At 63.3% G+C, this 54,313-nt stretch carries 53 protein-coding genes, 2 rRNA genes, 1 pseudogene and 1 riboswitch (1 of these 57 cut by a window edge); of the genes and pseudogenes, 35 read left to right on the plus strand and 21 right to left on the minus strand.

Annotated features, from left to right (window positions below):
* The 5 genes and pseudogenes from CCOS864_RS07215 to CCOS864_RS07235 all read left to right on the plus strand — a co-directional run.
* Positions 1–393: ribosomal RNA gene (locus CCOS864_RS07215) — 23S ribosomal RNA — on the plus strand; the annotation flags it as partial.
* Positions 394–539: 146 nt separating this feature from the next.
* Positions 540–655, plus strand: a 5S ribosomal RNA gene (gene rrf, locus CCOS864_RS07220).
* 237 nt (positions 656–892) lie between these two features.
* Positions 893–1,141 (plus strand): annotated as a pseudogene (locus CCOS864_RS07225) (nitrilase-related carbon-nitrogen hydrolase); the annotation flags it as partial.
* Between the two features lie 72 nt (positions 1,142–1,213).
* Positions 1,214–2,404, plus strand: coding sequence for a hypothetical protein (locus CCOS864_RS07230; RefSeq protein WP_115085705.1), 1,191 nt, complete (start codon positions 1,214–1,216; stop codon positions 2,402–2,404).
* Positions 2,401–3,393: an asparaginase gene (locus CCOS864_RS07235; RefSeq protein WP_115085706.1), complete on the plus strand. Its 993-nt coding sequence runs from the start codon at positions 2,401–2,403 to the stop codon at positions 3,391–3,393. Before CCOS864_RS07230 ends, CCOS864_RS07235 begins: the two co-directional genes overlap by 4 nt.
* Positions 3,394–3,446: 53 nt before the next feature.
* Here CCOS864_RS07235 and CCOS864_RS07240 read toward each other — a convergent pair whose 3' ends face one another.
* Together CCOS864_RS07240 and CCOS864_RS07245 are read right to left on the minus strand one after the other, a co-directional pair.
* Positions 3,447–3,749, minus strand: a complete 303-nt coding sequence (locus CCOS864_RS07240) for a hypothetical protein (protein WP_115085966.1) — start codon at positions 3,747–3,749, stop codon at positions 3,447–3,449.
* Between the two features lie 374 nt (positions 3,750–4,123).
* Positions 4,124–4,786, minus strand: coding sequence for an NADPH-dependent F420 reductase (locus CCOS864_RS07245; protein ID WP_115085707.1), 663 nt, complete (start codon positions 4,784–4,786; stop codon positions 4,124–4,126).
* A 99-nt stretch (positions 4,787–4,885) separates the two neighbouring features.
* Here CCOS864_RS07245 and CCOS864_RS07250 point away from each other — a divergent pair, with 99 nt between their 5' ends.
* Positions 4,886–5,782, plus strand: a complete 897-nt coding sequence (locus tag CCOS864_RS07250; RefSeq protein ID WP_208644359.1) for a LysR family transcriptional regulator — start codon at positions 4,886–4,888, stop codon at positions 5,780–5,782.
* 62 nt (positions 5,783–5,844) lie between these two features.
* Here the strand turns inward: CCOS864_RS07250 and CCOS864_RS07255 are convergent, their stop codons facing one another.
* On the minus strand, positions 5,845–7,092 hold the full coding sequence (locus CCOS864_RS07255) for a ribonucleotide-diphosphate reductase subunit beta (RefSeq protein WP_115085708.1): 1,248 nt from the start codon (positions 7,090–7,092) through the stop codon (positions 5,845–5,847).
* Positions 7,093–7,326: 234 nt separating this feature from the next.
* Positions 7,327–10,215 (minus strand): ribonucleoside-diphosphate reductase subunit alpha, encoded by a 2,889-nt coding sequence (locus CCOS864_RS07260; RefSeq protein WP_115085709.1) that lies wholly within the window; start codon positions 10,213–10,215, stop codon positions 7,327–7,329.
* Positions 10,216–10,979: 764 nt separating this feature from the next.
* Between CCOS864_RS07260 and CCOS864_RS07265 the strand changes: the two genes are divergently transcribed.
* Genes CCOS864_RS07265 through CCOS864_RS07275 form a run of 3 tightly spaced genes read left to right on the plus strand, consistent with a single transcriptional unit; the run spans position 10,980 to position 13,848 of the window.
* Positions 10,980–11,702 (plus strand): response regulator, encoded by a 723-nt coding sequence (locus CCOS864_RS07265; protein ID WP_115085710.1) that lies wholly within the window; start codon positions 10,980–10,982, stop codon positions 11,700–11,702.
* Positions 11,699–13,315 carry an ATP-binding protein gene (locus tag CCOS864_RS07270; protein ID WP_115085711.1) on the plus strand — a complete coding sequence of 539 codons (1,617 nt, stop codon included), beginning with the start codon at positions 11,699–11,701 and terminating at the stop codon, positions 13,313–13,315. Before CCOS864_RS07265 ends, CCOS864_RS07270 begins: the two co-directional genes overlap by 4 nt.
* On the plus strand, positions 13,312–13,848 hold the full coding sequence (locus CCOS864_RS07275) for an IucA/IucC family C-terminal-domain containing protein (RefSeq protein ID WP_115085712.1): 537 nt from the start codon (positions 13,312–13,314) through the stop codon (positions 13,846–13,848). The genes CCOS864_RS07270 and CCOS864_RS07275 overlap by 4 nt, the downstream gene beginning before the upstream one ends.
* A 3-nt stretch (positions 13,849–13,851) precedes the next feature.
* On the opposite strand, the gene CCOS864_RS07280 is transcribed toward CCOS864_RS07275, so the two are convergent.
* Together CCOS864_RS07280 and CCOS864_RS07285 are read right to left on the minus strand one after the other, a co-directional pair.
* The gene (locus CCOS864_RS07280) at positions 13,852–14,553 is read right to left on the minus strand and encodes a 4'-phosphopantetheinyl transferase family protein (protein WP_115085713.1); all 702 of its coding nucleotides are present in this window, start codon (positions 14,551–14,553) and stop codon (positions 13,852–13,854) included.
* A 184-nt stretch (positions 14,554–14,737) separates the two neighbouring features.
* Entirely contained in the window at positions 14,738–15,529 is a 792-nt protein-coding gene (locus CCOS864_RS07285) for a dienelactone hydrolase family protein (RefSeq protein ID WP_115085714.1), read from the minus strand.
* A 142-nt stretch (positions 15,530–15,671) separates the two neighbouring features.
* On the opposite strand from CCOS864_RS07285, the gene CCOS864_RS07290 reads away from it, so the two are divergent.
* The 4 genes from CCOS864_RS07290 (at position 15,672) to CCOS864_RS07305 (ending at position 20,013) form a co-directional block, all read left to right on the plus strand.
* Positions 15,672–16,274, plus strand: a complete 603-nt coding sequence (locus tag CCOS864_RS07290) for an outer membrane protein (RefSeq protein ID WP_115085715.1) — start codon at positions 15,672–15,674, stop codon at positions 16,272–16,274.
* Positions 16,275–16,389: 115 nt separating this feature from the next.
* Complete coding sequence (locus CCOS864_RS07295) at positions 16,390–17,067, plus strand: response regulator (RefSeq protein ID WP_010220390.1); 678 nt, start codon at positions 16,390–16,392, stop codon at positions 17,065–17,067.
* Positions 17,064–18,419, plus strand: coding sequence for an ATP-binding protein (locus CCOS864_RS07300; protein WP_115085716.1), 1,356 nt, complete (start codon positions 17,064–17,066; stop codon positions 18,417–18,419). The genes CCOS864_RS07295 and CCOS864_RS07300 overlap by 4 nt, the downstream gene beginning before the upstream one ends.
* A 271-nt stretch (positions 18,420–18,690) precedes the next feature.
* Positions 18,691–20,013, plus strand: a complete 1,323-nt coding sequence (locus CCOS864_RS07305; RefSeq protein WP_010220388.1) for a dicarboxylate/amino acid:cation symporter — start codon at positions 18,691–18,693, stop codon at positions 20,011–20,013.
* A gap of 126 nt (positions 20,014–20,139) precedes the next feature.
* Here CCOS864_RS07305 and CCOS864_RS07310 read toward each other — a convergent pair whose 3' ends face one another.
* Both CCOS864_RS07310 and CCOS864_RS07315 read right to left on the minus strand, forming a co-directional pair.
* The gene (locus tag CCOS864_RS07310) at positions 20,140–20,634 is read right to left on the minus strand and encodes a SprT family zinc-dependent metalloprotease (protein ID WP_115085717.1); all 495 of its coding nucleotides are present in this window, start codon (positions 20,632–20,634) and stop codon (positions 20,140–20,142) included.
* A 141-nt stretch (positions 20,635–20,775) separates the two neighbouring features.
* Positions 20,776–21,375, minus strand: coding sequence for a Yip1 family protein (locus tag CCOS864_RS07315; RefSeq protein ID WP_010220386.1), 600 nt, complete (start codon positions 21,373–21,375; stop codon positions 20,776–20,778).
* A 266-nt stretch (positions 21,376–21,641) separates the two neighbouring features.
* On the opposite strand from CCOS864_RS07315, the gene ttcA reads away from it, so the two are divergent.
* Positions 21,642–22,466: a tRNA 2-thiocytidine(32) synthetase TtcA gene (gene ttcA / locus CCOS864_RS07320; protein WP_115085718.1), complete on the plus strand. Its 825-nt coding sequence runs from the start codon at positions 21,642–21,644 to the stop codon at positions 22,464–22,466.
* Positions 22,467–22,471: 5 nt separating this feature from the next.
* The gene (locus CCOS864_RS07325) at positions 22,472–23,143 is read left to right on the plus strand and encodes a DNA-3-methyladenine glycosylase I (RefSeq protein WP_115085719.1); all 672 of its coding nucleotides are present in this window, start codon (positions 22,472–22,474) and stop codon (positions 23,141–23,143) included.
* Between the two features lie 81 nt (positions 23,144–23,224).
* Here the strand turns inward: CCOS864_RS07325 and CCOS864_RS07330 are convergent, their stop codons facing one another.
* From CCOS864_RS07330 to arsC, 3 genes are read right to left on the minus strand one after another with little or no spacing between them, the layout of a single operon-like run.
* The gene (locus CCOS864_RS07330) at positions 23,225–23,641 is read right to left on the minus strand and encodes a DUF2069 domain-containing protein (RefSeq protein WP_115085720.1); all 417 of its coding nucleotides are present in this window, start codon (positions 23,639–23,641) and stop codon (positions 23,225–23,227) included.
* Positions 23,634–24,239, minus strand: a complete 606-nt coding sequence (wrbA, locus tag CCOS864_RS07335) for an NAD(P)H:quinone oxidoreductase (protein ID WP_115085721.1) — start codon at positions 24,237–24,239, stop codon at positions 23,634–23,636. Before wrbA ends, CCOS864_RS07330 begins: the two co-directional genes overlap by 8 nt.
* On the minus strand, positions 24,236–24,589 hold the full coding sequence (gene arsC / locus CCOS864_RS07340) for an arsenate reductase (glutaredoxin) (protein ID WP_115085722.1): 354 nt from the start codon (positions 24,587–24,589) through the stop codon (positions 24,236–24,238). Before arsC ends, wrbA begins: the two co-directional genes overlap by 4 nt.
* Positions 24,590–24,675: 86 nt before the next feature.
* Between arsC and CCOS864_RS07345 the strand changes: the two genes are divergently transcribed.
* Positions 24,676–25,140: a TlpA disulfide reductase family protein gene (locus tag CCOS864_RS07345; RefSeq protein WP_115085723.1), complete on the plus strand. Its 465-nt coding sequence runs from the start codon at positions 24,676–24,678 to the stop codon at positions 25,138–25,140.
* 99 nt (positions 25,141–25,239) lie between these two features.
* Here CCOS864_RS07345 and CCOS864_RS07350 read toward each other — a convergent pair whose 3' ends face one another.
* The 4 genes from CCOS864_RS07350 to CCOS864_RS07365 all read right to left on the minus strand — a co-directional run bounded on the left by CCOS864_RS07350 (position 25,240) and on the right by CCOS864_RS07365 (position 29,929).
* A complete protein-coding gene (locus CCOS864_RS07350) occupies positions 25,240–25,644 on the minus strand; it encodes an META domain-containing protein (RefSeq protein WP_415842500.1) in 405 nt (134 codons plus the stop codon).
* On the minus strand, positions 25,641–26,078 hold the full coding sequence (locus tag CCOS864_RS07355; RefSeq protein ID WP_115085725.1) for a hypothetical protein: 438 nt from the start codon (positions 26,076–26,078) through the stop codon (positions 25,641–25,643). Before CCOS864_RS07355 ends, CCOS864_RS07350 begins: the two co-directional genes overlap by 4 nt.
* Before the next feature lie 31 nt (positions 26,079–26,109).
* Complete coding sequence (locus tag CCOS864_RS07360) at positions 26,110–27,099, minus strand: 2-hydroxyacid dehydrogenase (protein WP_115085726.1); 990 nt, start codon at positions 27,097–27,099, stop codon at positions 26,110–26,112.
* A 76-nt stretch (positions 27,100–27,175) separates the two neighbouring features.
* Positions 27,176–29,929: a response regulator gene (locus tag CCOS864_RS07365; protein WP_115085727.1), complete on the minus strand. Its 2,754-nt coding sequence runs from the start codon at positions 29,927–29,929 to the stop codon at positions 27,176–27,178.
* A 213-nt stretch (positions 29,930–30,142) separates the two neighbouring features.
* Between CCOS864_RS07365 and CCOS864_RS07370 the strand changes: the two genes are divergently transcribed.
* From CCOS864_RS07370 to CCOS864_RS07400, 7 genes are all read left to right on the plus strand, one after another.
* The gene (locus CCOS864_RS07370) at positions 30,143–30,859 is read left to right on the plus strand and encodes a response regulator transcription factor (RefSeq protein ID WP_115085728.1); all 717 of its coding nucleotides are present in this window, start codon (positions 30,143–30,145) and stop codon (positions 30,857–30,859) included.
* Positions 30,831–32,201, plus strand: a complete 1,371-nt coding sequence (locus CCOS864_RS07375; protein WP_115085729.1) for a sensor histidine kinase — start codon at positions 30,831–30,833, stop codon at positions 32,199–32,201. The genes CCOS864_RS07370 and CCOS864_RS07375 overlap by 29 nt, the downstream gene beginning before the upstream one ends.
* Positions 32,202–32,413: 212 nt before the next feature.
* Positions 32,414–33,316, plus strand: coding sequence for a cysteine synthase CysM (cysM, locus tag CCOS864_RS07380; protein WP_115085730.1), 903 nt, complete (start codon positions 32,414–32,416; stop codon positions 33,314–33,316).
* The gene (gene rlmD / locus CCOS864_RS07385; protein ID WP_115085731.1) at positions 33,316–34,674 is read left to right on the plus strand and encodes a 23S rRNA (uracil(1939)-C(5))-methyltransferase RlmD; all 1,359 of its coding nucleotides are present in this window, start codon (positions 33,316–33,318) and stop codon (positions 34,672–34,674) included. The genes cysM and rlmD overlap by 1 nt, the downstream gene beginning before the upstream one ends.
* Positions 34,675–34,773: 99 nt before the next feature.
* Positions 34,774–37,014: a GTP diphosphokinase gene (gene relA / locus CCOS864_RS07390; protein ID WP_115085732.1), complete on the plus strand. Its 2,241-nt coding sequence runs from the start codon at positions 34,774–34,776 to the stop codon at positions 37,012–37,014.
* A gap of 101 nt (positions 37,015–37,115) precedes the next feature.
* A complete protein-coding gene (mazG, locus tag CCOS864_RS07395) occupies positions 37,116–37,946 on the plus strand; it encodes a nucleoside triphosphate pyrophosphohydrolase (protein ID WP_115085733.1) in 831 nt (276 codons plus the stop codon).
* Positions 37,947–37,969: 23 nt separating this feature from the next.
* The gene (locus tag CCOS864_RS07400; protein ID WP_115085734.1) at positions 37,970–38,509 is read left to right on the plus strand and encodes a DUF2058 domain-containing protein; all 540 of its coding nucleotides are present in this window, start codon (positions 37,970–37,972) and stop codon (positions 38,507–38,509) included.
* A gap of 45 nt (positions 38,510–38,554) precedes the next feature.
* On the opposite strand, the gene CCOS864_RS07405 is transcribed toward CCOS864_RS07400, so the two are convergent.
* The 4 genes from CCOS864_RS07405 to purM form a co-directional block, all read right to left on the minus strand.
* Complete coding sequence (locus tag CCOS864_RS07405; protein WP_010220364.1) at positions 38,555–38,737, minus strand: hypothetical protein; 183 nt, start codon at positions 38,735–38,737, stop codon at positions 38,555–38,557.
* Between the two features lie 188 nt (positions 38,738–38,925).
* A complete protein-coding gene (locus CCOS864_RS07410) occupies positions 38,926–39,636 on the minus strand; it encodes a DUF3108 domain-containing protein (RefSeq protein WP_115085735.1) in 711 nt (236 codons plus the stop codon).
* 8 nt (positions 39,637–39,644) lie between these two features.
* On the minus strand, positions 39,645–40,298 hold the full coding sequence (gene purN, locus CCOS864_RS07415; RefSeq protein WP_115085736.1) for a phosphoribosylglycinamide formyltransferase: 654 nt from the start codon (positions 40,296–40,298) through the stop codon (positions 39,645–39,647).
* The gene (gene purM / locus CCOS864_RS07420; RefSeq protein WP_115085737.1) at positions 40,298–41,356 is read right to left on the minus strand and encodes a phosphoribosylformylglycinamidine cyclo-ligase; all 1,059 of its coding nucleotides are present in this window, start codon (positions 41,354–41,356) and stop codon (positions 40,298–40,300) included. Before purM ends, purN begins: the two co-directional genes overlap by 1 nt.
* Before the next feature lie 346 nt (positions 41,357–41,702).
* Here purM and CCOS864_RS07425 point away from each other — a divergent pair, with 346 nt between their 5' ends.
* From CCOS864_RS07425 to CCOS864_RS07450, 6 genes are all read left to right on the plus strand, one after another.
* Positions 41,703–42,752, plus strand: a complete 1,050-nt coding sequence (locus CCOS864_RS07425; protein ID WP_115085738.1) for a DUF2066 domain-containing protein — start codon at positions 41,703–41,705, stop codon at positions 42,750–42,752.
* Positions 42,753–42,776: 24 nt separating this feature from the next.
* The gene (locus tag CCOS864_RS07430; RefSeq protein ID WP_115085739.1) at positions 42,777–43,850 is read left to right on the plus strand and encodes an AI-2E family transporter; all 1,074 of its coding nucleotides are present in this window, start codon (positions 42,777–42,779) and stop codon (positions 43,848–43,850) included.
* A gap of 157 nt (positions 43,851–44,007) precedes the next feature.
* Positions 44,008–44,712, plus strand: a complete 705-nt coding sequence (gene hda / locus CCOS864_RS07435; protein WP_010220358.1) for a DnaA regulatory inactivator Hda — start codon at positions 44,008–44,010, stop codon at positions 44,710–44,712.
* A gap of 115 nt (positions 44,713–44,827) precedes the next feature.
* Positions 44,828–45,463, plus strand: a complete 636-nt coding sequence (locus CCOS864_RS07440; RefSeq protein ID WP_115085740.1) for a C40 family peptidase — start codon at positions 44,828–44,830, stop codon at positions 45,461–45,463.
* A 134-nt stretch (positions 45,464–45,597) separates the two neighbouring features.
* Positions 45,598–46,131 (plus strand): C40 family peptidase, encoded by a 534-nt coding sequence (locus tag CCOS864_RS07445; protein WP_115085741.1) that lies wholly within the window; start codon positions 45,598–45,600, stop codon positions 46,129–46,131.
* 17 nt (positions 46,132–46,148) lie between these two features.
* On the plus strand, positions 46,149–46,796 hold the full coding sequence (locus tag CCOS864_RS07450) for an O-methyltransferase (RefSeq protein WP_115085968.1): 648 nt from the start codon (positions 46,149–46,151) through the stop codon (positions 46,794–46,796).
* Between the two features lie 78 nt (positions 46,797–46,874).
* Here CCOS864_RS07450 and CCOS864_RS07455 read toward each other — a convergent pair whose 3' ends face one another.
* Together CCOS864_RS07455 and CCOS864_RS07460 are read right to left on the minus strand one after the other, a co-directional pair.
* Positions 46,875–48,191, minus strand: coding sequence for a PQQ-dependent sugar dehydrogenase (locus CCOS864_RS07455; RefSeq protein ID WP_115085742.1), 1,317 nt, complete (start codon positions 48,189–48,191; stop codon positions 46,875–46,877).
* 68 nt (positions 48,192–48,259) lie between these two features.
* Positions 48,260–48,838 (minus strand): hypothetical protein, encoded by a 579-nt coding sequence (locus tag CCOS864_RS07460; RefSeq protein ID WP_115085743.1) that lies wholly within the window; start codon positions 48,836–48,838, stop codon positions 48,260–48,262.
* 147 nt (positions 48,839–48,985) lie between these two features.
* Positions 48,986–49,208, plus strand: a riboswitch (cobalamin riboswitch).
* 165 nt (positions 49,209–49,373) lie between these two features.
* On the opposite strand from CCOS864_RS07460, the gene cobO reads away from it, so the two are divergent.
* The 6 genes in view from cobO to CCOS864_RS07490 are tightly spaced (each overlapping or abutting the next) and all read left to right on the plus strand, a layout consistent with a single transcriptional unit that may run on beyond the window.
* Complete coding sequence (cobO, locus tag CCOS864_RS07465; protein ID WP_010220352.1) at positions 49,374–49,985, plus strand: cob(I)yrinic acid a,c-diamide adenosyltransferase; 612 nt, start codon at positions 49,374–49,376, stop codon at positions 49,983–49,985.
* Complete coding sequence (locus CCOS864_RS07470; RefSeq protein WP_115085744.1) at positions 49,982–51,277, plus strand: cobyrinic acid a,c-diamide synthase CobB; 1,296 nt, start codon at positions 49,982–49,984, stop codon at positions 51,275–51,277. Before cobO ends, CCOS864_RS07470 begins: the two co-directional genes overlap by 4 nt.
* Positions 51,268–51,921, plus strand: coding sequence for a 5,6-dimethylbenzimidazole synthase (bluB, locus tag CCOS864_RS07475; protein ID WP_166675655.1), 654 nt, complete (start codon positions 51,268–51,270; stop codon positions 51,919–51,921). The genes CCOS864_RS07470 and bluB overlap by 10 nt, the downstream gene beginning before the upstream one ends.
* Positions 51,921–52,829 carry an adenosylcobinamide-phosphate synthase CbiB gene (gene cbiB / locus CCOS864_RS07480; RefSeq protein ID WP_115085746.1) on the plus strand — a complete coding sequence of 303 codons (909 nt, stop codon included), beginning with the start codon at positions 51,921–51,923 and terminating at the stop codon, positions 52,827–52,829. Before bluB ends, cbiB begins: the two co-directional genes overlap by 1 nt.
* Positions 52,822–53,814: a threonine-phosphate decarboxylase CobD gene (cobD, locus tag CCOS864_RS07485; protein ID WP_115085747.1), complete on the plus strand. Its 993-nt coding sequence runs from the start codon at positions 52,822–52,824 to the stop codon at positions 53,812–53,814. The genes cbiB and cobD overlap by 8 nt, the downstream gene beginning before the upstream one ends.
* On the plus strand, positions 53,811–54,313 hold the start of the coding sequence (locus CCOS864_RS07490) for a cobyric acid synthase (protein ID WP_115085748.1). It continues 952 nt past the right edge of the window; only the first 503 of its 1,455 coding nucleotides appear in the window; it begins with the start codon at positions 53,811–53,813; its stop codon lies off the right edge, out of view. The genes cobD and CCOS864_RS07490 overlap by 4 nt, the downstream gene beginning before the upstream one ends.

Below are 54,313 nucleotides of genomic sequence, written 5' to 3' on the forward strand. Positions count from 1 at the left end.
CATCACATCCTGGGGCTGAAGCCGGTCCCAAGGGTATGGCTGTTCGCCATTTAAAGTGGTACGCGAGCTGGGTTTAGAACGTCGTGAGACAGTTCGGTCCCTATCTGCCGTGGACGTTTGAGATTTGAGAGGGGCTGCTCCTAGTACGAGAGGACCGGAGTGGACGAACCTCTGGTGTTCCGGTTGTCACGCCAGTGGCATTGCCGGGTAGCTATGTTCGGAAGAGATAACCGCTGAAAGCATCTAAGCGGGAAACTTGCCTCAAGATGAGATCTCACTGGAGCCTTGAGCTCCCTGAAGGGCCGTCGAAGACTACGACGTTGATAGGTTGGGTGTGTAAGCGCTGTGAGGCGTTGAGCTAACCAATACTAATTGCCCGTGAGGCTTGACCATATAACACCCAAGCAATTTGCTGCTCCTAAATAAAGAGCAGGCCAAATTGCGGTAGTGAAGACTGCAAAGCCGAGAATTTGTAACTCACAAACATCACATACCCGATTCGCTGGAGTGTCTAACAAGACCTTCTGGCAACAGAATTTCTTGACGACCATAGAGCATTGGAACCACCTGATCCCATCCCGAACTCAGCAGTGAAACGATGCATCGCCGATGGTAGTGTGGGGTTTCCCCATGTGAGAGTAGGTCATCGTCAAGATTAAATTCCGAAACCCCTATCTGCGTACGCAGGTAGGGGTTTTGTCTTTCTGGCATTTGCCACTGTGGGAGCGGCGGTGCGATGCCTCGACTTGTCCCGCGATCCCCTTCTGTCAGCCACATCGCATCGCGGGGCAAGCCCGCTCCCACAGTAGCTTCAGACCCGCCTGACTGTCTTATCTAGCCGAGTGTCCGCTTAACTGGCGTCCCTCCCATAACGATAAGAAGGCCAACGCCCATGTCTGCAAATGCCGCCCCGATCAGTCCCGCCCGCGTCGCAGTCATCCAGTTCGACCCGCAGGTGGGTCTTGAACACTGCGACAACAACCTCTGCCATGGCCTGCAGCTCGCCGAACAAGCGGTTCGTGAGGGCGCCAATCTGATAGTCCTGCCTGAACTGACCAACACCGGCTACAGCTTCAATACCCGCGCCGAAGCCTGGGCTCACGCCGAAGCTCTGGCGGACGGCCCTAGCCTGAACAACTGGGGACGGACCGACCTCTACGGCTCGATGCTCGGTTATGACCTGCACCCAGCCTTGCCGCGCTAAGGAGGGGGGATGGACAACTCAATCAAAACCTCCCGTTCCACCTTCTGGCCTTTGCTGTTGTTGTGCCTGACGGTGTCGTTGGTCACCACGGTGCTGCTTGAAGTTATCAGCGGCCGCGCCGACGCCTGGATTGGCCAGTGGCCAGACTATGCGCACATGATGGCCAATCTTGGCGAGCCCTTGGCGCGTTTGCGCTGGGTCATCGGTGATATCAGTGAAGCGGCCTTCTACAAGCATGAGTTGCCGGCACTGGGCTTGCTGGCGGGCGCGGCCCTGGCTCATTGGGCCAACCGCAACGGCAAGCGTTGGCAAGGCTTCGCCATCTGTTACGGCACGGGCTTGTGGCCGTGGCTGGTGACCAGTTCGCTGCTGGGGTTGTGGTTCAGCCATGCGCTATGGGGCTGGACCTTGAACAGTGGCATCTGGCAACCAACCTTCGTGGCTTTCGTTTCGCTGCCGGCGGCCATGGTGCTGGTGTTCGGTGCGGGCTGGAAGGTGGCTTTCAATGGCGCGCTGATGGGCGCTTTGCTGGTCACGCCAGCCAGCCTGCTGTTGGTCAACTACCTGTGCTATCCCTTGAAGCTGCCAGTGGTAGTCGGCAATGTCGGCGGCATGGCGGTTGCCAGTGTCCTGGCGTTCATCTTGATCCGCCGATTTCCGCTGCTGGTGAGGTCAACCGCGTCGGGCTACACCCCACAAGCGCTCGGCCAGATCCAAACCGATTACGGCATCACCTGGACGTTGCGCCGGGTGCTGGCCGACTTCAGTGAAGCACCGTTCTTCGGCAATGAACTGGCGAGCCTCGGCTTGTTGCTGGGCGTATTGCTGGCCTACATCCTGTCACCCACTGGCCCTGCGTACGGCTCACAGCTGGTAGTGGAAATAGTGACAGGGCAAGCACTGGCATCCTTTGTCGGCGTGTTGATCTGGCGTAGGCAATGGATGCGCCAGGGCTGGTATCCAACCTATATCCCGATCGTCTCAGTTGTCCCGGCCGCCGTGCTGACCTTCGGCGGCAACTGGCAGGTGGTCGGGCTCAGTGCGGTCTTGGGAGCCCTTGTGGCTCCACCGTTGGCGGCCTCTATCAGCCAGCGCCTGCCAAGTCATATGCATGGCTTCATCGGTAATGTGCTGTCTATGGCTATTTCCACTTTGCTAGTTCTCCCCTTCATCAGCCTGGTTGCAGGAGGTGACGCATGACCCTGCCCACACTAGCCATAGGAACCCTCGGCGGTACCCTAAGCATGCTCCAGGCAGCAGCTGGCGAAGGTGTCACTCCGGGCCTGGACAGCACGCAGATGCTGGCCGACGCGCCGCAGCTTGCAAGCCTTGCGCGCATCTCGGCGAAAACCCTGCAGATGCTGCCCAGTGCATCGTTGTCGTTCATTCAACTGATCGATGTCTTGTACTGGGCCAAAGCCCAGGTGGAAGAGGGCGCACACGCTGTGGTGCTGACCCAGGGCACAGATACCCTGGAGGAAGTGGCGTACTTTCTCGAACTGCTCTGGCCCTTTGACGCGCCATTGATCCTGACCGGCGCCATGCGTGCGGCCAGCGAGCCCGGCGCCGATGGCCCGGCCAATCTGCTGGCGGCGGTGCAGGTGGCGCTGGATTCGCAGAGTCGTGGACGAGGCGTGCTGGTGGTGATCAATGATCAGATCCACGCCGCTGAACATGTGCGCAAAACCGAGAGCCTGGCTATGGCAGCATTCAGCTCACCGCACTTCGGCTGCGAAGGGTTGCTGATCGAGGGGCGCGCCTGCTATCTGAAGCCCGCCAGGCCTCGCCATCCCTTGCCCGAACCCTGGCGCCTGGATCAGCGTGTGGCGTTGCTGGAGGCTGATTTCGCCGCAGATACCCTGCTGCTCGAGCAAGTCGCCGGCCTGGGTTACGAAGGCCTGGTGATCGCCGGCTTTGGCGCCGGGCACGTGCCGGCAGCATGGGCCAAATGCGTGGGATACATCGTCACGAGAATGCCGGTCATTGTCGCCTCGCGAACCGGCTCCGGTCCTACGGCGCGCCACACCTATGGCTTCGAGGGTGGGGAAATGGACCTGCAACGCAAGGGCGCGCTGATGGCGGGGTTCTTGTGCCCGCGCAAATGCCGGGTGTTGCTGTGGGTGCTGATCGGCTGCGGGATGGATGACGAACTGGAGCACTGGCTGGAGGAGTATCGTCAGCCGCGGTGAAGGCAAGATCACGTGGGGCCGGGTGTCGGCCCCACGTGTCCTCGCAAGGGCGCTTAGACGAAGCGCTGAGGCACTACGCCGCGGGGCAGGCGGTTGCTGCCGGGCAGGGCGCTCAGGCGTGCACGCCAGCTGGCCTTGAAGCAGAACGTGCTGGGGCTGGGGCTGGCCTTGGCCATGCGTTGTTTACGCAGCTCTGCCAGGGACGGGGTGGATTTCTTGGCCGACGCAGGCGATTCCGTCTTGACCAGGGACCGCTGACACGACTTGCAGGAAACCTGGTCAGGGGTGGAGGTGCTGGTGAGGTTGTTACCGGCGCGACCGCAAGCGACTGCGTCGCCGCTGGTTGAGTAGTGCATTACCAAGCTGTACATCTCCAAACATATGAACAAAAGCCCCCTATTTTCGCACAGGTTGGCGGCGGATGCGGCGCCATCGTCAACGTCATGCTGGAGGCTTGAGTCAGAAGGTTGGAGAACAGCGTTGTTTACAGGGGAGAAATGGTACCGAGTGCGCCAATCGCAATGGCCAGCACCAGAAACCCTACGACGAAGAATGCAAGCTTACCCATTGAGCGCTCCAGATAGAGGTTTTGCGGTGCAGCGCCAGGCCGCACCCGCGAAATGCGCCCGGTAGAGCGGGGCGCAGGCGTATTTTCGCTCTGGCGCTGTTACCGAAACAGATGCAGATGGTGCTGCAAAATACGGATCAGATTTAACTGGAGCGCTGCAATTCAACGCCGCCAGGCACCTTCGGGCTTTTCAACCTCACGCTCGGCTTGCGCCAGGGCCAGCTTCAAGCCCTCTACATCAAAGGGGATGCAGTAAGCCGGCTTGGCCCGTTCGAACCGCCAGCTTTCATCCAGGCCTCCGGCATCGACGGCGTCGTAGCCCAGATCGTCGAGCAACTTGCTCACCGCTGACTTCGCTTCATCATCATCGCCGGCAATAGGCAGGGCACGCCGATCTGCCGCACCCCTGACACGTGCGTCTTTCTCCAGGTCCTGGGCAAGGATTGCATTGAACACCTTCACCACCCGCGAACCCGGCAGGTGCTCGGCAAGCAGGCGACTGGTCGTAGTCTCGAAGCGCTCCAGCGGGGGAAACTGACCGTCGCGGTCCGGGTAGTAGTTGTTGGCGTCCATGACGATCTTGCCCTCCAGCCACTGCGCGGGCACGCTGCGGTAGTGCGCGAAGGGAATCGCCACCAGTACCAGCTCAGCAAACCGTGCCGCATCTTCTGCACTGCCCACCTCGCAGCCCAGAATGCCGCTGCGCACGCTGCTCATGGTCTGCGGCCCACGTGAGTTACTGAGCATCACCTCATGCCCGGCTGCCAGCGCCAGCTGCGCTACTGCCCGACCGATAAAACCTGCCCCGATAATGCCGATACGCATGTCCTTGCTCCGTTGCGTGATAGGAGCGTTTATGATGATTGGCAACCAGATGGAGATAAATTAGCGGTCTGGATCAAGTGTCGTTACCAGGAGTGTTGAATGATGGATCGCCTGACCAGCATGGGCGCCTTTGTGATGGCGGCCGAAGCGGGCTCCTACGCCAGTGCAGCGCTGCGTCTGGGCATGTCGCCACAGATGGTCGCCAAGCATGTAGCTGCCCTGGAGCAACGCCTGGGCGCGCGCCTGCTCAACCGCACAACCCGCCGCCAGAGCCTGACCGAGCTTGGCAGCGCCTACTACGAGCGTTGCAAACACATCCTCAGCGAGGCGCAGGCGGCCGACTCCCTGGCGCAGATCATGAACGAAACGCCCCGTGGCAAGCTGAAGGTCAGTGCGCCGGTCACCTTCGGCTCCTACAGCCTGATGCCGCTGGTGACCGACTTTCTGCGCCTGTACCCCGAGGTCGAGATCGACCTGCACCTGACCGACCGCTTCGTCGACCTGGTAGAGGAGGGCTTCGAAGTGGCATTTCGCATCGGCCCACTGGGCACCTCCAGCTTGACCGCCAGGCCGCTTGCGCCCTACCGGCTGGTGACCTGCGCATCGCCGCGCTACCTGACCGCCCACGGCACCCCACGAACGCCAGCCGACCTCGAACAGCACGAATGCCTGGGCTACGCCTACTGGTCGCGCCCAGCCGACCGTGAATGGCAATTCGTCCAGGGCGATACGCTGCACAAGGTGCAGGTCGCCAGCCGTTTGCAGGTCAACGAGAGCAGGGCGCTGATGTCAGCGGCGCTGGATGGCTTCGGGATTGTGCTGGGGCCGGAAGACTTTCTGCGCCCGGCGCTGCAAAGTGGCGAGCTGGTGCGGGTGCTGGCTGACTACCAGCCGCCGAGCCGGCAGATGCATTTGCTCTATACGGCAAGCCGTCAGCGCACGGCCAAGCTTCGGTGCTTTGTCGAGACTGTACTTGGGCGTTTCGCTGAGGCTTGAGCAGGACAAATAAAAAAGGCTGCCTAGCGGCAGCCTTTTCTTGTAGAACATGAACAGGGAAATCAATCCCAGCTCAACGCCCCACCGGTCTGATACTCAATCACCCGAGTCTCGAAGAAGTTCTTCTCTTTCTTCAAGTCCATGATCTCGCTCATCCATGGGAACGGGTTGGTGGTACCTGGGTACTCTTCCTTCAGGCCGATCTGCGACAGGCGACGGTTGGCGATGAACTTGAGGTAGTCCTCCATCATCGCTGCGTTCATGCCCAGCACGCCGCGAGGCATGGTGTCGCGGGCATATTCGATTTCCAGCTGGGTGCCCTGCAGGATCATCTGCGAGGCTTCTTCCTTCATTTCGGCATCCCACAGGTGCGGGTTTTCGATCTTGATCTGGTTGATCACGTCGATACCGAAGTTCAGGTGCATGGATTCGTCACGCAGGATGTACTGGAACTGCTCGGCAACGCCGGTCATCTTGTTGCGACGACCCATGGACAGGATCTGGGTGAAGCCGCAGTAGAAGAAGATGCCTTCCAGGACGCAGTAGTAGGCGATCAGGTTGCGCAGCAGCTCTTTGTCGGTCTCGACGGTACCGGTGTTGAATTCCGGGTCGGAGATCGCGCGGGTGTAGCTCAGGCCCCAGGCGGCTTTTTTAGCGACCGACGGGATCTCGTGGTACATGTTGAAGATTTCGCCTTCATCCATGCCCAGCGATTCGATGCAGTACTGGTAGGCGTGGGTGTGGATCGCCTCTTCGAACGCCTGGCGCAGGATGTACTGGCGGCACTCGGGGTTGGTGATCAGGCGGTACACAGCCAGGGCCAGGTTGTTGGCAACCAGGGAGTCGGCGGTGGAGAAGAAGCCCAGGTTGCGCATGACGATACGACGCTCGTCGTCGGTCAGGCCTTCCGGGTTTTTCCACAGGGCGATGTCCGCGGTCATGTTGACCTCTTGCGGCATCCAGTGGTTGGCGCAACCGTCCAGGTACTTCTGCCAGGCCCAGTCGTACTTGAAAGGCACCAGCTGGTTGAGGTCGGCGCGGCAGTTGATCATGCGCTTTTCGTCAACCGCGACACGGGCAGCGGAACCTTCCAGCTCAGCCAGGCCTTCGGCGATGTCGAGTTGGTCCAGGGCAGCCTTGGCGCGTTTGACCGCTTCGGAGTCTTCGGCAGTTACGGCGCGAGCTTCCAGGGCAGCAACACCGCCGGCGTTGTCGAGCTTGTCGATGCCTGCGGCAGCAGCTTGAGTGGCGGTAGTGCCTTTGGCGGCTTCTTCGCCTTCGTCTTTATCGAATTCGTCCCAGCTCAGCATGGTGGGTCTCCTGCTTGAGGGCCATATCAGTATGGCCGGTGGATCTTGGTTGCGGTGCTTGCGGTTGGTACTGCGGTGCACGCAAAAACTTGGAATGCTTCCCGGGGCTGAGGCCCTCGGGGGAGGTCGGGGTGGCCCCGACCTTGTTGTTCGGCCTGGCGAAGAGGGCGGCAGGGCCGGCCCTATCGCTGGCAAAGCCAGCTCCCACAGGAGAGCTGGCCAGCTTTCAGGCGCTTATTGGCAGGCTTCGCAATCCGGCTCGTCGATCGCGCAAGCCTTCGGTACCGGAGCAGGGCCGGCTGGCGCTGCTTGTACCGGGGCGCTGTCGCCACCGCTGGAAACGGCGTTGAGCTTGCCGGTGTTGATGGTCGACTTCTCGGTGCTGGTCGCGGCCAGGGCACGGAGGTAGTAGGTGGTTTTCAGACCACGGTACCAGGCCATGCGGTAGGTCACGTCGAGCTTCTTGCCCGAGGCGCCGGCGATGTACAGGTTCAGCGACTGGGCCTGGTCGATCCACTTCTGACGACGGCTGGCGGCGTCGACGATCCACTTGGTTTCCACTTCGAAGGCAGTCGCGTAGAGGTCTTTGAGCTCTTGCGGGATGCGCTCGATCTGCTGCACCGAACCGTCGTAGTACTTCAGGTCGTTGATCATGACCGAGTCCCACAGGCCGCGGGCTTTCAGGTCGCGAACCAGGTACGGGTTGATCACGGTGAATTCGCCCGAGAGGTTCGACTTCACGTACAGGTTCTGGTAGGTCGGCTCGATGGACTGCGATACGCCGGTGATGTTGGCGATGGTCGCGGTCGGCGCGATGGCCATGATGTTCGAGTTACGAATACCTTTTTGTACACGGGCACGCACCGGTGCCCAGTCCAGGGTCTCGTTCAGGTCGACGTCGATGTACTTCTGGCCACGGGCTTCGATCAGGATCTGTTGCGAATCCAGCGGCAGGATGCCTTTGGACCACAGCGAGCCCTGGAAGGTCTCGTAGGCGCCACGCTCGTCGGCCAGGTCACAGGAAGCCTGGATGGCGAAGTAGCTGACCGCTTCCATCGACTTGTCGGCGAACTCGACGGCAGCGTCGGAGCCATAAGCGATGTGCTGCAGGTACAGCGCGTCCTGGAAGCCCATGATGCCCAGGCCGACCGGACGGTGCTTGAAGTTCGAGTTACGCGCTTGCGGCACCGAGTAGTAGTTGATGTCGATCACGTTGTCGAGCATGCGCACGGCGGTGTTGACGGTGCGTTGCAGCTTGGTGGTGTCCAGCTTGCCATCGACGATGTGGTTCGGCAGGTTGATCGAGCCCAGGTTGCAGACCGCGATCTCGTCCTTGTTGGTGTTCAGGGTGATCTCGGTGCACAGGTTCGAGCTGTGGACCACGCCCACGTGCTGCTGCGGCGAACGCAGGTTGCACGGATCCTTGAAGGTCAGCCATGGGTGGCCGGTCTCGAACAGCATCGAGAGCATCTTGCGCCACAGGTCTTTGGCCTGGATGGTCTTGAACACCTTGATCTTGTTGTACTCGGTCAGGGCTTCGTAGTACTCGTAGCGCTCTTCGAAGGCCTTGCCGGTCAGGTCGTGCAGGTCTGGCACTTCCGATGGCGAGAACAGGGTCCACTTGCCGTCATCGAAGACGCGCTTCATGAACAGGTCAGGGATCCAGTTGGCGGTGTTCATGTCGTGGGTACGACGACGGTCATCACCGGTGTTCTTGCGCAGCTCGATGAATTCTTCGATGTCCAGGTGCCAGGTTTCCAGGTAGGCACAGACAGCGCCCTTGCGCTTGCCACCCTGGTTAACGGCGACGGCGGTGTCGTTGACCACTTTCAGGAAAGGTACGACGCCCTGGGATTTACCGTTGGTGCCCTTGATGTAGGAGCCCAGTGCGCGCACAGGGGTCCAGTCGTTGCCCAGGCCACCGGCGAATTTCGACAGCATGGCGTTGTCGTGGATCGCGTGGTAGATGCCCGACAGGTCGTCCGGCACGGTGGTCAGGTAGCAGCTCGACAGCTGTGGACGCAGGGTACCGGCGTTGAACAGGGTCGGGGTCGAAGCCATGTAGTCGAACGACGACAACAGGTTGTAGAACTCGATGGCACGGGCTTCTTTTTCTTTCTCTTCCAGCGCCAGGCCCATGGCCACGCGCATGAAGAACACCTGAGGCAGCTCGAAGCGTACGCCATCCTTGTGGATGAAGTAGCGGTCGTACAGGGTCTGCAGGCCCAGGTAGGTGAATTGCTGGTCACGCTCGTGGTTGATCGCCTTGCCCAGTTTTTCCAGGTCGAAGTCGGCCAGAGCAGGGTTCAGCAGTTCGAACTCGACACCCTTGGCGATGTAGGCAGGCAGGGCCTTGGCGTACAGGTCGGCCATCTCGTGGTGGGTGGCGCTGTCGGCAACTTCGAGGAAACCCAGGCCTTCGGCGCGCAGGGTGTCCATCAGCAGGCGGGCGGTGACGAACGAGTAGTTCGGCTCACGCTCGACCAGGGTGCGGGCGGTCATCACCAGGGCGGTGTTGACGTCGGTGATGGCCACGCCGTCGTAGAGGTTCTTCAGGGTTTCGCGCTGGATCAGCTCGCCATCGACTTCGGCCAGGCCTTCGCAGGCTTCGCTGATGATGGTGTTCAGGCGGTTCATGTCCAGCGGCGCCAGGCTGCCGTCGGCCAGGGTGATGCGGATGCTTGGGTGCGGCTGGACGCTGGCGTCTTCGGCGTGGCCACGGGTGGCACGCTCCTTGGCACGCTGGTCGCGGTAGATCACGTAGTCACGGGCGACTTTCTGCTCGCCGGCACGCATCAGAGCCAGTTCGACCTGGTCCTGGATTTCTTCGATGTGGATGGTGCCGCCCGAAGGCATGCGACGCTTGAAGGTCGCGGTGACCTGTTCGGTCAGGCGGGCAACGGTGTCGTGGATGCGCGACGAGGCGGCAGCGGTGCCGCCTTCAACTGCGAGGAACGCTTTGGTGATGGCCACGGTGATCTTGTCATCGGTGTAGGCGACGACAGTGCCGTTACGCTTGATCACGCGCAGTTGGCCCGGGGCGGTGGCAGCCAGATCCTGGTTCGAATCAGCGGCCTGCGGCGCCTTGGCCTGCGGGTTCTCGCGAGTTGTGTCGGTTTGCATGGGTGTCTCCACGTTCTCTAAGTATGTTTAGGCGCTTGGTGAGCGCCAACCGTTCCGTCCGAAAGCTCAACAACCGACCCCGAGGGCGCGCAGGAACGAGAGTTCCGGCATGCCGCACAGGTCGGGCATACTCACTTCGGGACAGTTCAGGAATTAGGGCAAATGCTTGCCGCTCCCTGGCCGAAGTCAAAGGTCTTGAATCTACGACTCAAAACTGTTGCTGTCGGGTGTGCCGTTGGCCTCACCCGTACCCGAAACAACACCCTCCAGGGGTTTGCACCGGTCGCCTCCGCAGGAGCGGTTTGGCTGCTGATCTCTTCTAAAATTCAAGCAAAAAATCTACCCGTTGAGGGCTTGAGTTCTCTGCTTGACTTGTGCTTGGGATTTTCAGGAAACCCCAAGATGTAGTGTTTTGTTTCGCTGGGGATACAAGATAATGCGGTCTTGGGGGTAATGCAAGGTCGGGGTCTGTGGATAACTTGTGCGTATTTTGTGAGTGATTTCACTCAACCCCTTGTAGGCCGCGTCTTAGCGCGGCATGACCGGCTGTCACCGATTTTTTCGCAGGTCTTAAGGCCGCAGGCCGATTTTGCGGGCGCGAACCCTATCACAAAAAATCGGCTTGTCCGAGCGGCTTTCCCGCAGGTTTTTAACCGCTTGCAACGGCGGTTGGCAGGCGCGGGTGCCCGACGTAGTATCCGGGGCCAATGTTGCCTTTTGGTGAAGTGGGCACTCTTTATAACAACAAGCTGTTGAGGTGAGCCGTGGAGCAGAGCAGTCGGGTATTGATCGTCGAGGATGACCAGCGGCTGGCCGACCTGACCCGTGAATACCTGCAGGCCAATGGCTTTGCCGTGGAAGTGGAGGGCGATGGCGCCCGGGCGGCGGCGCGGATTATTGCCGAGCAGCCGGACCTGGTGATCCTCGACCTGATGCTGCCCGGCGAGGACGGCCTGAGCATCTGCCGCAAGGTGCGCCAACAGTACCCCGGGCCGATCCTGATGCTGACCGCGCGCAGCGACGACCTTGATCAGATCCAGGGCCTGGACCTGGGCGCCGACGACTACGTATGCAAGCCGGTGCGCCCGCGCTTGCTGCTGGCACGCATCAATGCCCTGTTGCGCCGCAGCGAGGCGCCGGCTGAGGCGCAAGCGCTGCAAGCCCTGCAGTTCGGCCCGCTGCGGGTCGACAACACCCTGCGCGAGGCCTGGCTGTACGACAGCGGTATCGAACTGACCAGCGCCGAATTCGACCTTTTATGGCTGCTGGTGAGCAACGCCGGGCGCACCTTGTCGCGCGAAGAGATCTTCACTTCCCTGCGCGGCGTCGGCTATGACGGCCAGGACCGCTCCATTGATGTGCGTATTTCGCGCATCCGTCCGAAAATAGGCGACGACCCGGAGCACCCGCGGATGATCAAGACCATCCGCAGCAAAGGTTACCTGTTCGTCCGCGAAGCGGCCGAAGCCATGGGCCAGGTGCAATGAACTCGATCTTCCTGCGCATCTATGGCGGCATGCTCGCCGCCCTGGTGCTGGTGGCGGTGCTGGGCGTGCTCAGCCTGCATCTGCTCAACGAGGTGCGCGCCGGCCAGTACCGCGAGCGCCTAGCCCACGGCACCTTTACCCTGATGGCTGACAACCTGGCGCCACTGGACGCTGTCGAGCGCAAGCGCGCCCTGCTGATCTGGGAGCGCCTGCTGGGGATTCCGCTGGAGTTGCAGGTGCTGAGCAGCACTGCCCTCGACGGCAGCCAGCGCAGCCAGTTGCAGCGCGGCCAGGTATTGGTCGAGAAGACCGGCCCGCACGCGGCCAAGGTGCTGCGTCAGGTCGGTGACCAGGATTTGCTGCTGGTTGGCGAAGTGCAGCAGATCAGCGAGCAACTGGCCCGTGCCACTATCTACCTGTTGGCCGATGAGCTGGTGCGCTACCCGGTGGCCGAGCAGCCCCAGCGCCTGGCCGCACTCAAGCAGAGCAAGGGTTTTGGCTTCGACCTGCGCCTGCAGCGGGTCAGCCAGACCAACATGGACGAAGACCAGCGCCGACGCATCGACGAAGGCGACACGGTGATGGCCCTGGGCAAGGACGGCAACTCGATCCGTGTGTTCGCCGGCCTGGTCGGTACGCCCTGGGTGCTGGAAATCGGCCCGCTGTACCAGATGAACCCCTATCCGCCGCAACTGCTGGTGCTGATTGCGGTGCTGGGCCTGTGCCTGATCGGCCTGATCGTCTACCTGCTGGTGCGCCAGCTGGAACGGCGCCTGTCCGGGCTTGAAGCCGCCGCAACGCTGATTGCCCAGGGCAGCCTGGAAACCCGCGTAGCCGCCGACGACGCCGATTCGGTCGGGCGCCTGGCCGCGGCGTTCAATGGCATGGCCGAACACCTGCAGCGCTCGCTGACCATCCAGCGCGAGCTGGTGCGGGCGGTGTCCCACGAACTGCGCACGCCGGTAGCGCGCCTGCGCTTTGGCCTGGAAATGATCGCCAGCGCCAGCAATGACCAGGCCCGGGACAAGTACCTGACCGGCATGGATGGCGATATCCAGGACCTGGACAAGCTGGTCGATGAGATGCTCACCTACGCGCGCCTGGAGCAGGGCGCGCCGGCCCTGCATTTCCAGCGGGTCGACCTGGATGCCTTGCTCGACCAGGTGATCGCTGAACTGGCGCCGCTGCGCCGCGAGGTGCGGGTGCTGCGTGGCCCGTGCCAGGGCGGTGAAAAAGGCCCGGACGGGCAGGGACCGTGGGTCGAGGCCGAGCCGCGCTACCTGCACCGGGCGTTGCAAAACCTGGTCAGCAACGCCATGCGCCACGCCGAATCGCAGGTCAGCCTCAGCTATCAGTTGGGTCTGCAGCGTTGCCGGATCGATGTCGAGGACGATGGCCCCGGCGTGCCGGAAAGCGTCTGGGAGCGCATCTTCACCCCCTTCACCCGCCTCGATGACAGCCGCACCCGCGCTTCGGGCGGGCATGGCCTGGGCTTGTCGATCGTGCGGCGGATCATCTATTGGCATGGCGGGCGAGCGTCAGTGGGGCACAGCGAGCGCCTGGGCGGCGCCTGCTTCAGCCTGAACTGGCCGCGCAATCAGGACGGCGCATGAGTTCGCCGATTGCCCTGCAGGCTTTGCTCGACCAAGCACGGTTCGACCCTCTGCTGCTGGCGCTTTATGGCCCCCAGTTGATGCCTGCGCAACGGCCGGTGCTGGTGTCGCAGTGGTCGAAGTATTACTTCGCACTGGTCTGGCGGATGTTGGGCGAGGGCGAACCCTTGTCGGCTTTCAGCGATACCGCGGTGCAGGTGGATGCGCGCGGTTTGCCGGTCACGCTGGTCACCGAAGCAACACCGTGCCAGGACCTGTTCGCTGAGCATCTGCAACCGTTGGTTGTGCGCCTGGCCGAGCTGGGACCGGTTTCGATGGCGGTGTTGTGGGGCAATGCCGGCGATTGCCTGGATCAGGCGCTGCAAGGCAGGGGGGACAGCTCAGGATTGCAGGTGCTGCTGCAAACGCCCGGCAGCCCCTTGTATGCCGCTGTCAGCCAGGATGCTGCGGGCCGGCGTCGGCGGCGTACCTGCTGCCTGAGTTACAAGGTCGACTGGGTCGGGCATTGCGAGCACTGCCCGCTACTGCCCTGAAGCTCAGACGCTGACCAGGCTCAACAGTTGATCATCCTGCAGGCAGAACTGCCCTTCCAGCTCGCGGCCGTGGTGCCACTGCGCCGACAGGTCGGTCAGCAGACGCAAGCGCGCATGGCCGTCGGCGGACCACTCCAGCACTTCGGCGTGCTCGAAATAGAAGCGCTGCCTGACGATCGGATAGAGCGCCTTGAACAGGCTTTCTTTCAGCGAGAAGGTCAGGGTCACGCTCAGGCCCACCTGGCTGGGGTTCATGCGCTGCATTTCGGCTTCGGTGAGAATCTCCCGGGCCAGGCGCTCGGCGCGTTCGTCGCTGAGCAGGCTTTCCTGATCCAGGCCCAGGCCCTGGCAATCGCTGTTGCGCGCCACCACCGCGGCGGCCCAGCCTTTGCCGTGGGTGATCGAGCCACTGATACCGGCCGGCCAGATGGGGGCGCGGTCTTCGTCAGTGCCCGGGACATAGTCGCGGCCATCGAGCTGCATCAAGGCCGCGCGGGCGCACACCCGGCCAGCCAGGTACTCGGCCTGGCGCTTGGCCACCGAGCGTTGCAGGCTGGCGGTCTGTTCGATACCGGCGCGGCTGAAGTCGTCGCTGGCGAGCAGGGCCGGGTCGAACGGGCAACTGACCAGAATCGCGCCGGGGACCGGACGCGGCAGGGGCCAGTGGTGCAGGAGCGGGGCGCAGCAGGTGGGCAGTCGATTCATGGCCGCTATTGTGCCGTGGTGCGGGAGGGCTGACCAGATACCTTGCACGGGCCGTTCTTGTGGGAGCTGGCTTGCCAGCGATCGAGCGCAACGCGCTCGCGATTCAGGCAGTGCATTCTGCGTCGATTGCACCGGCCACATCGCTGGCAAGCCAGCTCCCACAGAGTGCTTCACCGTGTTCGGTTTACTTGAAGATCTTCTTGAAGAACGCCTGCAGATCCGCCCACGAGCTTTCATCTGCGGCCTTGTTATAGCCAATATCCGGTCCGCCATGCCCGCCATGGCTCAGGCGGTCGGCATCCGGATTGGTAAAACCATGCCTGGCTCCGGGAATACTGACGAACTCATAGCTCGCCCCGGACGCGTCCATTTCTTCCTTGAATTTCTCCACCTGCTCCGGCGTCACCATGCTGTCTTTGGCGCCGTGCTCGACCAGCACCTTGGCTTTGACGCTGCCCGGCGTCGCCGGCGTGTTGGTCACCAGCGCACCATGGAAACTGGCCACACCGGCCAGCGCTTCGCCGCGGCGCGCGGCGTCGAGCACCACCTTGCCGCCGAAGCAGTAGCCGATGGCGGCGATCTGCGTGGTATCGGTCTGCGGCTGAATCTTCAGCAGCTCAACCCCGGCATCAAAGCGCTCGGCCGCCGCATCCGGGTCTTTAAGCGCGGCGGCCATGAAGGCCTGGGCATCGGCCGGGTGCTCGGTGGTCTTGCCGTCACCATACATGTCGATGGCCAGGGCGCTGTAGCCAAGCCCGGCAAGGTCGCGGGCGCGGCGCTTGGCATAGTCGTTGAGCCCCCACCATTCATGCACCACCACCACGCCCGGGCGCTTGCCCTCGGCGGCGTCGTCGTAGGCGTAGTAGCCGACCAGGCGCTTGCCGTCGGCGTCCTGGTAGGGGATCTCACGGGTTTGCACCGCCGCCTGGGCCAGGCTGGCGGCACCGATCAGGGCCAGAGCGAGCAGACAACGCATGGTCGTACTCCTTACTTGCAGTCGGTTTTGCACTCAGTGCAGCTGTTCAGCCGAGGTTCAGCCTGGGTTCAGCGGCGGTTCAGGACGGCTTGCTTACTCTAGCTTCCACACCAACACAGTGCATCACCTGGAGTACCACACGATGAAAAAGCTCAACACCCTGCTGCTCACCGTTGCTTTCCTTGGCGCCAGCGCCGCCGCCCAGGCCGCTGACACCACCTTCGCCGGCGTCACCTATGGTCAGACCAGCGACAAGATGAAAAAGTCCGGCCTGCTGACCCGCAACACTGATCACCTGAACACCGACGGCATCATCAGCAAGGACAGCACCTACGGCATCCGCGTCGGCCAGATGAACGACCAGGGCCGCTACTACCTCACCTACGACAACGTCTCCAACGACCACAGCGGCCTGAAAGTGCGCCAGGAAAACCTGCTGGGCAGCTACGACCTGTTCTACCCGCTGGGCAGCACCACCAAGCTGTTCGGTGGCGCCAGCGCCGGCCTGACCAAGATGAGCATGGAGTCCTCCGGCTACAGCCGCGACACCGACACCGGCTACGCCATCGGCCTGCAAGCCGGCGTGTTGCAGCAAGTCAGCGACAATGCCTCGGTGGAACTGGGCTACCGTTACCTGCGCAGCAACGCCAGCACCGAGCTGTCCGAACATGATGGTCCGAAAGTCGGCAGCCTGCGCCTGAACAGCAGCGCCCAGACCTACCTGTCGGCCAACTACGCGTTCTAAGTCGCCTGGCGATGTCCGAACCGGCCTGCATGCGCACGGCCGGTTCGCTGTTATTCTGCATTCGGTCTACAAAACTGACTGGCCAATGAAGGCCGGCACGGGTCTGGAGGAGCGTATGAAACTGCTGGTGGTCGAGGATGAAGCACTTTTGCGTCATCACTTGTACAGCCGCTTGACGGAAAGCGGGCATGTGGTCGAAGCGGTGGCCAATGCCGAGGAGGCCCTGTACCAGGCCGAGCAGTTCAATCATGACCTGGCGGTGATCGACCTGGGCCTGCCGGGCATGAGCGGGCTCGACCTGATCCGCCAGTTGCGGTCCCAGGGCAAGAGCTTCCCGATCCTGATCCTCACCGCCCGCGGCAACTGGCAGGACAAGGTCGAAGGCCTGGCCGCCGGCGCCGACGATTATGTGGTCAAACCCTTCCAGTTCGAAGAGCTCGAAGCCCGCCTCAACGCCTTGCTGCGCCGCTCCAGCGGCTTTACCCAGTCGACCATCGCCGCAGGCCCCCTGGTGCTTGACCTCAATCGCAAGCAGGCAACCCTCGACGAACAGCCCCTGGCGCTGACCGCCTATGAATACCGCATCCTCGAATACCTGATGCGTCATCACCAGCAGGTGGTGGCCAAGGACCGCTTGATGGAGCAGCTGTATCCGGACGATGACGAGCGCGATCCGAACGTCATCGAGGTGCTGGTCGGCCGTTTGCGGCGCAAGCTTGAGGGCAGCAACGGCTTCAAGCCGATCGATACCGTGCGTGGCCTGGGCTACCTGTTCACCGAGCGTTGCCGATGATCCGTTCGCTACGCCTGCGTCTGATGCTGGCGGCCGCGGTGCTGGCGCTGCTGTTCATGCTCGGCTTGCTGCCGGCCTTGCAGAAGGCCTTCAGCCTGGCCTTGCAGGAGTCGATCGAGCAGCGCCTGGCGTCGGACGTCACCACGTTGATTTCCGCCGCGCGCATCGAGGGCGGCAACCTGCAGATGCCGGTGCTGTTGCCCGACGAGAAATTCAACCTGCCCGACAGCCGCCTGCTCGGCTACATCTACGACCGCCAGGGCAACCTGGTGTGGCGCTCTCGGGCCACGGCGGACGAGAACATCAACTACACCCCGCGTTACGACGGCCGTGGCAACGAATTCGCGCGAATTCGCCAGGACGATGGCGAGGAGTTCTTCGTCTATGACGTCGAGGTCAAGCTGCTCGGCGGCAAGACCGCCGCCTTCAGCATCGTTGCCCTGCAGCCGCTGCGCGAATACCAGCACACCCTCGATGGCCTGCGTGAGAAGCTCTACCTGGGCTTTGGCGCAGCGTTGCTGGCTTTGCTGGTGCTGCTCTGGGCCGGTCTGACCTGGGGCCTGCGTTCACTGCGGCAGATGAGCCGCGAACTCGATGATGTCGAATCCGGTGCCCGCGAAGGCCTGAGCGGCGAGCATCCGCGTGAACTGCTGCGCCTGACCGACTCGCTCAACCGCCTGCTGCGCAGCGAGCGTGAGCAGCGCCGGCGCTACCGCGATTCGCTGGGCGATCTGGCCCACAGCCTGAAAACCCCGCTGACCGTGCTCCAGGGGGTCAGCGAAAGCATGGCCCAGCGCCGCGAAGACCGTGAACAGGCGCGGGTGCTGCAAAGCCAGATCGAACGCATGAGCCAGCAGATCGACTATCAGCTGCAACGCGCCAGCCTGCGCAAGAGCGGCCTGGTGCGCCACCAGGTGCAGTTGCGGCCGTTGCTCGACAGCCTGTGCAGCACCCTGGCCAAGGTCTATCGCGACAAACACGTGCACATCAGTGTGGATGTGCCGGCGAATGCGATGGTGCCGGTGGAGCAGGGCGCCTTGCTCGAACTGCTTGGCAACCTGCTGGAAAACGCCTACCGCCTGTGCCTGAACCAGGTGCGCATCAGTCTGCAGGCGGGCGAAACGCAGGTGGTGCTGTGTATCGAGGACGACGGCCCGGGTGTGCCGCCCGATCAGCGCGAGCGCATCCTGCAGCGTGGCGAGCGTCTCGACCGGCAGAACCCGGGGCAGGGCATTGGCTTGGCGGTGGTCAAGGACATCATCGAAAGCTACGACGCGACCTTGACCCTCGATGACTCGCCACTGGGCGGTGCTGCCTTTCGCATTCGCTTCGAGTTGGAAAGAAATACCTAGGCGGATTACCGCCATCATTGTCGGATTCTTTTCCGTGGCGTGCGGAAAACCGCCAACCCCATCGCGTCAACCTGCAACCTCGTTGTGCATTGCAGCCCCGTAAAACCGGGGCTTGCACCGTTAAAGCGCATTTTGGCATCGGGCTTGCTATGGACTCATCAGAGTTCTGCCAGGCAGCTCGACACAACAAATCCCTCCAGTGCAGGAGGGTTCGCGCTTTAGGTACCCCGCATCCTGGGAAGGATGGGCCGGTACCCTTGAGGAATTAGCCATGACGACGCGTCAGCCACTGTACAAATCGCTGTATATCCAGGTGTTAGTAGCGATCACCATCGGTATCCTGCTGGGCCATTACTACCCTGAAACCGGCGTGGCCCTGAAGCCGCTGGGTGACGGGTTCGTCAAACTGATCAAAATGGTCATCGCCCCGATCATCTTCTGCACCGTGGTCAGCGGCATCGCCGGCATGCAGAACATGAAATCGGTCGGCAAGACCGGTGGCTACGCGCTGCTCTACTTCGAAATCGTCTCGACCATCGCCCTGATCATCGGCCTGGTCGTGGTCAACGTGGTCAAGCCTGGCGCCGGCATGCACATCGACGTCAGCACCCTGAACGCCAGCAGTGTGGCCGCTTACGCCGCCGCCGGCGCGCAGCAGACCACCGTGGGCTTCCTGCTCAACATCATCCCCAACACCGTGGTCGGCGCCTTCGCCAACGGCGATATCCTGCAAGTGCTGATGTTCTCGGTGATCTTCGGCTTCGCCCTGCATCGCCTGGGTGCCTACGGCAAGCCGCTGCTGGACCTGATCGACCGCTTCGCCCATGTCATGTTCAACATCATCAACATGATCATGAAGCTGGCGCCAGTCGGTGCCTTCGGTGCCATGGCCTTCACCATCGGCCAGTACGGCGTCGGTTCGCTGGTGCAACTGGGCCAGCTGATGATCTGCTTCTACGTCACCTGCGTGCTGTTCATCCTGGTGGTGCTCGGCAGCATCGCCCGCGCCCACGGCTTCAGCATCCTCAAGCTGATCCGCTACATCCGTGAAGAGCTGATGATCGTTCTGGGTACTTCTTCTTCGGAGTCGGCGCTGCCACGCATGCTGACCAAGATGGAGCGTCTGGGCGCGAAGAAATCCGTGGTAGGCCTGGTGATCCCGACCGGCTACTCGTTCAACCTCGACGGTACCTCGATCTACCTGACCATGGCCGCCGTGTTCATCGCCCAGGCGACCGACACCACCATGGACATCACCCACCAGATCACCCTGCTACTGGTGCTGCTGGTGGCTTCCAAAGGTGCTGCGGGCGTTACCGGTAGTGGTTTCATCGTGCTCGCCGCGACCTTGTCGGCTGTTGGCCATCTGCCGGTTGCCGGCCTTGCGCTGATCCTCGGCATCGACCGCTTCATGTCCGAAGCCCGCGCCCTGACCAACTTGATCGGTAACGCCGTGGCCACTGTGGTCGTGGCCAAGTGGGTCAACGAGCTGGACGAAGACAAGCTGCAGGCCGAGCTGGCTTCCGGTGGTTCGCCACTGACTGACACCCGTCCGATGGATGACCTGGGCGTGGCTGAAGGTCCTGCTCGCTAACAGGCAGGCTGCGTAACGCAAAAAGCCCATCTTCGGATGGGCTTTTTTGTGTCTGCGGGGGGGCTTCGTCGCGGGGCAAGCCCGCTCCTACAGATGGGGTGGGAGCGGGCTTGCCCCGCGATGCTTTTACTCCACCCGGGTCTCGCCGCTATACACCAGGGTATTGCGGCAGCGCCGGCACAGGTACCGCCGCCCCTGGCGCACCAGGCTGTGGCGTTGGGCCGAAAACGGGAAGTCGCTGCCGGCACAGGGGCAGCGGTAGATATAGCGGGTCACCGTGCGGCGCTTGACCGCGTAGTTGTGGCAACGGTGCGGCGGCAGCTCGTACACGCCGCGCATGATCAATTGCCATTCCTCGCCATGGGGCTGGATGCGGTCGCCAAACAGCTGGTGCGCAACCAGGTGGGCGACCTCGTGGGGCACCGTCTGTTTGAGGAAGTCGTCGCTGTTCTCGCGGTACAGCTGCAGGTTGAAGCGCAGCAGGTTCTCGTGCAGGTGCGCGACGCCGGCCTTCTGTCCGCGCAGCTTGAAGCTGACTTCGGGGCGCGGGAAGGGGCGTTTGAAAAAGGTTTCGGCTTGCTGGTAACAGGTTTCGACGCGGGATTTGAGCAGTTCGGGCATATCGGGGAACACTCCTGGCCGATAATTATGCCGCAACCGCGGCGGCGCTGCCGAGCCACCTGTCAGCGCACAGCATCAGGCCGCCTTGCGGCGGCCTGAAGGTTGTTGCACCTATGTTGCCGTTGATTCTAATGGTTTGGGTTAGTTGGTGTAGACGGGCCCCACGCCCAGTCCCCAGACAATCACGGTAAAGGCCATGATGGCGACCAGCACCACCAGCCCTACCGCCAGTACCGAACTCGAGAACAGAAAGCCCTCATCGGAAGGAATGTTCATGAAAGTCGGCAGGCCGACATACAGCAGATAAACCGTGTAGCACACCGCGGCGGTGCCGACGATCATGCCCAGCCACAGGTGCGGGTACAGCGCCGCCAGGCCGCCAATGAACAGCGGCGTTGCGGTGTAGGTGGCAAAGGCAATGCAGCGCGCCAGGCTGGGGTTGGCGTCGTAGGTGCGGGCCATCCAGTGGATGAACGCGCCCATCACCGCCACGCCGCCGAGCATGGCCAGGTAGGACATGATGGTCATCCACAGTGCGCTTTCCTGGGTCAGCATGACCGGGGCGCGATCGCCAATGACCCAGCCGACCTGGGTGGTACCGATAAACGCCGAGATCGCCGGGATCGCGGCGAGGATCAGCGTGTGGGTCAGGTACATGTGGCTGATGCTTTCTTCTTCACCGCGTATTTCTTTCCATTCCTGATCGGGATGGGTAAATAGCCCAACAACGTGATGGATCATGCCGGTCACTCCTTCGTTGTTGCCATCGCCCCCCAGTGGAGCGCTTGCGGCCCCAAGTCTGGGCCAGAGGTTGGAGGTCACCTTTGTGTGGCCTTATGTCGCAGTATAGAAAGGCGTTCGCCGCACAAAGCCGGCTTTTTAGAGCAAATCGCGCTGTCAGGGGCCTGCTTAATCACAATGCAGTCTTTATCGGATTGGCCTACGCCCACCTGCGGTTTAAGGGTAAAATGTTCGGCTTTTGTCACACCTCGCGGATTCCAAGCGCTATGGGCACCCTTTCGGTCAACCAGAACAAACTGCAAAAACGCCTGCGTCGTCTCGCCGGCGAAGCCATCACCGACTTCAACATGATCGAAGACGGTGACAAGGTCATGGTCTGCCTGTCCGGCGGCAAAGACAGCTACACCATGCTCGATGTTCTGCTGCACCTGCAGAAAGTGGCGCCGATCAAGTTCGACATCGTTGCGGTGAACATGGACCAGAAGCAGCCGGGCTTCCCCGAGCACGTGCTGCCGGCCTACCTCGAGACGCTTGGCGTCGAGTACCACATCGTCGAGAAGGACACCTACTCGGTGGTCAAGGAATTGATCCCGGAAGGCAAGACCACCTGCTCGCTGTGCTCGCGCCTGCGTCGCGGTACCCTGTACACCTTCGCCGACGAGATCGGCGCGACCAAGATGGCCCTGGGGCATCACCGCGACGACATCGTCGAGACCTTCTTCCTCAACATGTTCTTCAACGGCACCCTCAAGGCCATGCCGCCCAAGCTGCGTGCCGATGACGGGCGCAACGTGGTGATCCGCCCGCTGGCCTACTGCAGCGAGAAGGACATCCAGGCCTACTCGGACATGCGCGAATTCCCGATCATCCCGTGCAACCTCTGCGGCTCGCAGGAAAACCTGCAGCGTCAGGTGGTCAAGGACATGCTGGTGGAGTGGGAGCGCAAGACCCCGGGGCGTACCGAGAACATCTTCCGTGGCCTGCAGAACGTGGTGCCGTCGCAACTGGCTGACCGCAACCTGTTCGACTTCACCAGCCTGAAGATCGACGAGACCGCCACCCCGCGCTTTGTCGACGTGCTGAACATCTGACGGCCATGCGCGATTACCACTGGCTGCATGAGTACTGCCTGAACCGCTTCGGCTCGGCCGCCGCCCTCGAAGCGCACCTGCCCCAGGCGAAAAGCCCCGAGCAGTTGCGCGCGATCGGCGCCGACCGTTACCTGTCGACCCTGGCCCTGCGGGTGTTTCGCGCCGGTTTGAAGCACAGCCTGGTGGACGCCAAATGGCCGGCCTTCGAGCAGGTGTTCTTTGGCTTCGACCCGGAAAAGGTCGTGCTGATGGGCGCCGAGCACCTGGAGCGGCTGATGCAGGACACGCGGATCATCCGCCACCTGGGCAAGCTCAAGAGCGTGCCGCGCAATGCGCAGATGATCCTCGATATCGAGAAGGAATTCGGCAGTTTCGGTGCGTTTATCGCCGACTGGCCGGTGACCGATATCGTCAGCCTGTGGAAGTACCTGGCCAAGCATGGCAACCAGTTGGGCGGGCTGTCGGCGCCGCGCTTCTTGCGCATGTGCGGCAAGGACACGTTCATCCCCACCAATGACATGGCTGCGGCGTTGATCGCCCAGGACATCATCGACAAGCCGCCGACCAGCCAGCGCGATCTGGCCCTGGTGCAGGATGCCTTCAATCAGTGGCATGCCGAGAGTGGGCGGCCGTTGTGCCAGCTGTCGGTGATGCTGGCGCATACCGTCAACCACTGAGATCGGTGGTGCCATCATCGCTGGCAAGCCAGCTCCCACAAAACCCTGTGGGAGCTGGCTTGCCAGCGATGGATTCAACTCTTAGTTCGAACCTTCCCCCGCCAGCCGCCGCTCATACTGAAAGCGCCAGCGCACATACAGCAGGGCACTGACGAACAGCGCCAGGCTGATCGCCACTTCCAGCCAGCCGAACAGTGCCCGGGCCGGGTCGAACGCGGCCAGCACGCCCTTGATGAAGTACAGGTTGACCACAAAGCAGGTCCAGGCGTGGGCGCGGGCGTTGCCCAGGAGCATGCCTGGCAACAGCAGGACCAGCGGCACCAGTTCAATCGCCAGGATCACCCCGACCCGCGCACCGTGCAGGTCGGCGAACAGCAGGTTGTTCAGGGTCAGCAAGGCGATCAGGCCGAAAAAGCTCGCCAGGCTCAGCGCCCGGGTCAGGCGCAGGCGCGGCGTCAGCCATGCGATCGGGGGCAGCACCTTGGGCTTTTTAGCCACGGCCGTTCTCCAGCAGGTTGGCGGTGGTCGCCAGGCGCTGGCCAAGGGCGCGGCACAGGGCGATTTCGTCGGCATCCAGATCGCGCTTGCCGTCGGCACCGGCATGGTGGCTGGCGCCGTAAGGGGTGCCGCCGCCGCGGGTTTCCAGCAGCGCCGACTCGCTGTAGGGCAGGCCCATGATCAGCATGCCGTGGTGCATCAGCGGCAGCAGCATCGACAGCAGGGTCGATTCCTGGCCGCCGTGCAGGCTGGCGGTGGAGGTGAACGCCGCCGCCGGCTTGCCGACCAGGCCGCCGCTCAGCCACAGGCTGCTGGTGCCGTCGATGAAGTACTTGAGCGGCGCGGCCATGTTGCCAAAGCGCGTCGGGCTGCCCAGGGCCAGGCCCGAGCAATGGCGCAGGTCGTCCAGGGTAGCGTACAGCGCGCCGGTATCGGGGATGTCCGGGGCTACCGCTTCGCACTCGGTGGAAATCGCCGGTACGGTGCGGATGCGCGCTTCCAGGCCGGCCATCTCGACGCCGCGGGCAATTTGCCGGGCCATCTCGCTGGTCGAGCCGTGACGGCTGTAGAACAGGATCAGGATGTACGGCGCGCTCACGGCAGGATCTCCAGCACCTTCTCCGGTGGCCGGCCGATCACGGCTTTATCGCCGGCAATCAGGATTGGCCGCTCGATCAGCTTGGGGTGCTGGACCATGGCTTCGATCAACTGCGCCTCGCTGAGGCTGGCGTCGGCCAGGTTGAGCGTTTTGTATTCGTCTTCACCGCTGCGCAGCAGCTGGCGTGCACTGATGTTCAGCTTGCCGAGCAGGGCCTTGAGTTCGCTGGCAGTCGGCGGGGTTTCCAGGTAGCGCACCACGGTCGGGGCCAGGCCGCGGGCTTCGAGCAGCTCGAGGGCGCCACGGGATTTGGAGCAGCGCGGATTGTGATAGAGGGTCAGGTCAGTCATGTTCGGGTCGCATCCAGCAGGGTGTGGCGGCTATTCTAACCGCAGCGACTTCGCATTTTGCTTGAATCTTCGAGAAGGATTGACCCATGACAAGGCGTTTGGCAGCAGCACTGGCCATCACCGCGAGCCTGTTGCTCGGCGGATGCGGTGCAGATTACGGTCTGGACCAGCACGGCCAGGCAGTGAAAGCCGAGCAGATTGAAGGGCACTGGCTGGTGCTCAACTACTGGGCGGAATGGTGCGGCCCGTGCCGCATAGAAATTCCCGAACTCAACGCTGCTGCCAAGCAATGGCAGGGGCAGGGCGTGCAGGTGCTCGGGGTGAACTTCGACGGCCTGCAGGGAGAAGACCTGAAAAAGGCCAGCGAAGCGCTGGGCATCGGCTTCACGGTGCTGGCCAGCGACCCGGCCGAGCGTTACCAACTGCCGCGTAGTGAAGCCTTGCCGGTGACCTACATCATCGATGACAAGGGCAAGGTAAGGGAGCAGTTGATGGGCGAGCAGACGCTTGAGGGTTTGAACCAGAAGATCAAGGCGCTCAAGGGCGCTTGACAGCAGATTCAAGCTACAAGCGACAAGCTGCAAGATAGAGCAAGACCGCGCACAGTCTGCTTTTACTTGCTGCTTGAAGCTTGTGGCTTGCCGCTTAAGTCAGCCTTCCTCAGGCCAGAAACGCAGTGGCTTGCCCTCGGCCGGCCAGAAGCGCACCTGCTCGATCGGCGAGATATCCCAACGCTGCACGGTTTCCAGCGCCTGGAGGAAGCGTTTTTCCTGCTCCATCAGCGCCGGCGCGCACAGCTTGCGGGTACTGCCGACCTTGCCGAAGGTCAGCTTGTCGCCGTCCAGCTGGTAAGGCGCGAACCAGTGGTTGCAGCCGGCATTGCCATAGGCGCGGCCGTCGGTGGCCAGGGTCAGGGTCAGGTGGCTGTAGTCCATTAGCGGACGCTCGCCAATCCACTCCAGCAGGTAGCTACGTTCCTGTTCCAGCTTCATCGGCTCGGCGGCGCAACCCAGCAGGGCCGTGCCGGTCAGGGCTGAGAGCAACAGCGTTTTCACTGGGCCGTCTCCTTGCATTTCGGGCACAGGTGTTTGTCGCCGCGGCTGATCCAGCCGAGTTCGGCGATGCGCGCAGTGGCGGCCGGTTGCTGGGCTTTTTTGCCCAGTTTGGCGTCGACCGCGAACTCGAAGTTCAGGGTTGCCTGGCAGCTGTCGCAGTTGACGTCCCAGGTATGGATCGCCAGCTCGCCGAACACCGGGCCACTGGCCACCGCGACCCATTGGCCGGTCGGGTTGATCAGGTGGCGCACGGATTCCACGGTCAGGCGCATGGACAAATCCTTGCTGCCCTTGAGGGTCACCAGCAGAACGTCGTTCTTCTGGATCGAGCCGCCGTTGCCGGTCACTTGATAGCGGCCCGGCACCAGGGCGCGGCACTCGATCAGGGTGTGTTGCGGGTTAAACAGGGTGTAGCGGAAATCGTGTTCGACCATGGGTCCTCCAAATCTGCCGCGTATCCTAGCATCAACCCTCGACCAAGTTCTGCGGATTGCCCGCCGCCCAGCGGGTTATGTTGTCCAGGGTGGTGGCGGCAATGGCAGCCAGCGCCTCGCGGGTGAGGAAGGCCTGGTGGGCGGTGACGATCACATTGGGGAAGGTCAGCAGCCGCGCCAGCACGTCGTCCTGCAATGGCAGGTCGGAGCGGTCTTCGAAGAACAGCTGGGCTTCCTCTTCATAGACATCCAGCCCCAGGTAGCCGAGCTGGCCGCTTTTCAGCGCCTCGATCAGCGCCGGGGTGTCGACCAGGGCGCCGCGGCCGGTGTTGATCAGCATGGCACCGGGTTGCAGGTCGGCAAGGCTCTGGGCGTTGATCAGGTGACGGGTGTCGTCGGTCAGCGGGCAGTGCAGGCTGATGACCTGCGCCTGGCGTAGCAGCTCCGGCAGGCTCAGATAGCGCGCGCCCAGCGCCAGCAGTTCGGGATTGGGGTAGGGGTCGTAGGCCAGCAGCTGGCAACCGAAACCGGCCATGATCCGCGCAAAGGCCGCGCCTATCTGCCCGGTGCCGACCACGCCGACGGTCTTGCCGTGCAGGTCGAAGCCGGTCAGGCCGTGCAGGGTGAAGTCGCCTTCGCGGGTGCGGTTGTAGGCCCGGTGCAGGCGCCGGTTGAGCGCCAGGATCAGCGCCACCGCATGTTCGGCCACGGCGTGGGGCGAGTAGGCGGGCACCCGCACCACGGCCAGGCCCAGGCGTTTGGCGGCGGCCAGGTCGACATGGTTGTAACCGGCCGAACGCAGGGCGATCAAGCGCGTGCCGGCCGCCGCCAGGCGTTCCAGTACGCCAGCGCCGAGGTCGTCGTTGATGAAAGCGCAGACCACTTCATGGCCGGCGGCCAGCGCTGCGGTGTCTGCGGTCAGGCGTGCAGGCTGGAAGTGCAGCTCAAGCCCCGGCACGGCTGTGGCGCTGGTGAAGCTGTCCTGGTCGTAGGCCTGGCTGCTGAAAAACAATACGCGCATGGGGTCTTCCTGAAGGCTTTGCCTGAAAGTTTAACCAAGGGGCAAGGATCAAGGCTTGCCCCAGGTCAGCCAGGGTTCAGGCGCTCATCCGCGCCTGGGCCGTGAGCCGGGTGATGGCCCGGTCCAGTTCGTCGAGGGCTTGCGGCGCTTGCGGGTCATCCTGCTTGAGCAAGGTTTCACTGCGTTGGCAGGCCGCACGCAATTGTGGCACCCCGCAATAGCGCGAGGCACCATTGAGCCGGTGCACGCGCTCGATCATGCCATTGCGGTCAGCGACCTCGCGGGCCGCACGAATCGCTTCGCGGTCGGACTCCAGCGACGCCAGCAGCATGGCCAGCATGTCGGCGGCCAGGTCCGGCTTGCCGGCTGCCAGGCGCAAGCCTTCCTCCGGGTCGAGCACCTTGAGTTCGCTGCTGTCCGGCGTGGATTCCAGCGAGCGTTCCTGGCGCGGTGCGCCCAGGGCCAGGCCGGTCCATTTGAGCACCACCTGGGCCAGTTGTCGTTCGCTGATCGGCTTGGTCAGGTAGTCATCCATGCCGCTGTGCAGCAGGGCGCGTTTTTCGTTGGCCATGGCGTGGGCGGTGAGGGCGACGATCGGCAGGGGCGCGCCGCTCTGGCTGCTTTCCCACTGGCGGATCTGTTCGGTACATTCGCGCCCGTCCATGCCGGGCATCTGCACGTCCATCAGCACCAGGTCGAAACGCTCGTCCTGCACCGCCTGAACTGCCGCATAACCGCTGTCGACCGCCAGCACTTCGGCACCGAGGTCTTCCAGCAGGGTTTGTACCAGCAGCAGGTTGGCCGGATTGTCGTCGACGCACAGCACCTTTGGCAACGGCTGGTCGGACACCGGCTTGCTCTCGCTGCCCGGACGCCGCGGCTGGACCATCTCGACCAGCGCCCGGCGCAGCTTGCGCGTGCACGCAGGCTTGGCCTGCAATTGGCCGTGGGCGTTGGGCAGGTACGGATGATAGAGCGCCTGTTCGGTGGTCGGGCACAGCACCAGAGCCTGGCAGGCCAGGTGCTCCAGTTGCTGGATGTACTGGCCGAGGCGTTCCGGCGAGACGCTGTCGAGGTTGACCCCGAGCACCGCCAGCTCGAAGGGTTGCCCGGCCAGGGTGGCGGCTTCGACCGCGTGCAGCAATTGTTCGACGGTGGCGAACAGGCTGACGCTCAGGCCGCAGTCTTCCAGTTGATGCTCCAGGGCCTGACGTGCCAGTTCGTGGCTGTCGACAATCGCAACCCGGCGGCCCACCAGCGGTTGCATGGGCAGGTCTTCGGCATCGTCGCGGGCCTTGGGCAGGCTCAGGCTGACCCAGAACTGCGAACCTTCGCCGGGGGTGCTGTCGACGCCGATCTCGCCGCCCATCTGTTCGATCAGGCGCTTGGAAATTACCAGGCCCAGACCGGTGCCGCCGGGCTGGCGCGACAACGAGTTGTCGGCCTGGCTGAAGGCCTGGAACAGCGCCCGCACATCCTGGCTGGACAGGCCGATACCGGTGTCCTGAACGCTGATGCGCAGTTGCACGCTGTCTTCACGTTCCTCTTCGAGCATGGCCCGGGCAACGATGGTGCCTTCGCGGGTGAACTTGATGGCGTTGCTGACCAGGTTGGTGAGGATCTGCTTGAGCCGCAGCGGGTCGCCGACCAGCGACAGCGGCGTATCGCGATACACCAGGCTGACCAGCTCCAGCTGTTTGGCATGGGCGGCCGGGGCGAGGATGGTCAGGGTGTCCTGGATCAGGTCGCGCAGGTTGAACGGGATACTGTCGAGCACCAGCTTGCCGGCCTCGATCTTGGAGAAGTCGAGGATCTCGTTGATGATTCCCAGGAGGCTGCCGGCGGACTTTTCGATGGTGCCCAGGTAGTCGAGCTGGCGCGGGGTCAGTTCGCTTTTTTGCAGCAGATGAGTGAAGCCGAGGATGCCGTTTAGCGGCGTACGGATCTCGTGGCTCATGTTGGCGAGGAACTCGGACTTGATCCGGCTGGCCTCCAGGGCTTCCTTGCGCGCCATGTCCAGCTCGATGTTCTGGATCTCGATGGTTTCCAGGTTCTGGCGTACGTCTTCGGTGGCCTGGTCGATACTGTGCTGCAGTTCTTCATGGGCGTTGTGCAGGGTTTCGGCCATGCGGTTGATGCCCGCAGCCAGCTCGTCCAGTTCGTAACTGCCCATTTGCGGCAGGCGTTCTTCCAGGTTGCCATCTTTTAACTGGGTGACGGCGTACTTGATCTGGCCGATCGGGCCGTTGATCGTGCGGCTCATGCGCAAGGCCAGCAGGGCAGTGGCGGCCAGCCCCAGCAGGATCAGCAGCAGGCTGGTGAACAGGCTGCGATAGCCGCGCAGCAGGGTGCCGTCGTGGGACAGCTCGATTTCCACCCAGCCGAGCAGGCGGTCGGCTTCACCTGGGATCAGCTCGCCGGCCAGGTCGCGGTGGCGGCCGAACACCGGCAGCAGGTAACGGGTGGCGTCATTGCCGGTGCGTTGCAGCAACTGCGTGCCACCGCCGGTGGGCGCCTGGTTGAGCATGCTCGGGCCGGCGTGGGCCAGGGCGTTGCGGTCGGGGCCGAGGAAGGCCACGGCACGCACGTCGGACTGCTCCAGGGCCTGGGCGGCGATACGCTCCAGCTGCGCCGGGTCGTGTCGCGCCAGGGCTGGCGCCACCAGCGGGGCCAGCTGCTCGGCAATCATCTTGCCGCGTTGCAGCAGTTGGGTCTGCAGCTCGCTCTGCTGCAACCAGGTGAAGTAGCCGCCCAGTACCAGCGCCATCAGGCCGGCTGGTAACAAGGCGAGCAACAGCACGCGGCTTCTGATCCCCAATCTATTCAGCACGCCACTCTCCTGTGCCCGGTAAGCGCTGTAAGCCTCCGCCAGCTCCTGCTGACGGACCAAGTCGGAAAAGTACCGCGCCTACTCGCGTAATGCACTCATTTGTATCTGCTTTTGTCGATTGCCAACTATAACCGGGGCTTTGGTCCAGCCCTGGTTGCCTGCACGCAGTGAATAACCAATAATCGCGTGATTGAGAATTGCTAGCATCGGCCAATGACTCCTGTATCTATTAGCACCTCCAACATCCTTGCCATCGAGGACGATCCGGTCCTGGGTGCGTACCTGCGTGAGGAGCTGCAACGCGGCGGCTTCAAGGTCACCTGGTGCCAGAATGGCCGCGATGGCCTGCAGGTCGCGCAAAACAGCTGCTTTGACGTGGTGCTGATGGACATCCTGCTGCCCGGCCTCAACGGCCTGGATGTGCTGGCGCAGCTGCGCCAGAGCAGCTCGACGCCGGTGATCCTGATGTCTGCGCTGGGCGCCGAGGCCGACCGCATCACCGGCTTCCAGCGCGGTGCCGATGACTACCTGCCCAAGCCCTTCAGCATGATCGAGCTGCAGGTGCGCATCGAGGCGATCCTGCGCCGGGTGGCGCTGGAGCGGCGCCATCAACAACCCGTACAGGTACAGGCCGGGGAACTGCGCTTCGATGAAGAGGCGTGCGATGTCTGTTATGGCGAGCAGTGGGCGGGGCTGACCCTCAGCGAGTACCGCCTGCTCGACACCCTGCACCGCAGCGATGAAGAGGTGCTGAGCAAGGCCTTCCTTTACCAGCAAGTGTTGCAGCGCGGCTATGCCCGCCACGATCGCAGCCTGGACATGCATGTCAGCCAGATCCGCCGCAAGCTCAAGGCCATCGGTTACCTCGAGCGCGAGGTGCGCACGGTGTGGGGCAAGGGTTATGTGCTTAGCGGCGCCGAGGTCAACTGAAGTGCCGAACCGTCATTCATTGTTCTGGAAACTGGCCATCCTGCTGGTCGGCTTCTGCCTGTTGATGATCGGCCTGAGCTGGACCTGGGGCCGGCATATGGAAACCCAGAATGCCTTTCTGTCCGAGGTGGCCAAAACCACCCTGCAAGGCTATGCCGGCGAGGCCGAGCAGGCCTGGTCGCGAGGAGGGCAGGCAGGTATCGACGCCTGGCTGGCGGCAGTTCGCGAACAGGAGCCCGGCTGGGTCGGGGTGATAGGCCCGGACCTGCAGTCGTTGAGCAGCACGCCGCTCAACGAGGTTGAAAGCCGGCGCCTGACCTTCCTGCGCGGAATCGACTGGCCGGTGAGCCCGCGCTCGATCGGCATGCCGTGGATGCGCTTGCCTTTCCCGCAGCAGCCGCACCTGGGCACCCTGGTCATGGAGCTGCCGCAACGTCTGGCGCCGGGGCAGTACCGGGTACTGTGGCGAGTAGTGACCAACGGCATCATCCCCGGGCTGTTTACCTTGCTGCTATGTGTCGGCCTGTACCGCATGCTGATTGTGCCGTTGATCCAGTTGCGAGAGCAGGCCAATGCCTGGCGCGCCGATCAGCTCTCGGCACGGGTCGCCAGCAGCACCACCAGCCGCCAGGACGAACTGGGCGAGCTGGGCCGCGCCTTCGATGACATGGCCGAACGCCTGCAGGGCACGGTGGCCCTGCAACAGCAGCTGTTGCGCGACCTTTCCCACGAACTGCGCACGCCCTTGAGCCGCTTGCGCGTGGCTTGCGACAGCGAGGCTGATGCCGGCCAGCTGCGCGAGCGCCTGGGCCGCGAAATCGACTGCATGCAGCGCCTGGTCGAGGATGCACTGCAGCTGGCCTGGCTCGACACCGAGCGGGCGCCGATGAGCAAGGAGCCGATCCAGGTCCAGGCTCTGTGGGAGATGCTGGCTGAGGATGCCTGCTACGAAAGTGCCTGGCCCGGGGCGCAACTGCACTGTGCGCTGGACGCCTCGTGCTGGGTGCAGGGTAACCTCAACAGCCTGGCCCAGGCCCTGGAAAACATTTTGCGTAATGCCATTCGGCATTCGTCAGCCGGTGGCGTGATTCGCCTGGACGGGCGGCGTCAGGGCGATGACTGGCTGATCTGGCTGGAAGACCAGGGCGGTGGGGTAGCGGAAAGTGAGCTTGAGCGTATTTTCGCGCCCTTTACCCGGCTGGACGGTTCGCGCCCGGGCGATGGTGGCTTCGGGCTGGGCCTGAGCATTGCCCGCAATGCCATCGTCCGCCAGGGCGGGCGTCTGTGGGCGCAAAACACCGGCCAGGGCCTGCGGCTGAACATGCAACTGCCGGCGGTGTGATCCTGGGGCCGCTTCGCGGCCCATCGCCGGCAAGTCCGGCTCCCACAGGTACTAGGGGCATGCAAATCCACTGTGGGAGCTGGCTTGCCAGCGATAGGGCCGTAAACTCTTGCTTATAGCTTGCAGCTATAACCCCAACACATTGCGTGATATGGGCAAATCCCGTTTGCCGGTATGATAGGCGCCCCCGCAGTCTGGATTGCGAATACGCCATGACCTTGCAGTACCCAACCATCGCCGATTGCGTCGGCAACACGCCTCTGGTCCGCCTGCAGCGCATTGCCGGCGAAACCAGCAATACCCTCCTGCTCAAGCTCGAAGGCAACAACCCGGCAGGCTCGGTCAAGGACCGGCCGGCGCTGTCGATGATCACCCGCGCCGAACTGCGTGGGCAGATCAAGTCGGGTGACACCCTGATCGAAGCGACCTCGGGCAACACCGGCATCGCTCTGGCCATGGCGGCGGCGATCAAGGGTTACAAGATGATCCTGATCATGCCCGACAATTCCAGTGCCGAGCGCAAGGCGGCGATGACCGCCTACGGTGCCGAACTGATCCTGGTCAGCAAGGAAGAGGGCATGGAAGGTGCCCGCGACCTGGCCGACCGCCTGCAGGCCGAAGGCCGTGGACTGGTGCTTGACCAGTTCGGCAATGTCGACAACCCTGAAGCCCACTATGTGAGCACCGGCCCGGAAATCTGGCGCCAGACCCAGGGCACCATTACCCATTTCATCAGCTCCATGGGCACGACCGGCACCATCATGGGCTGCTCGCGCTACCTCAAGGAGCAGAACCCGGCGGTGCAGATCGTCGGCCTGCAGCCGATGGAAGGCTCGGCCATCCCCGGCATCCGCCGCTGGCCGCAGGAATACCTGCCGAAGATCTACCAGTCCGAGCGCGTTGACCGCGTGGTCGACATGGCCCAGAGCGAAGCCGAAGAAACCACCCGCCGGTTAGCCCGCGAAGAGGGCATTTTCTGTGGCGTGTCCTCCGGTGGTGCAGTGGCAGCCATGCTGCGCCTGTCCCGCGAGCTGGAAAACGCCGTGATGGTGGCGATCATTTGCGACCGTGGCGACCGTTACCTGTCGACCGGCATTTTCGATTCAGTGAACTGATGTCCAAGAACAAACGTAACAGCGGCCTGCGCTTTCAGCCGGCCGGTGGCACCCGCGCGCCACAGATCCCCACCGGCAAGAAACAGCGCCTGAGCATCGAGCGCCTCGCTGGCGACGGCCGTGGCATTGCCTTTCTCGACGGTCGCACCTGGTTCGTCAGTGGCGCCCTGGCCGAGGAAGAGGTCGAAGCGCGGGTACTCAATACCCACGGCAAGGTGGTCGAGGCCCGCCTGGAGCGGGTGTTCAATGCCAGCCCGGCGCGCCGCGAGGCCCCGTGCAAGCACTTCGACCGCTGTGGCGGCTGCAACCTGCAGCACTTGCCCCATGCCGATCAACTGGCGCTCAAGCAACGCCTGCTGGCCGAACAGTTGCAGCGGGTCGCGGGCGTGCAGCCCGAGCACTGGGCTGCGCCGCTGACCGGGCCGGAGTTCGGCTACCGGCGCCGGGCACGGGTTGCGGTGCGTTGGGACAACAAGGCGAAACATCTCGACGTCGGATTTCGCGCCGAAGCCAGCCAGGACATCGTCGCCATCGACGACTGCCCGGTGCTGGTACAACCCTTGCAGTCGATCATGCGTCACCTGCCCACGCTCTTGCGCAGCTTGAGCAAACCGCAGGTGGTTGGCCACGTCGAGCTGTTCAGCGGTACCGCGCTGGCGCTGCTGTTGCGTCATACCGGGCCCTTGGGGGACGGCGACCTGGCGCGCCTGCAGGCGTTCTGCGCGCAGGCGGGTGTACAGCTGTGGTTACAAGGCGAGGGTGAACCTTCACCGGTGGATGCGGGTCAGAGCCTCGGTTTTCGTCTTGAACCCTGGAACCTTGAATTGGCGTACCGGCCCGGCGATTTCGTCCAGGTCAACGCCCAGGTCAACACCGCGATGATCGAGCAGGCCTTGGCCTGGTTGGCGCCGCAAGCCGATGAACGCGTGCTCGACCTGTTCTGCGGTCTGGGCAACTTTGCCCTGCCGCTGGCCCGGCAGGCGCGGGAAGTGGTGGCGGTGGAAGGGGTGCAGGCGATGGTCGAGCGGGCGGCAGCCAATGCTCGTAGCAACAATTTGCATAACACGCAGTTTTTTCAGGCCGATTTATCGCAGCCTTTGGCGGCGTCGGGCTGGGCCGCAGGAGGCTTTTCTGCGGTACTCTTGGACCCACCGCGTGACGGTGCATTCGAGGTTGTGCGAAAAATCGCAGACCTCGGCGCAAAACGTCTTGTTTATGTATCGTGCAACCCGGCGACCCTGGCCCGCGACACCGTCGAACTGGTCAGGCAGGGTTACCGGTTAAAAAGTGCCGGGATTCTCGACATGTTTCCTCAGACGGCGCATGTCGAAGCCATGGCGTTATTCGAAGCGGGTTAGCCAGGCTGACGCGTTCGGCGCTGCACCTTGGGTCCGGCAGGGGCAGCACCAGTGATTTCAAGCGCATCGCGAATGCGCTGTAGGGAAAGGTAAACAAAGATGGTACAGGTGAGAGTGCACCAGCCGGTCAACACCGACGGCAGTATCAATCTCGAAGCATGGCTGGATCATGTGGTGAGCGTCGACCTGGCGCTGGACCGGGAGGCCCTCAAGGCCGCTTGCGAGTTCGCCCAGGACATCGAGAAGAAGGGCAACCCGGCCAAGCATTCCTGGGCCGATGGTACGTCGAGTTTCCAGGCCGGCCTGGAAATCGCCGAAATCCTTGCCGACCTCAAGCTCGACCAGGACTCGCTGGTCGCCGCGGTCATCTACCGCGCCGTACGCGAAGGCAAGGTGACCCTGGCTGAAGTCGGCCAGCGCTTTGGCCCGGTAGTCTCCAAGCTGATCGACGGCGTGCTGCGCATGGCCGCCATCAGCGCCAGCCTCAGCCCGCGCCAGTCGCTGGTGCTGGGCTCGCAGGCGCAGGTCGAGAACCTGCGCAAGATGCTCGTGGCCATGGTTGACGACGTCCGTGTGGCGCTGATCAAGCTGGCCGAACGCACCTGCGCGATTCGCGCGGTCAAGGGCGCCGACGACGAGAAACGCAACCGCGTCGCCCGCGAAGTGTTCGATATCTATGCGCCGCTGGCCCATCGCCTGGGCATCGGTCATATCAAGTGGGAGCTGGAAGACCTGTCCTTCCGCTACCTCGAACCCGATCAGTACAAGCAGATCGCCAAGCTTCTGCACGAGCGCCGGCTGGACCGCGAGCGCTTCATCAGCGACGTGATGAACCAGCTGCAGAACGAGCTGCTGGCCACCGGGGTCAACGCCGACATCAGCGGCCGGGCCAAGCACATCTATTCGATCTGGCGCAAAATGCAGCGCAAGGGTCTGGAATTCAGCCAGATCTACGACGTGCGCGCGGTGCGCGTGCTGGTCCCGGAAATGCGCGACTGCTACACCGCGCTGGGCATCGTGCACACCCTGTGGCGGCATATCCCCAAAGAGTTCGACGACTACATCGCCAACCCCAAGGAAAACGGCTACCGCTCGTTGCACACGGCGGTGATCGGTCCGGAGGGCAAGGTCCTCGAGGTGCAGATCCGCACCCACGCCATGCACGAAGAGGCCGAGCTCGGCGTCTGCGCGCACTGGCGCTACAAGGGCACCGACGTCAAATCCAGCTCCAACCACTACGAAGAGAAAATCTCCTGGTTGCGCCAGGTGCTGGAATGGCACGAAGAGCTGGGCGATATCGGTGGCCTGGCCGAACAGCTGCGGGTCGATATCGAGCCGGACCGGGTCTATGTGTTCACCCCGGATGGTCACGCCATCGACCTGCCCAAGGGCGCCACGCCGCTGGACTTCGCCTACCGGGTGCACACCGAGATCGGCCACAACTGCCGCGGGGCGAAGATCAACGGCCGTATCGTGCCGCTCAACTACAGCCTGCAGACCGGTGAGCAGGTCGAGATCATCACCAGCAAGCACGGCAACCCCAGCCGCGACTGGCTGAACTCGAACCTGGGCTACGTCACCACCTCGCGGGCGCGGGCGAAGATCGTCCACTGGTTCAAGCTGCAGGCTCGCGACCAGAACGTCGCCGCCGGCAAGACCCTGCTCGAACGCGAACTCAACCGCCTGGGCTTGCCGCAGGTCGACTTCGAACGCCTGGCGGAAAAAGCCAACCTGCGCGCTGCCGAGGACATGTTCGCCTCGCTGGGTGCCGGTGACCTGCGCCTGGCGCACCTGGTCAACGCCGCGCAGCAACTGGTGGAGCCGGAGCGCAGCGATCATGTCGAGTTGGTACCGCGCAAGGCTACCGGCTACAAGCCGGGCAAGCGTGGCGACATTCAGATCCAGGGCGTCGGCAACCTGCTCACGCAGATGGCCGGTTGCTGCCAGCCGCTGCCGGGCGATGCGATCGTCGGTTACATCACCCAGGGCCGCGGCGTCACCATCCACCGCCAGGACTGCGCCTCGGTGCTGCAACTGGCCGGGCGCGAGCCGGAGCGGATCATCCAGGTCAGCTGGGGCCCGGTGCCGGTACAGACCTATCCGGTGGATATCATCATCCGTGCCTACGACCGTCCGGGCTTGCTGCGAGACGTCTCCCAGGTCTTGCTCAACGAGCGGATCAACGTGCTGGCGGTCAACACCCGCTCGAACAAGGAAGACAACACCGCATTGATGTCGCTGACCATCGAGATTCCTGGCCTGGATGCCCTCGGGCGCTTGCTGGGGCGGATTTCGCAACTGCCGAACATCATCGAGACGCGGCGTAACCGTACGCCTTGAGGCCCTATCGCCGGCAAGCCGGCTCCCACAGGAAACAGGTTGCTCCGATCCTGTGGGAGCTGGCTTGCCAGCGATGAGGCCAGACCTGAGAGAGCCTTTTGATGTACACCCTAGACGACCTGCTCCACCTCATGGCCCGCCTGCGCGACCCGCAGTATGGCTGCCCGTGGGACCTCAAGCAGACCTACGCGACCATCGTCCCCTACACCCTCGAAGAAGCCTACGAAGTCGCCGACGCCATCGAGCGCAGCGACTTCGAGCACTTGCAGGGCGAACTCGGTGACCTGCTGTTCCAGGTGGTTTACTACAGCCAGTTGGCGCGCGAAGAAGGCCGTTTCGAATTCGACGGAGTGGTCGACAGCATCACCCGCAAGCTGATCCGCCGTCACCCGCATGTGTTCCCCACCGGCGAGCTCTACGCCGCGCTCGACACACCCAAGCTCGACGAAACCCAGGTCAAGCAGCGCTGGGACGAGATCAAGGCCCAGGAGCGCGCCGAGAAGGGCGAGCCCGAGCAGTTGTCGTTGCTCGATGATGTGCCGGCAGCGTTGCCGGCCTTGTCGCGGGCGGCCAAACTGCAAAAGCGCGCGGCCCGGGTCGGTTTCGACTGGCCGGATGCCTTGCCTGTGCTGGACAAGGTCCGCGAAGAGCTCGATGAAGTGCTCCAGGCCATGGCCGACGATGACAGCGTGGCCCTGGCTGACGAGCTCGGTGACCTGCTGTTTGCCGCAGTGAATCTGGCCCGGCACCTGAAGGTCGACCCGGAAAACGCCCTGCGCGGGGCCAACAGAAAGTTTGAGCGACGTTTCCGTTTTATCGAACAGGCATTGCGCGACATAGGCCGTCCGATTGAAGATTGCACCCTCGAAGACATGGATGCGCTCTGGGGCGAAGCCAAACGTCAGGAAAAGAACCTGCCCAGCTGCGGCTGAGCTGTTGCATAAGTGAGTGAACGATGAGCCTTTCCCTTCGCGACCAATTGCTCAAGGCCGGTCTGGTCAACCAGAAACAGGTCAAGCAGGTCAGTAAAGAACAGAAGAAACAAAAGCGCCTGGAGCACAAAGGCCAGGTCGAGGTCGACGATACCCAGCAGCGGCTGGCCAAGGAAGCCATGGCCGAGAAGGCCAAGCGCGACCAGGAGCTCAACCGCCAGCAGCAGGAGAAGGCCGAGCAGAAGGCCCGCGCCGCCCAGGTCAAGCAATTGATCGAGGTCTCGCGCCTGCCCAAGCTGACCACCGAGGACTACTACAACTTCGTCGACGACAAGAAGGTCAAGCGCCTGTCGGTCAACGCCCTGATGCGCAGCAAGCTGAGCAGTGGTTCGCTGGCCATCGTTGCCCATGGAGGCGGTTACGAGGTGATCCCCCGTGAGGCGGCGCTGAAGATCCAGGAGCGCGACCCGCAGCGTATCGTCCTACTCAACACCCAGGTTGAAGAGCCGGATGCCGACGATCCGTACGCGGCCTACGTGATCCCTGACGATCTGATGTGGTAATGACGACAAACCCCGCTTCGGCGGGGTTTGTTTTTTCTGGAGGGGTTATTGCTGTTGCCGTCTGGTCTCGAGGTATTCCAGCTCGATGCGGTAGCTGTGGGCCTCATGTTCATTGTGGAACATGCCGACCAGCTCGCCCTGCTGATGCACATCCCAGATGCGCACGCCTGCAGCCAGGCCTTCGTGAGACATTTTGCTTTCGTCGCGCTCAGTTACTTTGACAGTCATCTGCAAACTCCACTTTCAGTTAACTGCGGCACCGTGTCGCAGGTCTCTTTTATAGAATTTGTTAGCAGGCTAAGTAAATGACTGGCGCATGAAACATCTTTCATGTCGGTAGCAGCGCGCTCCTACCAAGGGTGTAAAAAGAAACCCCGCACTTGGCGGGGTTTCGGGTGTTACCAGCAGTCAGGCTATCAGTTGCCCTTGACCGCCTTGCCATCGACCGTGCCGTCCTGCAGCACGATCACGTACTCCTTGCCGTCGGTCTCGACCTGGCGCAGTTGCACCAGCAGGTAATCCCAGTCCTTGGCGAACCACAGCTCGGTGATGCGCTTGCTCTGGCTCGGGTCGCGCACGCGCTCGACCTTGATGGCATCGACCTGGCCAGTCTTGGTGGTGACTTTTTCGGTGCCCAGGACGCGGAAGTCGTAGGTATCGATCTCGTCGCCATCGACCACCTGGTAGCTCACGCTCTTCTTGCCCGCTGCCACGTCATGCTGCAGGGCCAGTTGATAGGTGGACTTGTCCAGCACGCCGCGGTTGAGGGGCAGGTTGATCGCGTCGCCGCGGTCAGTACCGGTGATCTTCTTGGTCGTCCAGTCGAAGTCCAGGTCAACTTTCTTGGCTTTGCCCAGGCCGCCACGTTCGAAGTGGTAGGTCTTTGGCAGCAGGGTGTCCTTGTCCAGAGTCAGGGTACTTTGCTCAATCAGGCTGGCGATCATCATCGACGCCTTGAAATTGAGGTTCCAGGTACCGTTGGCGTTCTTTTCCAGGCTGCGCTCGGCAGTGCCGCTCATGGGCAGCTGCTTCCAGTCGGCGGTGTAGCTGGCCGAGAAAGGCTTCAGATCGGCTGCCTGCAACGGCAACGCGAGCACGGCGAGAGCGAAGAGCAGGGCGCGACGCATAATTTCTCCTAGGGTCGAATCAAGTGGCCGCTGGCCGCCAGAGGCTGGCCATCCAGTAGAGCACCGTGTTCGCCCAGGCGCAAACGGCCTTCGGCAAACCAGCGCACCGCCAGCGGATAGATCAGGTGTTCCTGGCTGTGAACCCGCTGTGCCAGACGTTCTGGCGTGTCATCCAACTCTACCGGTATTACTGCCTGTACGACCAGCGGCCCGCCGTCGAGTTCCTCGGTGACGAAGTGCACGCTGCAGCCATGCTCGGCATCACCGGCTTCCAGCGCCCGTTGATGAGTGTGCAGGCCTTTGTACTTGGGCAGCAGGGAAGGGTGGATGTTCAGCAGGCGGCCCTGGTAGTGACGGACAAAACCGGCACTGAGGATGCGCATGAAACCGGCCAGCACCACCAGCTGCGGCTGGTAGCCATCGATCAGCTCGACCAGCGCCGTGTCGAACGCCTCGCGGCCGTCGAAGGCCTTGTGGTCGAGCACGGCGGTGGCGATGCCGGCGTCTTTGGCACGCTGCAGGCCATAGGCGTCGGCGCGGTTGGAGATGACCGCGCAGATCCGCACCGGGCTGTCGCCGGTGCGGGTGCTGTCGATCAACGCTTGCAGGTTGCTGCCGGTGCCGGACAACAGCACCACGACATCACAGGTCTTGCTCGGCATCAGTGTGCCTTGACGTTCTTCAGCTCGACCTGGGCAGCGCCTTCGGCGGCGACGCCGATCTGGCCGATGACCCATGGCTGCTCGCCAGCTTCACGCAGGACCTTCAGGGCGTTATCGACCTGGTCCTGGGCGACGCAGATGACCATGCCGACGCCGCAGTTGAGGACACGGTGCATTTCGTGCTCGTCGACGTTGCCTTGCTGCTGCAACCAGTTGAACACCGCCGGGCGCTCCCAGCTGGCCACGTCAACCACGGCCTGGGCGCCTTTTGGCAGTACCCGCGGGATGTTGTCGAGCAGGCCGCCACCGGTGATGTGGGCCATGGCCTTGACCGCGCCGGTGTCCTTGATCAGCTTGAGCAGTGGCTTGACGTAGATGCGGGTCGGGGCCATCAGCAGTTCGGTCAGCGGCTTGCCGTCGAGCTGCACGGTTTCGATGTCGGCACCGGAGACTTCGATGATCTTGCGGATCAGCGAGTAGCCGTTGGAGTGTGGGCCGGACGATGGCAGGGCGATCAGCGCATCACCGGTGGCAACCTTGGAGCCGTCGATGATTTCGGCTTTTTCCACCACACCGACGCAGAAGCCGGCCAGGTCGTAGTCTTCGCCTTCGTACATGCCTGGCATTTCAGCGGTTTCACCGCCAACCAGGGAGCAGCCGGCCAGTTCGCAGCCAGCGCCGATACCGGTAACCACGGTGGCGGCAACGTCGACATTGAGTTTGCCAGTGGCGTAGTAGTCGAGGAAGAACAGCGGCTCGGCACCGCAGACCACCAGGTCGTTGACGCACATGGCGACCAGGTCCTGGCCGATGCTGTCGTGCTTGTTCAGGTTCAGTGCCAGGCGCAGCTTGGTGCCGACGCCGTCGGTGCCGGAGACCAGAACCGGCTGCTTGTAGCCGGCCGGGATCTCGCAGAGGGCGCCAAAACCGCCCAGGCCGCCCATGACTTCCGGGCGCGCCGTGCGCTTGGCAACGCCTTTGATGCGTTCGACCAATGCTTCACCGGCGTCGATGTCTACACCGGCGTCCTTGTAGCTCAGGGAGGGTTGCTTGCTCATGATCCAGGCCTTTAGGGGGGAGGGATTCAGGGGAATCGACCGTGACCTGCCAGGCAAGGCGGAGGGAATCCGGCTGCCTGACCGTCGCCGGTCTGCGAAGGCGCGCGATTTTATCAGGGTTGCCCGGTAGCGGCCATCCTCAGGCCGACGGGCAGAGCCTTTATTCTTGCGAAAAATACGCTTTAACAGTGCGCGACTGGTTGCCACGGCGCAGGCTGTATAAGGTATAGCAAAGGCGATGGGCAGAATTTACCGCCAGCGGTTGAATGTTTTACCGGGTGCTGCGGTCTGAGCTGCGTCCGTTTTTGTCGCCCTCGCTTCTTTATTACCAGGACAGGAATCCTCCATGCGTTTGCGTAACTACCTGGCCGCCGGCTGTCTGGCCCTGTTCGGCCTCTCGGCTCAGGCCGAAACCCTCTCCGGCCTGTATCAGGTCCGCGAGCCGGTCAACGGCCAGGGCGCCGAAGCCCGTACCCAGGCCACCGGAAAAGCCCTCGAGACCCTGGTGCTGCGCCTGACCGGCGATGCCAAGGCCGCGCAAAGCCCGGGCCTGGCTGCGCTGCGTAAAGACCCGCAACAGATCATCAGCCAGTTCGGTTTCGAGGCCGGTCCGCCGGAAACCGTGCTGGTCGACTTCGATCCCGGCAGCACCGAGCGCGCCTTGCGCCAGGCCGGCCTGGCCCTGTGGGGCAACAACCGGCCGTCGATCCTCGGCTGGTGGTTGAACGACAGCACCGAGGGCTCGAGCCTGGTCGGCGACGGCCAGGGCAGCGCCGAACCGCTGCGCCGTGCAGCCCAGCACCGTGGGCTGCCATTGCGGCTGCCATTGGCAGACTTGCAGGAGCAACTGGTGGCGACCGGCAAGAACCTTGAAGGCACTGACCCGGCGCCGCTGCGTGAGGCCTCCGAGCGCTATGGCGCCGATGCCTTGCTGGCGGTGCACGCCAGCGAAGCCGATGGCAAGTGGCAGGGCAAATGGCGCCTGTGGCTGGGTGACCAGCGCGAGCAGGGCACTGTCGAGGCTGCTGACCAGGCTGCCCTGGCCGATGCGGTGATGCTTGCCGTCAGCAATCGCCTGGCCCCGCGTTTCGTCGCCCGTCCAGGCGCCAGCAGCGAAATGCAGGTGCAGGTCCAGGGCATGACCCTGGAGCGTTATGCCGAACTGGGCCGGGTGCTCGAACCTTATGGTGCGCGACTCAAGGTGGTGCAGGGCGACACCCTGACCTACCAGGTCACCGGCAATAGCGATCAGCTGCGCGCGCAACTGGGCCTGGCCAAACTGCAGGAACTGCCGCCCGAAGCGCCAGCGGCACCTGCCGCCGTCGATCCGGCCAATCCCGGGGCAACCCAGGCCGCCGCCCCACAACCCTTCAACGGGCTGCGTTTTCGTTGGTAACCCCTGACCTGGCCGGAGCCGTTCATGACTGATACACGTCGCTGGGTATGGGTAGGCGGGGCGCTACTGTGCGCCGCCTTGCTTTACTGGCTGCACCCGATTCTTTCGCCTTTTCTGGTCGGCATCCTGCTGGCCTACCTGGCCGACCCGCTGGTCGACCGCCTGGAGCGCGCAGGCCTGTCGCGCACCTGGGGCGTGGTGGTGGTCTTCGCCCTGTTCACCTTGTTGCTGACCTTGTTGCTGCTGGTGCTGGTGCCGATGCTGGCCAAGCAGCTGGTGCGCCTGTACGAGCTGGCGCCGCAGATGCTCGACTGGCTGCAGCACCAGGCCCTGCCCTGGGTACAGGCGCGCCTGGGTCTGGCCGACGGTTTCTGGAAGTTCGACAAGATCAAGGCGGCCATCAGCGAGCACATGGGCCAGACCACCGACATCGTCGGGGTCATCCTGTCCCAGGCCACCGCCTCGGGCCTGGCCCTGCTCGGCTGGCTGGCCAATCTGGTGTTGATCCCGGTGGTGAGTTTCTACCTGCTGCGCGACTGGGACCTGATGATGGCCAAAATCCGCAGCCTGCTGCCGCGTCAGCGCGAGGAGCGGGTGGTGGCGCTCGCGGGGGAATGTCACGAGGTGCTCGGCGCCTTCGTCCGTGGCCAGCTGCTGGTGATGCTGGCCCTGGGCATCATCTATGCCTCGGGGCTGATGCTGGTGGGCCTGGAGCTTGGCCTGTTGATCGGCCTGCTGGCGGGCCTTGCGGCGATCGTGCCGTACATGGGTTTCATTATCGGTATCGGCGCGGCGATGATTGCCGGGCTGTTCCAGTTTGGTGGCGACCCCTACCCATTGCTCGGGATTGCAGCAGTGTTCATGGTCGGTCAGGCGCTCGAAGGCATGGTGCTGACGCCGTTGCTGGTGGGCGATCGTATCGGCCTGCACCCGGTGGCGGTGATTTTCGCGATTCTCGCCGGTGGTGAAATGTTCGGCTTTACCGGCGTATTGCTGGCCTTGCCGGTGGCGGCCGTGATCATGGTGCTGCTGCGCCATGTCCACGACCTGTATAAAGAGTCAGATATTTACGGCGGTGAAATCGACCCGGATCTGTAGCTTGATAGCACCTGGCTTGCATTGGCCGTTAGACGCTAATGCAAGCCTTTGATTTTACTTGTGGTCTGCGCCGATTGTGCGACTGGCGCCACGGGTATAAACTTTGCAGACTTTTCACAAAAGGCCCCTTGCGGTTCCCCGGAACTGCCCAGCCAGCATGAAACCGATCCAGTTGCCCCTGGGTGTGCGTCTGCGTGATGACGCCACCTTCATCAACTACTATCCGGGTGCCAACGCCGCCGCTTTGGGCTACGTCGAGCGACTCTGCGAAGCCGACGCCGGCTGGACCGAAAGCCTGATCTACCTGTGGGGCAAGCAAGGCGTGGGCCGTACCCACCTGCTGCAGGCCGCCTGCCTGCGCTTTGAGCAACTGGGTGAGCCGGCGGTGTACCTGCCCCTGGCACAATTGCTCGACCGCGGCGTCGAACTGCTCGACAACCTCGAACAGTACGAACTGGTGTGCCTCGATGACCTGCATGTAATTGCCGGCAAGCCGGAGTGGGAGGAGGCCATGTTCCACCTCTTCAACCGCCTGCGCGACAGTGGCCGGCGCCTGTTGCTCGCCGCCTCCAGCTCGCCCCGGGAACTGCCGATCAAGCTCGCCGACCTCAAGTCGCGCCTGACCCTGGCGCTGATCTTCCAGATGCGTGCGCTGTCGGATGAAGACAAGCTGCGCGCCCTGCAACTGCGCGCTTCGCGCCGTGGTTTGCACCTGACCGATGAGGTCGGGCACTTCATCCTCACGCGTGGTACCCGCAGCATGAGTGCTTTGTTCGACCTGCTCGAGCGCCTCGATCAGGCCTCTTTGCAGGCTCAGCGCAAACTCACCATCCCGTTTTTGAAAGAAACTTTGGGCTGGTAAGGCAGGGGCTAGAGCCTCGGCACATAAAAGTCACATTTTTTTCGATTGAATTTGCAAATCGATGCGATAGAAGGCATAGTCTCGGCTTCTTTAAATCCCAGACACGGTCGTGCCCATGCTAAATCGCTTCGCACCCCTCGTGCCCCTCGCACTCGTGACCCTGCTTTTTGGTTGCGCGACCACCGGTCCCGTATCCCAGCAGCAGGTTCAGCAGCAACCGGTTACCGCTCAGGTTTTGACCAAGTCCTCCGTCCAGGCGACGTTCGAGGAAGAGCTGAACACCGAAGCAGAGCTGCAAGATTTCGCCAGCAGCAAGCCTTACCAACTGCCCGCCCTGGCCGACAACATTCTCGAGCGCGGCATGTCGCTGATCGGTACCCGCTACCGTTTCGGCGGTACCTCCGAGAACACCGGCTTTGATTGCAGCGGCTTCATCGGCTACCTGTTCCGCGAAGAAGCTGGCCTCAACCTGCCGCGCTCCACCCGCGAAATGATCAACGTCAAGGCCCCGCTGGTTGCCCGTAACAACCTCAAGCCAGGCGACCTGCTGTTCTTCAGCACCAATGGCCGCGGCCGCGTCAGTCACGCCGGGATCTACCTCGGTGACGACCAGTTCATCCACTCCAGCAGCCGCCGCAGCGGTGGTGTGCGCATCGACAAGCTCGGTGATCGCTACTGGAGCAAGACCTTCATCGAAGCCAAGCGTGCACTGGCCATGGCTCCGGCCGCGACCACCCTCTCGCGCAACTGATCCTTCGACAGGTTTGACCACGGCGACGCAGCTGAAAAGCTCGTCGCCGTGCGTGTTTACAGAAAGCGTCTAATCTAAATTCTCAACTCTTTTCGGCTCTTGGCCGAAGCGGCTTCAGACAGGATGTTCTGACCATGGCGATGATGGCGCGCTTCGCTGTACTTTCCCTCGCAGCACTGCTCGGTGCATGCTCAAGTCATGCCCCGGCCCCGCGTAAAGTGGTCGAGCCTGCGGTCATGGCCCCGCAAGTCTATTTCTCCCCGGTTGCCGAAGACGTGCTGTTCCGCGCCCTGGGCCTGGTTGGCACGCCGTACCGCTGGGGCGGCAACACCCCGGATTCGGGTTTCGATTGCAGCGGCCTGATTGGCTATGTCTATCGCGATGCCGCCGGTATTTCGCTGCCGCGTTCGACCCGGGAAATGATCGGCATCCGAGCGCCGAGCATCGAGCGCACCGACCTGCAGTCCGGCGACCTGGTGTTCTTTGCCACCAATGGCGGTTCGCAGGTTAGCCATGCCGGCATCTATGTCGGCGAGGGGCGCTTCGTCCATGCCCCGGCCACCGGCGGAACGGTGCGCCTGGACTACCTGTCCAACAGCTACTGGCAAAAAACCTACCTGAATGCCAAGCGCGTGCTGCAGCCAGCGCATCTGGCGCGTAACCCCTGACCTTCGCGAGGTAGATGATGACCGCGCAGACGCTCTACCTCGACGACCCCCTCTACCACTACCTGCAAAGCGTGTCGCTGCGCGAAACGCCGTTGCTTGCCCGTTTGCGTGCCGAAACCCAGGCCATGCCCGAAGCGCGCTGGCAGGTAGCACCGGAACAGGGGCAACTGCTGGCACTGCTGGTACGCCTGATCGGCGCGCAGCGGGTGATTGAAGTGGGTACCTTCACCGGCTACAGCGCCTTTTGCATGGCCCAGGCCATGGAACACGGGCAGTTGCTCTGTTGTGATCTTGAAGGCAGCTACAACGCCGTGGCCTGGCGCTACTGGCAGGAGGCCGGGGTCGCCGAGCGCATTGAACTACGCCTGGCGCCCGCCCTGCAGACCCTGGCGACGCTGCCGTCAGAGCGCTACGACCTGATCTTCATCGATGCCGACAAGGCCAACTATCCACACTACCTGGAACAGGCCCTGCGCTTGCTGCGGGTTGGCGGGCTGGTGCTGTTCGACAACACCTTGTGGAGCGGGCGGGTGCTGCAGGGAGCGCCGGACAGCGAAGACACCCGGGCGATCCAGGCATTGAACCTCACACTCAAGGATGACCCGCGGGTGGACCTGTCGATGCTGCCGATTGGCGATGGCTTGACCCTGTGCCGCAAGCGCTGAGAGGGCGCAGGGTATTGGTGCATGCGATCTGTGTGGGAGCCGGCCTTGCCGGCGATGGGCCGCATAGCGGCCCCCAGGTCACTTGGCCTTGCTCACCCGCCAGATCTTGTTGCCCACATCATCAGCCACCAGCAACCCTCCGCGCCGGTCGTTGATCACCCCGACCGGGCGGCCCATGGCCTTGCCCTCGTCATTGAGGAACCCGGTCAGCAGGTCAATTGGCTTGCCTGCAGGTTTGCCTGCGGTGCTGAACGGCACAAAGATCACTTTGTAGCCGCTGTGCGGCTTGCGGTTCCATGAGCCATGCTGGCCGATGAATGCGCCTTGCTCGAAAGGCGCCGGTAGCACGCCCTGCTCGGCAAAGGTCAGGCCCAGCGACGCCGTGTGCGGCCCCACTGCATAGTCCGGCGCAATGGCGCTGGCTACCAGGTTCGGATCAGAAGGGTTTACCCGCTGATCGACGTGCTGGCCGTAGTAGCTGTAGGGCCAGCCGTAGAAGCCGCCATCCTTGACCGAGGTAATGTAGTCGGGCACCAGGTCGCTGCCGATCTCGTCGCGCTCGTTGACGGCGGTCCACAGCTGGCCGGTATGGGGTTCCCAGGCCAGGCCGTTGGGGTTGCGCAGGCCGGAGGCGAATATGCGCTGCTGGCCGCTGGCCGGGTCGATTTCCCAGATCGCCGCACGGCCTTTTTCCTGGTCCATGCCGTTCTCGCCGACATTGCTGTTGGAGCCGACAGTGACGTAGAGCTTCTTGCCGTCACGGCTGGCGATCACGTTCTTGGTCCAGTGATGGTTCAGTGTGCCGCCCGGCAAATCAGCCACCGGCGTACCCGGGCCCTTGATCGAGGTGGCGCCGGATTCGTAATGAAAGCGCAGCAGGCGATCGGTGTCGGCGACGTAGAAGTCGTTGCCAACCAGGGCCATGCCAAACGGAGAATTGAGGTTTTCGATAAAGGTCGTGCGGGTTTCCGCGACGCCGTCATGGTCGCTGTCGCGCAGCAGGCTGATGCGGTTGGCGCTGGGGACGCCGGCGCCGGCGCGGTCCATGACCTTGCCCATCACCCAGCCGCGAATGCCCTTGCCGTCATCGGGCTTGGGCGGGGCATTGGTTTCGGCCACCAGGATATCGCCATTGGGCAGGGCGTAGAGCCAGCGCGGGTGGTCCAGGCCTTCGGCAAAGGCCGCCACCTGAGTGCCGGGCGCGGCCTTGGGCGTCATACCCCGGGGCCAGCCGATGGCCGGGGCGATGTTGACGGTGGGAATCAGGGTCTTGTTGGGTTCGGGCAATTGCGGCGACGGGCCGACCCCGTCGCTGACCTCCAGGCGCGCGTTCTCGCCGCACCCGCTTAATCCCGCAGTCACTGCCAGCAGCAGTGCAATCCGGCTGATGCCCATGTCGTTTCCCTCGCGATGATGGCCGCTATTGCCAGTAGAGGCGGATCAGGCGCGGGAGGTTCCCTGGTTCAGGCCTGCTTGAGCAGCAACGCCACCCCGGGGTGGTACTGGCCGGCTTCGTTGTGCAGCTTGCGGTAGGCGTAGGGGAAGTACCAGGCAATGGCGCAGGCGTTGTGCTTTTGCAGGTCGTCGACCAGGTCCTGTAGTTCTTCGGGGCTGGCGTGCTGGCCGGCTTTCCAGGGGCTGGCGAACAGCGCGGCGACCTTGAGCTGGCTGGGCGCGGCAACCTGGCGTGCGGCATACACGGTTTCGGCCAGGGCATTGTTCAGGTCCAGCCTGGCAATTTTCGGCCAGCGCTGGCTGGCTTGCAGGTAGGCGGCTTCTTCGCGGTTGGCGATGTACAGGTCGCAGCGACCTTCACGATCACCTTCATCGCGCTGCTTCTTGCTCTGATGCTGCTGCAGGGTCACCAGCTCGGCTTGCCAGGCGGCGGCCGAAAGCAGGCCGAGGTTGGCTTGGGCACCGTGCCAGTAGGGCGCATCGCCATCACCGAGGGTCTGGTTGAAGCGGTCGATACAATCGACCCAGCGCTCCAGGGCGGGGCGCAGGAATTCCAGGCGCGCATTGTTGATGATCAGGCCTTGCATGCTGCTCTCCCTTATAGTTGTGATTGAGTACAGCCGAGGTATGGCTATTTGATATCACTGAAGTCAGTGTTGCACAAGATGTCAAAGGCGCCATTGATCCAGGCCAGTTCAGCGCCTTTCATTGACGCTCCGGGTGCAACCCTCTAACCTTCGCGACTTGTTTCAGGTGCTCTGCAGGCGATGGCCTGGCAGGGTGAAACAGGGAAGCCGGTGGGCGCGCAAGGCGCGCGAATCCGGCGCTGCCCCCGCAACGGTAGGTGAGTCAAGGCCGCGCAGGGCCACTGGGTGCTCGACCCGGGAAGGCGCGCGGTCCCGGGTGTTCATGGCCCCGCTCACAAGCCCGGAGACCGGCCTGTTACAGCCAACGGCATCACGGAGGGTGATGCGCGGTTCCTCCGGCCTGTGCCGTAGCCCTGCGCGTTTTCCGTCTGCCATATCCATTCATTTGTCACGCCGTTCCTCGCCGCGAACCCTGAGCAGCCATAGACTGCTACGCTCGTTGCGGGTCGGCCGACAGTGGTTTGCGGAGAACCTCATGACTGAATCCACCGAGCGCGACGAACGCCACCTGGCGCGCATGCAGCGCAAGAAGGCCGTTATCGACGAGCGCATCGCCAATTCGCCTAACGAATGCGGCTTGCTGCTGGTGCTCACCGGCAATGGCAAGGGCAAGAGCAGTTCGGCCTTCGGCATGCTCGCCCGGGCCATGGGCCATGGCATGCAGTGCGGCGTGGTGCAGTTCATCAAGGGCCGCAACAGCACCGGCGAAGAGCTGTTCTTCCGACGCTTCCCGGAACAGGTGCGCTACCACGTGATGGGCGAGGGCTTTACCTGGGAAACCCAGGACCGCCAGCGCGATATCGCTGCTGCCGAAGCCGCCTGGGCAGTGTCGCGGCAGATGCTTCAGGACCCGTCGATCGCCTTCGTGGTGCTCGATGAGCTGAACATCGCCCTCAAGCACGGTTACCTCGATCTGGACCAGGTCCTCAGCGACCTGCAGGCGCGCCCGCCGATGCAGCACGTGATCGTCACCGGTCGTGCGGCCAAGGATGAAATGATCGAACTGGCCGACACCGTCACCGAAATGGGCATGATCAAGCACGCCTTCCAGGCCGGTATCCGCGCCCAGAAGGGCGTCGAGCTATGAGGGATGCGCGCCATTGCCCGGCGGTATTGATCGCCGCACCGGCCTCCGGCCAGGGCAAGACCACGGTGACCGCCGCTCTGGCGCGCCTGCATCGCAACCAGGGGCGCAAGGTTCGCGTATTCAAGTGTGGCCCGGACTTTCTCGACCCGATGATTCTCGAGCGCGCCAGCGGTGCGCCGGTGTATCAGCTCGACCTGTGGATGGTCGGCGAGCAGGAAAGCCGCCGTCTGTTATGGGAAGCGGCGGCTGAGGCCGACCTGATCCTGATCGAAGGGGTCATGGGGCTGTTCGATGGCACGCCATCGAGCGCCGACCTTGCTCGTCATTTTGGTGTGCCGGTGCTGGCGGTGATCGATGGCACAGCCATGGCCCAGACCTTCGGTGCCCTGGCCCTGGGCCTGGCGCGCTATCAGCCGGACCTGCCGTTTGCCGGGGTGCTGGCCAACCGCGTCGGTACCCTGCGCCACGCTCAATTGCTCGAAGGCAGCTTGACCGAAGGGCTGCGCTGGTACGGCGGGCTGTCGCGAGAAACCGGCATCGAACTGCCGAGCCGCCACCTGGGCCTGGTCCAGGCCAGTGAACTGAACGACCTCGAAGCACGCCTGGATGCAGCTGCAGCCGCCCTGGGCGCCAGTTGCGACGCGGCTTTGCCGCCGGCGGTGAGTTTCGCCGCGCCGACCGAGCTTGTGAGCGAGCCCTTGCTGCAAGGTGTGCGCATCGCGGTCGCCCGCGACGAAGCCTTTGCCTTCACCTATGGCGCCAACCTCGACCTGCTGCGGGCCATGGGCGCGGAGCTGGCGTTCTTCTCGCCGCTGCATGACGTGAGTTTGCCGCAGGCCGACAGCCTGTACCTGCCCGGTGGTTACCCGGAGCTGCATCACCAGGCCCTGGCGGCCAACTCGCCGATGCTCGCAGCCATTCGCGCCCATCATCACGCCGGCAAGCCGTTGCTCGCCGAATGTGGCGGCATGCTCTATCTGCTCGATGCCCTGACCGATGTCGCTGGTGAGCGCGCCGAATTGCTCGGGTTGCTGGCTGGTGAGGCGGTGATGCAGAAGCGCCTGGCCGCCCTGGCCTTGCAGGCGGTGGAATTGCCCGAAGGTACCTTGCGCGGGCACACCTACCATCACTCGCTGACCAGCACCGGGCTTGAGCCGATTGCCCGTGGCCAGAGCCCCAACGGTGGCCGTGGTGCCGAAGCGGTGTATCGCTGTGGCCGGCTGACCGCTTCCTACGTGCATTTCTACTTTGCCTCCAACCCCCAGGCGTCGGCGGCGCTGTTGTGTCCATGACCGAGCATGCCTTTACCGAAGCCGAACGCGCGGCGGTCTACCGCGCCATTGGCGAACGCCGTGACATGCGCCACTTCAGCGGGGGCGAAGTCGCCCCTGAACTGCTTGCACGCCTGCTGCAAGCCGCGCATCAGGCCCCCAGTGTTGGCCTGATGCAGCCCTGGCGCTTTATCCGCATTACCCGACGTGAACTGCGCCAGCGTATCCAGGCCCTGGTGGAGGAGGAGCGGTTGCGTACCGCCCAAGCCCTGGGCGAGCGCTCCGACGACTTCATGAAGCTCAAGGTCGAAGGCATAAATGACTGTGCCGAACTGCTGGTTGCCGCGCTGATGGATGAGCGCGAAGCGCATATCTTCGGCCGCCGAACCTTGCCGGAAATGGACTTGGCATCGCTGTCGTGTGCGATCCAGAACCTCTGGCTGGCCGCCCGCGCCGAAGGCCTGGGCATGGGCTGGGTATCGCTGTTCGAACCCCGGGCCCTGGCCGAGCTGCTGGGCATGCCGGCCGGTGCCAAGCCGCTGGCAATCCTTTGCCTGGGGCCGGTGCACGAATTTTACCCGGCGCCCATGCTGGTGCTTGAAGGTTGGACCACGGCGCGTCCGTTGCACGAAATGCTGTTTGAAAACCAGTGGGGAGAGTCTTGATGAGTGTGGCGTTGCTGACTGTGGCCGGGGTGGCGCTGGATGCGTTGCTGGGCGAGCCCAAGCGCCGGCATCCACTGGTCGCGTTCGGGCGCATGGCCGGGCGCCTGGAGCAACGCTTCAATGCCGGTGGCCGCGGTTGGCGCAGCCATGGCGTCACCGCCTGGTTCCTGGCCGTGGTGCCGCTGACCTTCCTGGCCATGCTGCTGTCCTGGTTGCCGTACATTGGCTGGCTGGTGGAAGTGCTGGCGCTGTATTGCGCCCTGGGCCTGCGCAGCCTCGGCGAGCACGTGACGCCGGTGGCCGAAGCCTTGCGCCAGGGCAACCTGGAACACGCCCGCCAGCGCGTGGGTTACCTGGTCAGCCGCGAAACCCGTGAGCTGGATGAAACCGCCGTGGCCCGCGCCGCCACCGAGTCGGTGCTGGAGAACGGCAGCGATGCGGTGTTTGCCGCGCTGTTCTGGTTCGTCGTTGGCGGTGTGCCGGGGGTGGTGCTCTATCGCCTGAGCAACACTCTGGACGCCATGTGGGGCTATCGCAATGAGCGCTTCGAACGCTTCGGCTGGGCTGCGGCGAAGATCGACGACCTGCTCAACTACATTCCGGCGCGGCTGGTGGCCCTGACCTACGCGCTGCTGGGCAAGACCCGCCTGGCCCTGCACTGCTGGCGGCGCCAGGCGCCGTTGTGGGACAGCCCCAACGCCGGCCCGGTAATGGCTGCCGGAGCGGGGGCGCTGGGTGTCGAGCTGGGCGGCCCGGCGGTGTACCACGGCGAGCTGCACGAGCGCCCGCAGCTGGGCGAAGGCCCGCAGGCCGATGCCGAGGCCATCGAGCGCGGCTGGCGCCTGGTGTGCCAGGGCGTGTGGTTGTGGTTACTGCTGTTGTGCCTGGGGGCTGAATTCTATGCTTGAGCACGGTGGTCGCCTGCAGCGCGCAGTGCAGCAATACGGTATCGCCCGCGAAGACTGGCTGGACCTGTCCAGCGGTATTGCGCCTTGGCCCTATGCAATCCCCGAGATCCCGCTGCGCGCCTGGGCACGCTTGCCCGAGACCGACGACGGCCTGGAACAGGCTGCCTGCGAGTACTACCAGGTCAACCAGTTGCTGCCCGTGGCCGGTTCCCAGGCAGCGATCCAGGCGTTGCCGCGCTTGCGCCGCCCCGGTACGGTCGGCGTACTGTCGCCATGCTACGCCGAGCACGCCGAGGGCTGGCGCCGTGCCGGGCATCGGGTGCGTGAGTTGGCCGAAGATCAGGTTGACTACTACCTCGACAGTCTCGACATACTGGTGGTGGTCAACCCCAACAACCCCACTGGGCGGCTGATACCTGCCGAGCAACTGCTCGAATGGCATGCGCGCCTGGCCCGTCGCGGTGCTTGGCTGCTGGTCGATGAAGCCTTCATGGACAACACCCCGCAGCACAGCATCGGCGAACACGCCGAGCGCCCGGGCCTGATCGTGCTGCGCTCGTTCGGCAAGTTCTTTGGCCTGGCCGGTGTGCGCCTGGGCTTTGTCCTTGCCGAGCGGCAACTCCTGCAATTGCTCGCCGAACAGCTCGGGCCCTGGACCATCAGTGGCCCGACGCGCATCCTCGGCCAGGCGTGCCTGCTCGATAGCGCCGCGCATCAGCAGCAGATTATCCGCTGCGCCGTGGCCAGCCAGCGCCTGGCCGAGGTGCTCAGCGCTGGTGGATTCGCTGCGCACGGCAGCTGCGACCTGTTCCAGTACCTGGTCACCGAGCAGGCGCCGCAACTGCATGAATTCATGGCCCGGCGCGGCATCCTGCTGCGCCTGTTCAACCAGCCGCCCAGCCTGCGCTTCGGCCTGCCGGCCAGCGAGCAGGATTTCCAGCGCCTGGCCCGGGCCTTCACCGATTACCGCAAGGAACAGCCATGACCACCTTGATGGTGCAGGGCACCACCTCCGATGCCGGCAAAAGCACCCTGGTGACCGCGCTGTGCCGCTGGCTGCTGCGTCAGGGCGTTGCCGTGGTGCCGTTCAAGCCGCAGAACATGGCGCTCAACAGTGCAGTGACCGCCGAGGGTGGCGAGATCGGCCGAGCCCAGGCGGTTCAGGCCCAGGCAGCCGGCCTGGCGCCGCACACAGACATGAACCCGGTGCTGCTCAAGCCCAACAGCGACACCGGGGCCCAGGTAATCGTCCATGGCCGCGCGGTCACCAGCATGAATGCCGTGGCCTATCACGACTACAAGGTCATCGCCATGCAGGCTGTGCTGGCCTCGCACCAGCGCCTGAGCACAGCCTATCCGGTGGTGATGGTTGAAGGTGCCGGCTCGCCGGCCGAGATCAACCTGCGGGCCGGCGACATCGCCAACATGGGTTTTGCCGAGGCGGTGGATTGCCCGGTGATCCTGATTGCCGACATCAACCGTGG

Source organism: Pseudomonas wadenswilerensis, assembly GCF_900497695.1.
Taxonomy (GTDB): domain Bacteria; phylum Pseudomonadota; class Gammaproteobacteria; order Pseudomonadales; family Pseudomonadaceae; genus Aquipseudomonas; species Aquipseudomonas wadenswilerensis.

What these genes read in the sequence shown, in the direction of transcription:
- CCOS864_RS07295 (WP_010220390.1), top strand. Translation starts at nt 16,390, where the DNA reads ATGAAACTGCTGGTGGTCGAGGATGAAGCACTTTTGCGTCATCACTTG.
- cobD (WP_115085747.1), top strand. Translation starts at nt 52,822, where the DNA reads ATGCTTGAGCACGGTGGTCGCCTGCAGCGCGCAGTGCAGCAATACGGT.
- rlmD (WP_115085731.1), top strand. Translation starts at nt 33,316, where the DNA reads ATGTCCAAGAACAAACGTAACAGCGGCCTGCGCTTTCAGCCGGCCGGT.
- CCOS864_RS07460 (WP_115085743.1), bottom strand. Translation starts at nt 48,838, where the DNA reads ATGCAAGGCCTGATCATCAACAATGCGCGCCTGGAATTCCTGCGCCCC.
- CCOS864_RS07260 (WP_115085709.1), bottom strand. Translation starts at nt 10,215, where the DNA reads ATGCAAACCGACACAACTCGCGAGAACCCGCAGGCCAAGGCGCCGCAG.
- CCOS864_RS07275 (WP_115085712.1), top strand. Translation starts at nt 13,312, where the DNA reads ATGAGTTCGCCGATTGCCCTGCAGGCTTTGCTCGACCAAGCACGGTTC.
- CCOS864_RS07235 (WP_115085706.1), top strand. Translation starts at nt 2,401, where the DNA reads ATGACCCTGCCCACACTAGCCATAGGAACCCTCGGCGGTACCCTAAGC.
- ttcA (WP_115085718.1), top strand. Translation starts at nt 21,642, where the DNA reads ATGGGCACCCTTTCGGTCAACCAGAACAAACTGCAAAAACGCCTGCGT.
- hda (WP_010220358.1), top strand. Translation starts at nt 44,008, where the DNA reads ATGAAACCGATCCAGTTGCCCCTGGGTGTGCGTCTGCGTGATGACGCC.
- CCOS864_RS07300 (WP_115085716.1), top strand. Translation starts at nt 17,064, where the DNA reads ATGATCCGTTCGCTACGCCTGCGTCTGATGCTGGCGGCCGCGGTGCTG.
- arsC (WP_115085722.1), bottom strand. Translation starts at nt 24,589, where the DNA reads ATGACTGACCTGACCCTCTATCACAATCCGCGCTGCTCCAAATCCCGT.
- CCOS864_RS07440 (WP_115085740.1), top strand. Translation starts at nt 44,828, where the DNA reads ATGCTAAATCGCTTCGCACCCCTCGTGCCCCTCGCACTCGTGACCCTG.
- CCOS864_RS07425 (WP_115085738.1), top strand. Translation starts at nt 41,703, where the DNA reads ATGCGTTTGCGTAACTACCTGGCCGCCGGCTGTCTGGCCCTGTTCGGC.
- CCOS864_RS07240 (WP_115085966.1), bottom strand. Translation starts at nt 3,749, where the DNA reads ATGCACTACTCAACCAGCGGCGACGCAGTCGCTTGCGGTCGCGCCGGT.
- CCOS864_RS07285 (WP_115085714.1), bottom strand. Translation starts at nt 15,529, where the DNA reads ATGCGTTGTCTGCTCGCTCTGGCCCTGATCGGTGCCGCCAGCCTGGCC.
- CCOS864_RS07355 (WP_115085725.1), bottom strand. Translation starts at nt 26,078, where the DNA reads ATGGTCGAACACGATTTCCGCTACACCCTGTTTAACCCGCAACACACC.
- CCOS864_RS07405 (WP_010220364.1), bottom strand. Translation starts at nt 38,737, where the DNA reads ATGACTGTCAAAGTAACTGAGCGCGACGAAAGCAAAATGTCTCACGAA.
- CCOS864_RS07250 (WP_208644359.1), top strand. Translation starts at nt 4,886, where the DNA reads ATGATGGATCGCCTGACCAGCATGGGCGCCTTTGTGATGGCGGCCGAA.
- CCOS864_RS07280 (WP_115085713.1), bottom strand. Translation starts at nt 14,553, where the DNA reads ATGAATCGACTGCCCACCTGCTGCGCCCCGCTCCTGCACCACTGGCCC.
- CCOS864_RS07310 (WP_115085717.1), bottom strand. Translation starts at nt 20,634, where the DNA reads ATGCCCGAACTGCTCAAATCCCGCGTCGAAACCTGTTACCAGCAAGCC.
- CCOS864_RS07245 (WP_115085707.1), bottom strand. Translation starts at nt 4,786, where the DNA reads ATGCGTATCGGCATTATCGGGGCAGGTTTTATCGGTCGGGCAGTAGCG.
- CCOS864_RS07455 (WP_115085742.1), bottom strand. Translation starts at nt 48,191, where the DNA reads ATGGGCATCAGCCGGATTGCACTGCTGCTGGCAGTGACTGCGGGATTA.
- CCOS864_RS07400 (WP_115085734.1), top strand. Translation starts at nt 37,970, where the DNA reads ATGAGCCTTTCCCTTCGCGACCAATTGCTCAAGGCCGGTCTGGTCAAC.
- cbiB (WP_115085746.1), top strand. Translation starts at nt 51,921, where the DNA reads ATGAGTGTGGCGTTGCTGACTGTGGCCGGGGTGGCGCTGGATGCGTTG.
- mazG (WP_115085733.1), top strand. Translation starts at nt 37,116, where the DNA reads ATGTACACCCTAGACGACCTGCTCCACCTCATGGCCCGCCTGCGCGAC.
- CCOS864_RS07360 (WP_115085726.1), bottom strand. Translation starts at nt 27,099, where the DNA reads ATGCGCGTATTGTTTTTCAGCAGCCAGGCCTACGACCAGGACAGCTTC.
- CCOS864_RS07450 (WP_115085968.1), top strand. Translation starts at nt 46,149, where the DNA reads ATGACCGCGCAGACGCTCTACCTCGACGACCCCCTCTACCACTACCTG.
- CCOS864_RS07470 (WP_115085744.1), top strand. Translation starts at nt 49,982, where the DNA reads ATGAGGGATGCGCGCCATTGCCCGGCGGTATTGATCGCCGCACCGGCC.
- purN (WP_115085736.1), bottom strand. Translation starts at nt 40,298, where the DNA reads ATGCCGAGCAAGACCTGTGATGTCGTGGTGCTGTTGTCCGGCACCGGC.
- CCOS864_RS07290 (WP_115085715.1), top strand. Translation starts at nt 15,672, where the DNA reads ATGAAAAAGCTCAACACCCTGCTGCTCACCGTTGCTTTCCTTGGCGCC.
- CCOS864_RS07370 (WP_115085728.1), top strand. Translation starts at nt 30,143, where the DNA reads ATGACTCCTGTATCTATTAGCACCTCCAACATCCTTGCCATCGAGGAC.
- CCOS864_RS07325 (WP_115085719.1), top strand. Translation starts at nt 22,472, where the DNA reads ATGCGCGATTACCACTGGCTGCATGAGTACTGCCTGAACCGCTTCGGC.
- CCOS864_RS07410 (WP_115085735.1), bottom strand. Translation starts at nt 39,636, where the DNA reads ATGCGTCGCGCCCTGCTCTTCGCTCTCGCCGTGCTCGCGTTGCCGTTG.
- CCOS864_RS07255 (WP_115085708.1), bottom strand. Translation starts at nt 7,092, where the DNA reads ATGCTGAGCTGGGACGAATTCGATAAAGACGAAGGCGAAGAAGCCGCC.
- CCOS864_RS07445 (WP_115085741.1), top strand. Translation starts at nt 45,598, where the DNA reads ATGGCGATGATGGCGCGCTTCGCTGTACTTTCCCTCGCAGCACTGCTC.
- cysM (WP_115085730.1), top strand. Translation starts at nt 32,414, where the DNA reads ATGACCTTGCAGTACCCAACCATCGCCGATTGCGTCGGCAACACGCCT.
- relA (WP_115085732.1), top strand. Translation starts at nt 34,774, where the DNA reads ATGGTACAGGTGAGAGTGCACCAGCCGGTCAACACCGACGGCAGTATC.
- CCOS864_RS07430 (WP_115085739.1), top strand. Translation starts at nt 42,777, where the DNA reads ATGACTGATACACGTCGCTGGGTATGGGTAGGCGGGGCGCTACTGTGC.
- CCOS864_RS07345 (WP_115085723.1), top strand. Translation starts at nt 24,676, where the DNA reads ATGACAAGGCGTTTGGCAGCAGCACTGGCCATCACCGCGAGCCTGTTG.
- CCOS864_RS07375 (WP_115085729.1), top strand. Translation starts at nt 30,831, where the DNA reads ATGTGCTTAGCGGCGCCGAGGTCAACTGAAGTGCCGAACCGTCATTCA.
- cobO (WP_010220352.1), top strand. Translation starts at nt 49,374, where the DNA reads ATGACTGAATCCACCGAGCGCGACGAACGCCACCTGGCGCGCATGCAG.
- CCOS864_RS07270 (WP_115085711.1), top strand. Translation starts at nt 11,699, where the DNA reads ATGAACTCGATCTTCCTGCGCATCTATGGCGGCATGCTCGCCGCCCTG.
- CCOS864_RS07305 (WP_010220388.1), top strand. Translation starts at nt 18,691, where the DNA reads ATGACGACGCGTCAGCCACTGTACAAATCGCTGTATATCCAGGTGTTA.
- CCOS864_RS07230 (WP_115085705.1), top strand. Translation starts at nt 1,214, where the DNA reads ATGGACAACTCAATCAAAACCTCCCGTTCCACCTTCTGGCCTTTGCTG.
- purM (WP_115085737.1), bottom strand. Translation starts at nt 41,356, where the DNA reads ATGAGCAAGCAACCCTCCCTGAGCTACAAGGACGCCGGTGTAGACATC.
- CCOS864_RS07315 (WP_010220386.1), bottom strand. Translation starts at nt 21,375, where the DNA reads ATGATCCATCACGTTGTTGGGCTATTTACCCATCCCGATCAGGAATGG.